The sequence below is a fragment of the Halobacillus sp. ABH2_015 genome (genome assembly GCF_056158945.1).
The window spans coordinates 727501-785171 of sequence record NZ_JBSWUG010000002.1 but is presented as its reverse complement, the minus strand read 5'-3'; the positions used below and the strand labels follow the sequence as shown (position 1 = coordinate 785171).

Annotated in this window: 49 protein-coding genes and 1 tRNA gene (2 of these 50 only partly in view); 4 read left to right on the top strand and 46 right to left on the bottom strand. The window is 45.5% G+C overall.

Annotated elements, in window-relative coordinates; translation table 11 throughout:
• The 22 genes from ACXAD6_RS03975 to ACXAD6_RS03870 form a co-directional block, all read right to left on the bottom strand.
• Positions 1 to 1070 carry the 5' portion of an aldehyde dehydrogenase family protein gene (locus ACXAD6_RS03975; RefSeq protein WP_474967729.1) on the bottom strand. 364 nt of this gene lie to the left of the window's left edge, so only the first 1070 of its 1434 coding nucleotides appear in the window; it begins with the start codon at positions 1068 to 1070; its stop codon lies off the left edge, out of view.
• Between the two features lie 111 nt (positions 1071 to 1181).
• Positions 1182 to 1661 (bottom strand): site-2 protease family protein, encoded by a 480-nt coding sequence (locus tag ACXAD6_RS03970; protein WP_474967728.1) that lies wholly within the window; start codon positions 1659 to 1661, stop codon positions 1182 to 1184.
• 244 nt (positions 1662 to 1905) lie between these two features.
• Positions 1906 to 3093 carry a NupC/NupG family nucleoside CNT transporter gene (locus ACXAD6_RS03965; RefSeq protein WP_474967727.1) on the bottom strand — a complete coding sequence of 396 codons (1188 nt, stop codon included), beginning with the start codon at positions 3091 to 3093 and terminating at the stop codon, positions 1906 to 1908.
• Between the two features lie 217 nt (positions 3094 to 3310).
• Positions 3311 to 4303, bottom strand: a complete 993-nt coding sequence (locus tag ACXAD6_RS03960; protein WP_474967726.1) for a FecCD family ABC transporter permease — start codon at positions 4301 to 4303, stop codon at positions 3311 to 3313.
• Positions 4300 to 5304, bottom strand: a complete 1005-nt coding sequence (locus tag ACXAD6_RS03955) for a FecCD family ABC transporter permease (RefSeq protein ID WP_474967725.1) — start codon at positions 5302 to 5304, stop codon at positions 4300 to 4302. Before ACXAD6_RS03955 ends, ACXAD6_RS03960 begins: the two co-directional genes overlap by 4 nt.
• A gap of 64 nt (positions 5305 to 5368) precedes the next feature.
• Positions 5369 to 6325, bottom strand: coding sequence for an ABC transporter substrate-binding protein (locus tag ACXAD6_RS03950; RefSeq protein WP_474967724.1), 957 nt, complete (start codon positions 6323 to 6325; stop codon positions 5369 to 5371).
• A gap of 579 nt (positions 6326 to 6904) precedes the next feature.
• On the bottom strand, positions 6905 to 7378 hold the full coding sequence (locus ACXAD6_RS03945) for a hypothetical protein (RefSeq protein WP_474967723.1): 474 nt from the start codon (positions 7376 to 7378) through the stop codon (positions 6905 to 6907).
• 94 nt (positions 7379 to 7472) lie between these two features.
• The gene (locus tag ACXAD6_RS03940; RefSeq protein WP_474967722.1) at positions 7473 to 8585 is read right to left on the bottom strand and encodes a Ger(x)C family spore germination protein; all 1113 of its coding nucleotides are present in this window, start codon (positions 8583 to 8585) and stop codon (positions 7473 to 7475) included.
• 1 nt (position 8586) lies between these two features.
• Positions 8587 to 9747: a GerAB/ArcD/ProY family transporter gene (locus ACXAD6_RS03935; RefSeq protein WP_474967721.1), complete on the bottom strand. Its 1161-nt coding sequence runs from the start codon at positions 9745 to 9747 to the stop codon at positions 8587 to 8589.
• Complete coding sequence (locus tag ACXAD6_RS03930; protein WP_474967720.1) at positions 9674 to 11260, bottom strand: spore germination protein; 1587 nt, start codon at positions 11258 to 11260, stop codon at positions 9674 to 9676. Before ACXAD6_RS03930 ends, ACXAD6_RS03935 begins: the two co-directional genes overlap by 74 nt.
• 99 nt (positions 11261 to 11359) lie before the next feature.
• Complete coding sequence (locus ACXAD6_RS03925) at positions 11360 to 12652, bottom strand: NCS2 family permease (RefSeq protein WP_474967719.1); 1293 nt, start codon at positions 12650 to 12652, stop codon at positions 11360 to 11362.
• A gap of 129 nt (positions 12653 to 12781) precedes the next feature.
• Positions 12782 to 14269, bottom strand: a complete 1488-nt coding sequence (locus ACXAD6_RS03920; protein WP_474967718.1) for a PH domain-containing protein — start codon at positions 14267 to 14269, stop codon at positions 12782 to 12784.
• Positions 14259 to 14738 (bottom strand): PH domain-containing protein, encoded by a 480-nt coding sequence (locus ACXAD6_RS03915; protein ID WP_474967717.1) that lies wholly within the window; start codon positions 14736 to 14738, stop codon positions 14259 to 14261. The genes ACXAD6_RS03920 and ACXAD6_RS03915 overlap by 11 nt, the downstream gene beginning before the upstream one ends.
• An 89-nt stretch (positions 14739 to 14827) precedes the next feature.
• Positions 14828 to 15643, bottom strand: a complete 816-nt coding sequence (gene proC, locus ACXAD6_RS03910) for a pyrroline-5-carboxylate reductase (protein ID WP_474967716.1) — start codon at positions 15641 to 15643, stop codon at positions 14828 to 14830.
• Positions 15644 to 15856: 213 nt separating this feature from the next.
• On the bottom strand, positions 15857 to 17359 hold the full coding sequence (locus ACXAD6_RS03905; RefSeq protein ID WP_474967715.1) for a potassium/proton antiporter: 1503 nt from the start codon (positions 17357 to 17359) through the stop codon (positions 15857 to 15859).
• A gap of 126 nt (positions 17360 to 17485) precedes the next feature.
• A complete protein-coding gene (yhbH, locus tag ACXAD6_RS03900) occupies positions 17486 to 18649 on the bottom strand; it encodes a sporulation protein YhbH (protein ID WP_474967714.1) in 1164 nt (387 codons plus the stop codon).
• Positions 18650 to 18836: 187 nt separating this feature from the next.
• Entirely contained in the window at positions 18837 to 20141 is a 1305-nt protein-coding gene (odhB, locus tag ACXAD6_RS03895) for a 2-oxoglutarate dehydrogenase complex dihydrolipoyllysine-residue succinyltransferase (RefSeq protein ID WP_474967713.1), read from the bottom strand.
• Positions 20138 to 22942, bottom strand: a complete 2805-nt coding sequence (locus tag ACXAD6_RS03890; RefSeq protein ID WP_474970360.1) for a 2-oxoglutarate dehydrogenase E1 component — start codon at positions 22940 to 22942, stop codon at positions 20138 to 20140. The genes odhB and ACXAD6_RS03890 overlap by 4 nt, the downstream gene beginning before the upstream one ends.
• 242 nt (positions 22943 to 23184) lie before the next feature.
• On the bottom strand, positions 23185 to 25284 hold the full coding sequence (locus ACXAD6_RS03885) for an RNA degradosome polyphosphate kinase (protein ID WP_474967712.1): 2100 nt from the start codon (positions 25282 to 25284) through the stop codon (positions 23185 to 23187).
• 179 nt (positions 25285 to 25463) lie between these two features.
• Positions 25464 to 26999, bottom strand: coding sequence for a Ppx/GppA phosphatase family protein (locus ACXAD6_RS03880; protein ID WP_474967711.1), 1536 nt, complete (start codon positions 26997 to 26999; stop codon positions 25464 to 25466).
• A gap of 82 nt (positions 27000 to 27081) precedes the next feature.
• A complete protein-coding gene (locus ACXAD6_RS03875) occupies positions 27082 to 28977 on the bottom strand; it encodes a PrkA family serine protein kinase (RefSeq protein WP_474967710.1) in 1896 nt (631 codons plus the stop codon).
• 824 nt (positions 28978 to 29801) lie between these two features.
• Positions 29802 to 29987, bottom strand: coding sequence for a hypothetical protein (locus ACXAD6_RS03870; protein WP_027956630.1), 186 nt, complete (start codon positions 29985 to 29987; stop codon positions 29802 to 29804).
• Positions 29988 to 30178: 191 nt separating this feature from the next.
• On the opposite strand from ACXAD6_RS03870, the gene ACXAD6_RS03865 reads away from it, so the two are divergent.
• A complete protein-coding gene (locus ACXAD6_RS03865; RefSeq protein ID WP_474967709.1) occupies positions 30179 to 30994 on the top strand; it encodes a lipoate--protein ligase family protein in 816 nt (271 codons plus the stop codon).
• A gap of 21 nt (positions 30995 to 31015) precedes the next feature.
• The gene (gene lipA / locus ACXAD6_RS03860; RefSeq protein WP_027956632.1) at positions 31016 to 31960 is read left to right on the top strand and encodes a lipoyl synthase; all 945 of its coding nucleotides are present in this window, start codon (positions 31016 to 31018) and stop codon (positions 31958 to 31960) included.
• 43 nt (positions 31961 to 32003) lie between these two features.
• Here the strand turns inward: lipA and ACXAD6_RS03855 are convergent, their stop codons facing one another.
• The 17 genes from ACXAD6_RS03855 to ACXAD6_RS03775 all read right to left on the bottom strand — a co-directional run bounded on the left by ACXAD6_RS03855 (position 32004) and on the right by ACXAD6_RS03775 (position 47232).
• Positions 32004 to 32261, bottom strand: coding sequence for a hypothetical protein (locus ACXAD6_RS03855; RefSeq protein WP_206936089.1), 258 nt, complete (start codon positions 32259 to 32261; stop codon positions 32004 to 32006).
• Between the two features lie 316 nt (positions 32262 to 32577).
• Positions 32578 to 33054: a tRNA (cytidine(34)-2'-O)-methyltransferase gene (locus ACXAD6_RS03850; protein WP_474967708.1), complete on the bottom strand. Its 477-nt coding sequence runs from the start codon at positions 33052 to 33054 to the stop codon at positions 32578 to 32580.
• Between the two features lie 51 nt (positions 33055 to 33105).
• The gene (locus ACXAD6_RS03845) at positions 33106 to 33975 is read right to left on the bottom strand and encodes an amidase domain-containing protein (RefSeq protein WP_474967707.1); all 870 of its coding nucleotides are present in this window, start codon (positions 33973 to 33975) and stop codon (positions 33106 to 33108) included.
• 68 nt (positions 33976 to 34043) lie between these two features.
• The gene (locus ACXAD6_RS03840) at positions 34044 to 34586 is read right to left on the bottom strand and encodes a methylated-DNA--[protein]-cysteine S-methyltransferase (protein ID WP_027956636.1); all 543 of its coding nucleotides are present in this window, start codon (positions 34584 to 34586) and stop codon (positions 34044 to 34046) included.
• Positions 34587 to 34661: 75 nt separating this feature from the next.
• Positions 34662 to 35792, bottom strand: coding sequence for a tRNA epoxyqueuosine(34) reductase QueG (gene queG / locus ACXAD6_RS03835; protein WP_474967706.1), 1131 nt, complete (start codon positions 35790 to 35792; stop codon positions 34662 to 34664).
• 16 nt (positions 35793 to 35808) lie between these two features.
• Positions 35809 to 37518 (bottom strand): ABC-ATPase domain-containing protein, encoded by a 1710-nt coding sequence (locus tag ACXAD6_RS03830; RefSeq protein WP_474967705.1) that lies wholly within the window; start codon positions 37516 to 37518, stop codon positions 35809 to 35811.
• 140 nt (positions 37519 to 37658) lie between these two features.
• A tRNA-Gly gene (locus ACXAD6_RS03825) sits at positions 37659 to 37732 on the bottom strand.
• A 517-nt stretch (positions 37733 to 38249) separates the two neighbouring features.
• Positions 38250 to 38702 (bottom strand): hypothetical protein, encoded by a 453-nt coding sequence (locus tag ACXAD6_RS03820; RefSeq protein ID WP_474967704.1) that lies wholly within the window; start codon positions 38700 to 38702, stop codon positions 38250 to 38252.
• Between the two features lie 174 nt (positions 38703 to 38876).
• Positions 38877 to 39395 carry a hypothetical protein gene (locus tag ACXAD6_RS03815; protein ID WP_474967703.1) on the bottom strand — a complete coding sequence of 173 codons (519 nt, stop codon included), beginning with the start codon at positions 39393 to 39395 and terminating at the stop codon, positions 38877 to 38879.
• 136 nt (positions 39396 to 39531) lie between these two features.
• Positions 39532 to 40704, bottom strand: a complete 1173-nt coding sequence (locus tag ACXAD6_RS03810) for a TraB/GumN family protein (protein ID WP_474970359.1) — start codon at positions 40702 to 40704, stop codon at positions 39532 to 39534.
• Positions 40705 to 40843: 139 nt separating this feature from the next.
• Complete coding sequence (locus ACXAD6_RS03805; protein ID WP_474967702.1) at positions 40844 to 41278, bottom strand: endonuclease domain-containing protein; 435 nt, start codon at positions 41276 to 41278, stop codon at positions 40844 to 40846.
• A gap of 125 nt (positions 41279 to 41403) precedes the next feature.
• On the bottom strand, positions 41404 to 41745 hold the full coding sequence (locus tag ACXAD6_RS03800) for a hypothetical protein (RefSeq protein WP_474967701.1): 342 nt from the start codon (positions 41743 to 41745) through the stop codon (positions 41404 to 41406).
• 105 nt (positions 41746 to 41850) lie between these two features.
• Positions 41851 to 42627, bottom strand: a complete 777-nt coding sequence (locus tag ACXAD6_RS03795) for an SDR family NAD(P)-dependent oxidoreductase (RefSeq protein ID WP_474967700.1) — start codon at positions 42625 to 42627, stop codon at positions 41851 to 41853.
• 697 nt (positions 42628 to 43324) lie between these two features.
• Positions 43325 to 43609, bottom strand: a complete 285-nt coding sequence (locus tag ACXAD6_RS03790; RefSeq protein ID WP_474967699.1) for a hypothetical protein — start codon at positions 43607 to 43609, stop codon at positions 43325 to 43327.
• Between the two features lie 662 nt (positions 43610 to 44271).
• The gene (locus ACXAD6_RS03785) at positions 44272 to 44547 is read right to left on the bottom strand and encodes a hypothetical protein (RefSeq protein WP_474967698.1); all 276 of its coding nucleotides are present in this window, start codon (positions 44545 to 44547) and stop codon (positions 44272 to 44274) included.
• A complete protein-coding gene (locus tag ACXAD6_RS03780) occupies positions 44548 to 45348 on the bottom strand; it encodes a hypothetical protein (RefSeq protein WP_474967697.1) in 801 nt (266 codons plus the stop codon).
• A 1053-nt stretch (positions 45349 to 46401) separates the two neighbouring features.
• Positions 46402 to 47232, bottom strand: coding sequence for a hypothetical protein (locus ACXAD6_RS03775; RefSeq protein WP_474967696.1), 831 nt, complete (start codon positions 47230 to 47232; stop codon positions 46402 to 46404).
• Positions 47233 to 47885: 653 nt separating this feature from the next.
• Here ACXAD6_RS03775 and ACXAD6_RS03770 point away from each other — a divergent pair.
• Positions 47886 to 49595, top strand: coding sequence for a thermonuclease family protein (locus ACXAD6_RS03770; RefSeq protein ID WP_474967695.1), 1710 nt, complete (start codon positions 47886 to 47888; stop codon positions 49593 to 49595).
• 66 nt (positions 49596 to 49661) lie between these two features.
• On the opposite strand, the gene ACXAD6_RS03765 is transcribed toward ACXAD6_RS03770, so the two are convergent.
• Entirely contained in the window at positions 49662 to 51023 is a 1362-nt protein-coding gene (locus tag ACXAD6_RS03765) for a diadenylate cyclase (RefSeq protein WP_474967694.1), read from the bottom strand.
• A gap of 244 nt (positions 51024 to 51267) precedes the next feature.
• Positions 51268 to 51825 (bottom strand): site-specific integrase, encoded by a 558-nt coding sequence (locus tag ACXAD6_RS03760; RefSeq protein WP_474967693.1) that lies wholly within the window; start codon positions 51823 to 51825, stop codon positions 51268 to 51270.
• Positions 51826 to 52082: 257 nt separating this feature from the next.
• Here ACXAD6_RS03760 and ACXAD6_RS03755 point away from each other — a divergent pair, with 257 nt between their 5' ends.
• A complete protein-coding gene (locus tag ACXAD6_RS03755; protein WP_474967692.1) occupies positions 52083 to 52865 on the top strand; it encodes a hypothetical protein in 783 nt (260 codons plus the stop codon).
• Positions 52866 to 53643: 778 nt separating this feature from the next.
• Here the strand turns inward: ACXAD6_RS03755 and ACXAD6_RS03750 are convergent.
• The 5 genes from ACXAD6_RS03750 to ACXAD6_RS03730 form a co-directional block, all read right to left on the bottom strand.
• A complete protein-coding gene (locus ACXAD6_RS03750) occupies positions 53644 to 53958 on the bottom strand; it encodes a helix-turn-helix domain-containing protein (protein WP_474967691.1) in 315 nt (104 codons plus the stop codon).
• A 213-nt stretch (positions 53959 to 54171) separates the two neighbouring features.
• The gene (locus ACXAD6_RS03745; protein ID WP_474967690.1) at positions 54172 to 54558 is read right to left on the bottom strand and encodes a helix-turn-helix domain-containing protein; all 387 of its coding nucleotides are present in this window, start codon (positions 54556 to 54558) and stop codon (positions 54172 to 54174) included.
• Positions 54559 to 54569: 11 nt separating this feature from the next.
• A complete protein-coding gene (locus tag ACXAD6_RS03740) occupies positions 54570 to 55550 on the bottom strand; it encodes a hypothetical protein (protein WP_474967689.1) in 981 nt (326 codons plus the stop codon).
• A 195-nt stretch (positions 55551 to 55745) separates the two neighbouring features.
• Positions 55746 to 56732: a hypothetical protein gene (locus ACXAD6_RS03735; protein ID WP_474967688.1), complete on the bottom strand. Its 987-nt coding sequence runs from the start codon at positions 56730 to 56732 to the stop codon at positions 55746 to 55748.
• Positions 56733 to 56936: 204 nt separating this feature from the next.
• On the bottom strand, positions 56937 to 57671 hold the 3' portion of the coding sequence (locus ACXAD6_RS03730; RefSeq protein WP_474970358.1) for a tyrosine-type recombinase/integrase. Its footprint extends 246 nt past the window's final position; 735 of the gene's 981 nt are visible here — the last part of the coding sequence; its start codon lies beyond the right edge, outside the window; it ends in the stop codon at positions 56937 to 56939.

Here is a 57671-nt window from a genome sequence, read left to right as displayed (position 1 = left end):
GCACCTTCGCGTTCCCCTCCATAAACCACTTCCGCTCCTGCTTCCTTCGCTTCCTGGATCCACTGACCGGCACGCTCGGCTTCATCCTCACTGATCATCGGACCTACGTCCGTTTCCGGATCATTCGGATCGCCGACCTTCAGAGATTCAATCGCCTGGATGAACTTGTCCTGAAAAGCGTCTTTCACATCATCGTGAACATAAATCCGCTGCACCGAGATGCACACCTGTCCGGCGAAGGCAAAGCTTTTAGCGGCAATATTTTCCGCTGCTGCCTCTACGTCCGCTTCTTTATCAACGATTACAGGCGAATTGTTACCAAGTTCGAGCACCAGTTTGTTCAATCCTGTGTTCTGCTTCAGCTTCAAGCCTACTTCTGCGCTTCCTGTAAACGTATAGAGGTTGATGCGGGAGTCCTGCATCATCTGATTACCGACCGTTGATCCCGAACCTACAACGACGTTGAGCAGCCCTTTCGGAAGTCCCGCCTGTTCAAACAAACCAGCCAGTTTCAGAGCGGAAATCGGCGTTTTACTCGCCGGTTTTAATACCACTGCATTCCCTGCGGCAATAGCAGGGGCAATTTTGTGAGCGACGAGGTTGATCGGAAAATTGAATGGACTGATGGCACCAACGACGCCGACTGGAACTTTAATCGTAAAGGCCATGCGGTTTTCCGATCCAGGTGCTGCTTCAACCGGGACCCCTTCCCCATGTATGCGTTTCGCTTCTTCAGCGGAAAGTTCAAACGTCTGGGTCGCACGATCGATTTCTGAGCGCGCCTGCTTCAACGGCTTTCCAGCTTCGTGGGTAATCGTCGCGGCTAAGTCTTCCTTATTTTCCTGCAGAAGTTCACTGACCCGCTTCAGCACTTGATAACGTTCGTAAGGGGAAAGCTGGTTATTCCGGTACGCAACGGATGCAGCCTCAACAGCTTGATCGACCTCTTTTTCAGAAGCTTTAGCCACATGTGCATAGGTTTCCTGTGTATATTTATTAAGGACTTCCTGTGTTTCACCGGTTTTGATCCATTCCCCATTTATGAACAGTTGATAGGTTTCCACGGTCATCTCTCCCTTATCTTAAATGTCTATACCTGTTTATTTCCTCAATAAAATATCCGTAAACGTCTCCTTGAAGAAACTGGAGGTTCTATGATGGGGCAGACATGACAGGTTCCGTTAATCAATCGGGTCTTTCGCCTTTCCATAACGGAGGACATCGTAAACGGCCATGCCATCACTCGGTTTACCATTATCATTGCGGTAAGGGAATAAAGAGAAAAATATGAAGTAGATGGAGAAATAAGCATACTGGTAAAAAAACAACGTGGAAGGCAGGACATCAATGGTGATGAAGTAATTGATGAGCAGAATAACCATCAAATTGAAACCACTGCCGGCCAGGTAGATGACGACATGCGCCCACGTTTTGTTGTAGGTCAGAGAGTCATACTGGCACCAGCCTTCCATGAAGTATTTCTTTTTCACTTCCAGAGGTCCAATGTGAAAGAGCGTCTCTCCTGTGCCGAGACAGAATTTTATCTTTCCCCCAAATAATCGTGCTGTCCATACGTGCCCGGCTTCATGAATAAGGGTAACCAGCGGCAGAATCAGAAAAAAGTTTACGAAAAACATCGGAAGATCACTGAGCGTAAACATGGATGCGTCCTTCCTTTCTATAGGGTTGAGTCATGTCCAATTAAAAAGACACAGCTCAACATAACACACAAACAAAAAATATCCTAATATAATTCAAATGCACTTTGTACGTTCTTTTACCTTAATAACAATATTCCCCTATAACACCCGATCCCATGATCGATTGATTCGTGAAACGACCGCCGGCGGTTTTAATGATAAAAAAAAGCCTGAATGGAAGCATCCATTCAGACTTTTTATACGATTACAAGAAAAGACCGGCAATTGTTGCAGAAAGCATAGATCCAAGCGTCGCCCCGATCAAAAGCTTCAAACCGAAGCCTGATACGCGGCCGCCTTTTTCCGGATCGATTCCCTGGACGGTACCAGCAATGATTCCGATGGAGGAGAAATTGGCGAAACTTGTAAGGAAGACCGTCACGATACCAGCGGTTTTCGCAGATACACCATCAAGCATAGATTGGAATTCAAGCATGGCTACGAATTCGTTGGTCACGATTTTCGTTCCCATAATCGCTCCGGCATCCAGAACCTCTGCTGCAGGAATACCCATCAACAGGCCGATTGGGGCAATGATATATCCAAGCAGCTGCTGCAATGTAAATCCGCTGAACAACGCCCCGAACATTGCGTTAACCAATTCAAGGGAGGCAATGAAGGCAATCAGCATAGCGGCAACGATCAAGGCGATTTTACCGCCGTCAAGGGCACCGTTACCCATAGCTTCGAAGAAACTCTTTGCATTGGAAACATCCTGGATGTCTACTTTATCTTCTTCCTTGGACACTCGGACAGGTGCAATCAAGGAAGCGACAATCAAAGCACTAAACATGTTTAACGGCAGTGCAACAAGGATATATTCATCTGGGAGCATATTCAGATAAGCTCCTACGATTGAAGCCGACACAGAACCCATCGCAGACGCACTGACAATATAAAGACGGTTGTCATTCAGATTGTGGAACTGTGATTTAATCGCAATCAACGCTTCAGACTGACCGAAGAAAATACTGTTGACCGCGTTGAATGATTCGACCTTCGGAAGACCGGTAATTTTGGAAAGTCCCCAGCCGAGATACTTAATAATAAACGGAAGTATCTTCAAATACGTAAGAACAGACAAAATAGTAGCGAAGAAAATAATAAGAAGCAGTACGTTAAAGAAGAACACGCCGCCTTCTCCAACCTCTACACCACCAAGCACAAAGTTCACACCTTCTGTACCAAAGGCGATAAGCTTGTTAAAGCCCCAGGAAATACCGGTGATGATCGCCTCACCGATTTTGGTATTGAACATGAACCACGTAATCAGCAGCTGAACAGCGAGCATGATTCCAATGCCCTTAAAATTGATGTTTTTGCGGTCATTGGACATTAGAAAAGCGATTCCAATAATGACGGCAACTGCAAGAATTCCTAATAGAATATCCATGAAAAGTCCTCCCCCTCTATTTTTGACAAAAAAGCTGAAATGAAAATGCTTACATCTAGTAATTCCACTATGGATTTTATCAGGTTGTCAGACGTCATGCAAGGTTTATTTGTATGAAATATAATACATTTCTGCTATTATTGTCGTTCTGTTGTGTAATATGTCGCATATTCTTAAAATTTATCCCTTCTATCAAAAAAAGTAAATAAACCATTTTTTAGGATTTTTGTATTTTTCTTAACAAAAATAGAAAATAAGGGGCTCCTATAACAGCTGTAAATATCCCGGCTGGGACCTCTGTAGGAGGAAACAATCCCCTCCCCAGACTGTCTGCCGTCACAAGAAGAAGGGCTCCCGTTAAGGCGGAGGCCGGAAGCAGATACACATGCCTGTTCCCAACCATCTGCCTGGCAATATGAGGAGCAATCAACCCGACAAAACCAAGGGTTCCGACTACAGCCACAGACGCCCCTGCCAGAACAACAGCCAGAGCAAGAAGAGACAGTCTCGCTTTTTGGACCGGTTCCCCCAACCCTTCAGCTACATCATCGCCTAAGTTCAGGACATCCAGCTTCCTGGACAACAGCCATGCAGCAGGCGCGCCGATCAGAATAAACGGAACGAGCATCTGGACGTCCGTCCAATCCTTCCCCCACACGCTGCCCGTAAGCCAGACGAGCGCTGCGTTCGTTTCCAAAGGGAATTTGATGGTAAGAAATTGAATGCCTGCCTGACACACCGCCCCGAGAGCAATCCCGATTAAAGCAAGGGTTGCCGGCTGGACACCCCGCCTGAAAGCAAATACATACAGACCAAGCATCACGAGGGCGGCTCCTGAAAATGCCGCGGCCGGAAGCGCCAGTACCGGCAGGCCCGGGTACAACAGAATTACAGCGGCAGCGGCCAGTCCTGCGCCTTTCGTAATTCCGATTACATCAGGCGAGGCAAGCGGATTTCTGATGACACCTTGAAGAATGGCCCCGGATAACCCGAGCCCTGTTCCGGCTAACAAGCCGACCACAATACGTGGGATACGGAAGTTTTCAATAATATAAGCCTGCCCTGCCGCATCTTCTCCAATGATATATTCAAAGATACCAGCCGGGCCGATAAATACGGCTCCTGCCCCTATGGATAGATACGTCACCCCTATCAATAGGAATAACAGCATCCCGAGCCATCTTTTTGGTGTTCGAATCAACGGCTTCATCCGTTACGACCTCCTCTGCCGGCGAGATATAAAAAGAACGGAGCACCTATGAGTGCGGTAACGATCCCCACCGGTGCCTCCCCTGGATAGGAAATAAATCGGGAGAGCACGTCTGCAGACGTCAGCAGTACGGCTCCATAAAGCGCAGATACAGGCAGCAGGATTCGGTAATCAGGACCAAGAAGTTTGCGGATAATATTCGGAATGATCAATCCAATAAATCCGATTGGACCAGCTACAGCTACGGATATACCTGCAAGGACAACGACCAGGAGAGCCGCTCCTCCCCGGATCCACCCGATTTTCTGCCCAAGCCCTTGAGCCACATCATCACCAAGACCGAGTGTCGTCAGCGGTTTGCCAAGTAGACCTGCCCCCGCTAAGCCGGCAGCGGCCCAGGGAAGAAGCAGGTTTACATCTGTCCACGTCCGTCCGTCAATCCCTCCGGCAAGCCAGAATAATACATCTTCTGTCGATGTTTCATGAAACAAAACAATGCCCTCAATCATGGATGAAAGCAGAAGGTGGATGGTAATGCCGGATAAAGCGAGCTTTACAGGAGTCATTCCTCCTCCTGTGGAAGCCATATAATACACAGCAGCGCCGCCGGCTGCCGCCCCTAAAAATGCGCCGTAAACAAGCGTCCCAGCTCCTAATCCCGGAAAAAGGACGACGCCAATCACGACCATCAGGGACGCCCCGGCGTTTACTCCGAAGACCTGCGGAGACGCCAGCGGATTATTAGTAATCGCCTGCATGATGGCTCCTGCAGCAGCGAGACACATCCCGATCACAATGCCCGTCACGGCACGCGGCAGACGGATGGTGTCTATGATGGAAGAGGCTTTACTGCCATCAGGGGAAAACAGGAGGCTCAATACCTCTGAAAATGAGATCGCATAAGCTCCAATACTTAAACTGGCCGTAAAACTGGCCAGCAGCAAAAAGATTCCCACTACGATGACCGTTCCTGTTTTAAAACGGTGTAAGGTTTGATTCACACAACATCCTCCTCTCTCCTGCATCCTTACATAAAAAAAGCGGAGGCATCCCTCCGCTTTTTACTTACTGACCCTCATAAAGATACTGAACGGCATCTTCTAAAATTTTCTCTGAAGAAATCAATCCACGGAAACGTGACCACATGTTGCGATCCACTTCATGGACTTCTCCATTTTTCACAGCGGATATATCCTGGTACAAGTCGCTGCCTTCCCATTCCGTAACAACCGTTTGATCTCCTGAGGACATATGGAACATGACGTCAGGGTCAAACTCTACAAGCTGTTCCAGGTTGATTTTGTTGTAGCGGTCATCGCCGCTTTGGATTGCATTCTTCAAACCGATCGACTCAAGGAGTGAACCGGTGTAGGACTCCATATTGTGAGCAAAGTAGCCGCTGTCCGCAACTACCGCCGGCAGAACAGTCCGGTCTTCGTCCTCAGGCACCTGGCTGCGCAGTTCCTCCATCTTTTCTTTATGGTCTGCCAGCACTTCTTCTCCTTTATCTTCCATACCCATAGCGGTCGATACTGTTTGGAAGCTGTCGATGATGCCATCGTAATCGGCGGCCAGTGAAGGAAGAATGATCGTTGGAGCAATCTCAGACAATTGATCGTAAATATCCTTATGCCGCTGCATGTCCGCAATGATCAAGTCCGGCTGAAGTGAACTGATCACTTCAAGAGAAGGCTGCTTCCGCGTACCGACAGACGTATAGTCATCGATTTTCCCGCGGATCGGTTCTATGATCCGCTCCTCATCATTATCGTCGGCAATTCCGACAGGTGATACACCGAGAGACGCCAGATTATCAACAAAAGAAAACTCCAGCGCAACGACTTTTTCAGGCTGACCGCTGATTTCCGTCTCTCCCATTTCATGTTCAATCACCCGTGTTTCCTGCCCACTGGAGTCTTCCCCATTTGAGCTTTCCTGCTGCTCTCCTTCATCCTCACTGCCACACGCGGCAAGCAGAAGTACAAGGAAGAGGAGCGCTATGTAACTCCAATATTTTTTCATAATAATCCTCCCACAAATGATAATCGTTATCATAAACTTATTCTATCATAATAAGAATACACCACCATGTAAAGGACAGGCATTGGAGAAGGCACACGGGCACCTCCTCCAATGCCTGCCCTATTTAGTAATGAACACCTGCGTCCAGGAATAGCCGTAACTTCCACCCTCTGCATAACCCACGCCGTTCTGGGTCAATAGGGGTCCGGAATGTTCTTCCTATGACCGGCGCTGTCCATCGATGATTTCCGGATTGTTGAATTGAGGGCTGCCATTGATAATTTCCGAAAGACCGATTTTGTACTTCCGCGAGATTTTCCAAAGGGTATCTCCACGTTTAACCGTTTACGTATCCGTCTGGGCATAAATGATTTCAGTACTCATTGAGAACAGCAGTACGATCAGCAGAACAGCTGTACCGATCCATTTTTTCAGACGATTATTCCCTCCTGTTTTATCGTTGTAGTCTGGAGTAAAAAAGGGAATTTATGTATAAAAAGGAAAGCAAAAAAACACCTGCCGTTGGTCAAGCGGCAGGTGCACATGTATTATACCATAGGGGAGGTATAAACCAATTTATTAATGAAACGAGTGAGCCACTTCAACCAGGTGCTGACGTGTCACACTCTGTTCATTCGTTTCATCACGAACGGCAGCCATGCGGTACACAAGCAGATAAGCGATGCCGTTCTTTGTCCATGAAAGCTTCTGGGCAAACCGGTTGTTCACATACGCGGCTTTCCCCTTGCCTGGAATCTCCAGCATCACCGGATCCATCATTGGAAACGAAGGATTGCCGGGGAAAACTTGGAGCGTTAACACATCATTCTGCGCGGAAAGAAAAGTGATTTCATTTTCTTCCGTTATCATGCTGGCAGACTGGAAAGGAATAAAGCGTGGAAGCTCAGGCTGAAATTTCAAAGACTGAGCGAATCCGGAAGCCTCTTCCCTGTCATACGCATAATATCCACTTGGCAGGTCCGTCGGCATGCAGGAGCTGAGAACGATTCCGGCGCACATGAGTAAAACGAATGTTCCTTTTGTGACTGGCAAACGGACTTCCTCCAAAAATAGTTCTACTCTACAGACGACACTCACCTCAAAAAGGTTTCATGAAAAAGAAAAATCTCTAAAAATTCTTCTGATTCTAATTCATTATGCCATGCTCAATGATTTTGATGTCAAAGTGAGGAACGATTTCGATCTTAGGAAATTCCTCACTCCACTCCACCTTCTTCCAATAATCAGGATGATAGGCTTTCACTCGTCGTCCAATGCCGAATACGTCGCTGTTGGCCTCTTGAAGCGTAGTGAGAATCTTCTCGGACTCTTTTGTGAGCACGTCGGTGAGCTCCTTCTCCAGCATTTTGATTTTCCCTTTCACGTAAAGGTGATCGGAAGGATATTCCACTACTTTCAACTGCAGATTCAAATAAATATCAGCCTTGACTGCGTCGTCGACGGTCAGTTTCATGTCCCTTTTCATCTTATTCACTTCAACGGTCACATAACTGGTAATTTCATCATTTTCCCCGGGAACCTTCTCGGTTAAGCGGGCAATTTTCCCCCTTTTCCCCTGAAGCAGCATATAGAGCGTAGACTGCTCCGCTGAAATTTTTTCTCCTGTGTACGTTCTTTCATGGAACAACCCCATACCACTGAAGTTGATCGCTCCATTTTGCTCATCCAGCTGAATGAGCGGTACTGAAAAATCAATGCCTGGTTCAATCAGCTCCGCACATAACAACTGTAGATTTTCCCCCGTCGTATGCGTAGAAGAGGCCGCTGTTTCCAGCATCCCCCCGAGATATTCACTGATTCTCGTTTCTCCAGTCGCCCTCAGCCGGGTAATCTCTTCTGCTGTCCCTTTCTCTACAACAGCCATATAAGCATTCAAGTTACTTTTCGGATCCCTGTACATATCATCCAGGACTGGAAATATTCCTTCCTTGGCCAGCTCCTCTCCAAAAACGATCACCCTTACCTTGGAAGGATCGAAGTTATCGGAGATCATCATATCAATTTTATCTCTGGCTTCCCTCGGTGTATGGGCTTCTGTAGAAAGAACATTGATGAATTCCTGCCCCGGACCTTCCGAACTGCGTGTAACAGTAGGGATGGAAACCGTCTGCTTGATGGCTTGCTCCTCCCCCACATCAAATCCCATGGACAGAACAAGGCTGATGTTTTTGAACTGACGCTCATCCCAGCAGCCTGTCAAAATAATTAATGAAGCAAGAATCAATACAGCCTTTCTCATATCACCTTTCCTCCATGAAACGTTGTTTTCTTAAGTAGGACAGTGGCAGCATGATCAAGGGGACCGACAGAGAAAAAATATAGCCAAGATAGAGAACGATTTGATCGAGCTGATTGGTCTTGTCCATGTCATATCCGACATAGAGAGTCAAAGCAAGCACGATTACACTGACAAGGATGGATGCTGTCGTTTTCGTACAGATTGGACAGAGGTGACTCACTCCAAGACTGGCCATATACAAGTACGTGCCGAAAGTCGTAGCCACGTTCACCACCCATATCGAAATGAAAAACAAGTCCAGTCTCGCTATAATCGGAAGTTCAAATGCCTTCAGCATATACAAAATAGGCTCTGGTACCAGAGTGATTTCCTTTGTGCTGAAGTACGTAAAGCTGACAAATACGATAATGAAATAGAAAAAAAACACAAAACAGTGGGCATACAGCATGACTCTCAGTTTCTGTTTATGAGTACCCATAACCTTGGAATAGATGAACAGCGACACGATGTATCCTAAAAAAGAAAAAAGCGCTTCGTTTACACCCTTCAAAACTCTCCCCCAGCCATTCTCAAGCATCGGGAAAAGGTATACGATATTCATCTCTTTCGCCGAGTAGATAATCACTCCGAATAGAATAAGAATGAGAACAGAAACCATCGTGTAAACCCTCCCCATGACAAGGAGTCCGCCGGAAATCAAATAGCAGCAGACCACAATCATAAGAAAAGCTATGATCCACAGCGGCGTACTGGGAAGCACCCAAAGACTGATCATCCTTCCATACAGGATGATAATCAAGGTCCCTACGCTGACAAAATAGAGGACATAACCGAGAGTTAACGCCCTTCCTCCCCATTTGAAGAAGATTTTTTCGCTAATCTGAAACAAAGAGTCATCCGGGAAATTTTTTACTGTCCCCCAGATGGCCAGCAGAACCAAAGGAAGGATCGACGCTCCAATGAGCAGAGAGATCCACCCATCCTGCCTGGCGGCACTGTGCAGTTCAAATGGCACACTTAGCACACCTACACCAATCTGGGTTTGGATAATGATAAAGAAAAACTGGCGTCTGGAAATTTTATGATCATCAATCGGATTGTTTTTGTGAAGAGGCTTCTGCCCCATCCGGCTTCTGGTTTGGTTTTGATCCTTGCTGGTCACTGAGCTTCCACTTCCTCACTGGATTCAATGCGTCAGGCTTAACCGCATGTGAGTCTTTCGGCCTTGTTTTCATCATGAACATCGGAAGACGGACAAACGTATCCTTAAGATCCACAAAACTGAGCGGTGCTACGGGAGCCAGGTACGGGACACCGAAAGACTGCAGCTTTGTCAAATGGATGATAATAATGAGCATTCCAAACACAATCCCGACAAAGCCCATCGTCCCGGCAAGGATAATTAACGGAAATGTAAGGAGACGGAGCGCCGTACTCAATTCATTCGAGGGCACCACAAAGGAAGAAATTGCCGTCAACGCAACAACAATAACCATCAAGTTGGAAACGAGCCCTGCCCGGACCACCGCATCGCCAATCACGAGACCTCCTACAATACCAATCGTCTGCCCAACCGGGGCCGGCAGCCGCACACCAGCCTCCCGGATCAATTCGATGATCACGACCATGACCAGCGCTTCGATAATTGGGGGATAGGCAATTTCATTGATGGAAGCCTTGATAGGAATGATCAATTCATCCGGAATGACCTCAAAGTGGAAGCCGACAATGGCGATATAAAACGCTGGAAGACCGACGGCTACTATAAAACTGAAAAGACGGACAAGGCGGATGAATGTTCCGGTAAACCAACGCATGTTGTAATCATCAGAAGCCTGATAAAACGTAAAAAACGTTGATGGCGCAATAAGCGTGGTCGGGGTGCCCTCTGCCATGATCGCCACACGGCCTTCCATTAAGTTGGCGACCACCCTGTCCGGTCTTTCGGTATGCAGCATCTGTGGAAATGGCGTATTCGTTTGATCCTCGATGTATTCTTCGATCAGCCCGGGACTGTGCACCATATCCGTATCAATAGAGCTGATCCTTCTTTCCACCTCCTGAACCAAGGTAGGATCTGCGATGCCGTCCATATAAAGGATGGCGACATTTGTATTGGTATAGGAGCCAATCTTGATGTATTTCACGGTTAAGTTCCGATTTTCGATCCTTTTTCGAATCAGGTTGATGTTCACCATGATATTTTCGATGAATCCGTCGTGCGCCCCACGAATGACCCGCTCGTTCTGCGGCTCTTCCGGTGTCCGATTAAAGGAGGACGTCACATCAAAAAGATGAACCTTATTAGAGCCATCCTCCATATAAGCCGCCTGACCGCCCAGCAGGTTCGTAATCACTTCCTCAAGATCCTCTGCAATACGGGCATTCCTCAACTTGGAAATTTCATCGATATGACCTTTTTCAACAGGAGCAAAGATCTTTTCAAACACCTTTTCCTGTTCTGCCAGTGATTCGAAATACAGTAAAGCGGCATTCCCTTCATTTAGAACACGGATTTTCAAATCATTGGACTTATGGAAATTACTTAAGAGATATTCCACATTCTCGGATAATTTTTTAGAACTTGGCTGCTTTTGACTATTATGGTCGTGCGCCAAATCCCTGTCCTGGAGTTTTTTATGATCTCCAAAGAACAGCCGTTTCAAGAAACCCATGGGCATCACCTGTCCTTAATCTTCCAAACGGAAAGGAAAATATACCCGAAAGAACATAAAAAAACCTGCGTGCCTTTTTAAGGGCACGCAGGTTCAGGATCAATGGCCGGGGAAGAAGGCCATCTGCAGTATGAAGATGATCGCAAACATGTAAAGCATCCAGTGGACTTGCTTTCCTTTACCGACGACCAGTTTCAAAATCGGATACGTAATGAATCCGAAAGCAATCCCTGTTGCAATACTTGAGGTAAGCGGCATGGTGAGGATGATGATGAAAGCCGGGAAAGCATCATCAAAGGACCCCCAGTTGACTTTTGCCAGCCCCTCCATCATAAAGCAGCCGACGATGATCAACACAGGAGCGGTAATCGCAGGAAGGCCGGAAACCGCCCCTACGACAGGTGCAAAGAACATCGAGAGAAGGAACAGGCCGGCGACAACCATGGTCGTCAATCCTGTTCGTCCTCCTGCCGCTACACCAGAAGAAGATTCAATGTATGCGGATGAAGGACTCGTTCCGAACACAGCGCCGACCGTCGTAGCAGAAGCATCTGCCATTAAAGCCGCGCGGGCTCTCGGAAGACTTCCGTCCTTGCGGATGAATCCGGCCTGCTCGGCCACACCGATCATCGTCCCTGTCGTATCAAAAATAGTCACGAGTAAAAATGCAAAAATCACAGTATAAAGGCCGTTGCTGAACACCGCTCCAATATCCATATCCCAGAAAACCGGAGCTGGTGGTGTATCAACAAAACCATTCAGTTCAAGCTGACCGGTGAAAAATCCAACAAGGCCGGTAATGAACATGCCGATAAATAATCCGCCGGTGACGTTCCTTGCAATCAAGCCGAGCGTAACCATAAGACCAAAGACGGTCAGCAGTACCCCTGGAGATGTCATGTCTCCAAGAGTGACAAGCGTTGTATCACTCTCAACAATAATGCCGGACATGCGAAGTCCAAGAAACGCAATGAACAGACCGATTCCGGATGTTATGCCATATTTCAAGGATGGCGGAATGGCCATAATCAACGTTTTACGAAGACTTGTTAAACTTAAGATAACGAAAAGAATACCAGCAACAAAAACGGATCCGAAGATGACCGAATAGCTGACATCCTGCTGGACCACTTCTGTAACAAAATAGGCGTTCAATCCCATCCCGGGGGCGATGGCAATCGGGTAGTTGGCTGCAAAGGACATAATCAGCGTCCCTGTGACAGCAGCGATGATCGTCGCCATAAACACCTGGCCGAACGGAACACCTGCTCCGGATAGAATCGCAGGGTTTACAACGACAATGTAGACCATCGTCAGAAAGGTCGTAATGCCGGCAAGTATTTCAGTTTTTATAGTGGTTTGGTTTTCATCCAAACGAAATAATTTATTCATCAATGTTAACACCAATCTTTCACTTAAGAATAGGACGTCTCTTATAGTAATAGTAAAGCGAACAAAAATCAACTGTAATTTATTAATGTTCGTGTTTTTATTGTAAACAGAAAAAAACCAGCGGAAAAATTACTTTTCCACTGGTTTTTGATTGGCCACAGCGTCTATATACCAGTCCAGCACCGAATCGGTTTCTTTTTCCTCCAGGTAGTAGCAGCGCGCCACAGCTCCACCTCCACCAGAGGTGAGTGTCACCTGAATCGTAGAAAGACCGGCACGCTTCTGCAGCAGTGTCTGCTTCTTGGATGCGGCCTGGATACGGAATCGCTTCATCAAGTAGGTCTGCTTGATAATATTCCTTGACCGCAGGCTCAACTGGGTACCATGGATGGCCCACCCCGCATCTTTATAGGCAAGCAGGCCGAAACCCGCAAGCCCCAGGACAGCTGGAACAGCCAGCAACCCGTAAGGATAAAAGTATATGCTGACCGGAACGGCGGCCGCCACCCCGAGCCATGACTGCCGGATCATGTAACGGTATTTCGATCTGGCTGGTGGCTGCTTGAAATCACCAACAACCTGATAATCTTCGAGAATCATCTGGAGAACTCCTTCGATTTCCTTTTTCCGGATCATCGGAAGCAGTTTCAACTGATGCTCATCGTTCTGCAGTACGGAACCACCGGCACTGATGATCGTGACCGATGCATACCCCAGGGGCTGGCGGATCAGGTTCTCATCAATCCGCACCCCTTGAATCCGGTTAAGCGGGATAGTCATCTGCTTTTTCTCCAGCCATCCCCGGGTAATGATCAGATCCTCTTCCTCCAGGTAGACAGAGAAATAGGCATAGCGCATGATCGTAAGGAGGATCGATATCCCATAAGCGATCAAAAGAACAAAGAGGACAGTAACAGCCACCATCAATACACCGACCTGAATCCAGTCCAACAGTTCTTCATAAATGGCCCCGACAGGAAGAATGTCCATGAACTGGGAAAAGAACACGGCCACACCGGAAATGACCACCCCCGCCCCTCCGGAAGTGACGGCCATAAGGACAAGATCCTTCATGGTCATGCCGAACACTTTCTGTCTTGGCGGTTCCACCGGTTGTTCCCCGGTATCTTCCTCCACGCTTTCTTCTTCCTGGGCCGCCCGCTTCTGCTGAAAAATGAGCGTTTCAAGCTCTTTGGCTTCTTCGCGGGTAATGGCTGTCAATTCAGCCTCCGCTCCTTGTGTACCGGTCGCCCCCGCCGTTTCCACAGAAATTTTTACTAATTTCAACGGGCGGTGGAAAATTCCTTCCGAAAAATCAAGGCTTTGAATCCTCTCCACAGGAATGTAGCGTTTCTTCCTGAAAATCAACCCATATTCAATACGCAGTTCTCCATCTTCCATCCAATAAGAAAACCGCAGCCAGCGGATGACTCCTGAACCAAGCACGATTACCAGCAGACCTCCCCAAATGGCGAGCGGCACCCAGTTCCATTCTCCACTGAACGGGCTGCCGTTAATAAAAATAACGACAATCAATGGAAAAGCCGCATCTTTCAGGGTTTTAACGAAATTGATCAATGCAGAAATAGGGTGGAGCTTCCGCGGTTCAAACATCATCCTCAGCCACCCTTGCCAGAGAGGAAATCGACTGGCGCAGACGCTCCGCCTCGTCTTCATCGAGCGCTGGTATTTTATGTATCGTCGCCGCTGTCGATATGCTGATGGTGGAAAGTCGGAATTTCCGTAGCAGCGGTCCCTGCTCCGTATCTACGTGCTGAACCCGGACCATCGGTACCAGTGTGCGGGTAATGATGAAAATGCCGTGCTGCAGATCGATGTTCTGCTCACTGACTTCATAGCGCCAGCGTTTCCATCTCAGCCCTGGCACCAGCCAGATGAACAGAACGGCATCCAGAACGACCAGCCCTCCTCCTCCAGCCGCCAACCACCACGGCCATTCCCAGAGGAACACCGTAACGGTTAAAGCCGTTGTTATGAGTAATAGAATGAAGCTGTGTATGACGCCGTATATGCGCCATAGCGTTAAAGCCCGCTTAGAAATACGTTGAGCCGGCTGATTATTCATACGTCCACCTCCTGTACTATCTGTACGGATATGCGAGCCCATTCGTTTCAAACAAACAGAAAGCCCGGCATCCGGGGCCCGGCTTTCTGTTATTTTCTCCCTTGGGATAAGGCTTTTGACTTTTCTGTCGTAGCCGTCATCCCTTGAATAATGGCCTTCCTGAACCCAGCTTCCTCCAGCTTGGTTACACCGGAAATCGTCGTGCCTCCGGGCGTGCAGACGGCATCCTTCAATTCTGCCGGATGTCTGCCTGTTTCCTTGACCATCTTCGCAGCCCCCTCGACCGTCTGGGCAACCATTTTATAAGCCTTGTCCCTCGGAAAGCCCTGCTGGACAGCGGCATCCGCCATCGCTTCAATCAGCATGTATACAAAAGCCGGGGAAGAACCACTGACCGCCGGCACAGCATCCATGAGTTTCTCTTCAATGACTTCCGCTTCCCCAAAGCTTTCATACAGCTCGAGCACTTCGGCCAGATCTTCCTGTGTCACAAAAGCATTGGGACAGAGCGCACTCATACCTGCACCAACCAGCGATGGGGTGTTCGGCATGGATCGGATGACTTTGACATTTTTATCAAAAGCCTCTTCCATCGATTGAAGCGTAATACCGGCTGCAACCGTAATGACCACCGTATCCTCGGAAACCTCTTCACGGATTTCCTCAATCACACCTCTGTACACATATGGCTTCACGGCCAGAAACAGCAGGTCGCTTTCTCCTGCCAGTTTCTTATTATCATTGGAAATATGTATGCCGTACTCATCGGCCACAAAATCGATCGTTTCATCAGACAAAGCGGTCGCAGCGATATCCCCCGGTTCCACGACCCCTGCATCAATCATGCCCTGAATCATGGCCTGGCCCATCTGACCGCAGCCGATAAAACCTATACGTTTCTTCACCGTACATCCCTCCTTGGTGATTCTTATTGTATAGGAACTTTGTCGAACACACAATTGCTTCCCGCTTTCACTAATATTTTCTAGTAAAATGATCACGTTTTTATTAGAAAAGGTTTACAAATCAGCATTTGTTACCTATAATAAAGACTGTATTCTTCATATCATAAAGAAACGCCCAAAATATCATAGCTGCTACGAGAAAAGCCGAGCTGTTTAAGCTCGGCTTTTCTCGTGGTGTCCGTGATCCTTAACGGCTTCAAGAACTTTCTTGACTTCTTTCTTGTTTTTTCTGGAAACCAGAATGTATAACGTATCCCCTGCTTTTATTTCCGTCTGTCCGTATGGTGTAATCACATCACCCTTACGGATAATGGCATTAATCAATGCCCTGTCCGGCAGTTCCATTTCCTCAAGCTTCTGCCCGACGACGACATTCCTCGGAGTTACCTCAAACTCAATCATCTCCACATTCGCTTTTCCAATTGAAATCAGTTCCAATGAATGAATCGGGTTGCCAAGCTTGTCGGAAACCAGTTTGAACCGGTCTGCCATCCAAGTAATCGAGGACCCCTGGATGAGCGCTGAAGTCAGAACCGTGAAGAAAACGACGTTGAAGATCACCTGGCTGTTTTCGATGTCGGCAAGCATCGGGAAAATTGCGAGGACGATCGGAACCGCTCCCCGGACACCCGCCCAGGATAGAAACACTTTTTCCCTCCATGTAAACGAAAACCCGGATAGACTCAAAAAAGCCGCTGCCGGCCTGGCAATAAAAATAAGCACCCCGGCAATCAATAATCCGCTCGCCATGACAGACCACGTAAACACCTCTGACGGAGTGACGAACAACCCAAGGATGATGAACATCAGAATCTGTGCCATCCAGCCGAAGCCTTCATGGAATCGAAGGATTGAATAACGGTAGGCAAGTTCCGCATTTCCGATGATCACCGCAGTGACATAGACGGCAAGAAGTCCACTGGCTTGCAGAAGCGAGCTCGCCCCGTAGGAAAGAAACGCAAAACCAAGCGCAAAAAGGGGATAAAGCCCGCTGGAATCGAGGTTGATTCGGTTTAAGGCGAAACTCGCCCCCCAGCCGATCGCAGCACCAACCACGACCCCTGCCCCCATCTGCCAGAAGAAGGAACCAACCAATCCGAACATGTTGACTTCATCAACCGTCAGCAGTTGAATGAAGCTGATCGTCAAAAACACGGCCATTGGATCATTCGTCCCTGATTCGGCTTCCAGGGTGGCCTCCAGCTTTCCGTCTACATTTTTCCCTTTCAGTACAGCAAAGACGGCTGCAGCATCTGTAGAACCGACGATCGCTCCGACGAGCATCGCCTCCACCCAGCCGATATGAAGGAAATATTTCGCTGCAACTGCAACGATACCTGTCGTCAGTACGACTCCGACGGTCGCAAGCGTCAACGAAGGGGCGAGGACAGGACGAATATCTTTCCACTTGGTCAGCATTCCACCTTCAAACAGAATGATAATCAAAGCAATGACACCGACAAGCTGGGCGATTTCCGGATTGTCAAAGTCAATGAACCCCAGACCCTCGTTGCCGACCATCATTCCGACAAGAATAAACAACACGAGAGACGGAACCCCGAGCCGGGAAGAGAATTTCGTAACGATGATGCTGACAATGAGCAGAAGCGCCATCAGCATAATGAATTGATTTGACTGCAGAATTTCCTGAATCATAGAATGAACTCCTTGTATGTAGGATGACCCTTCTCATTATATCAAGGAGTTTCCTTTCCTGTGTACTTGTAAACCTTTCGCACAAAAAAGGGGCCGAGAACTCTCTCGACACCCTTTTTATGTCAGCTACGTGAACATTTCCTCGACCTGCTCGCTGAAGAAATGCTTCATCGAATGAAAAACGTCGGCTTTTCTGCGTAGGATGTAATAACGGAACTTATCATGTTCGATGGATTTATAAGCCTGCATCAAGCTGGAGGAACGGTTATACTGATTCACTTCCCCGTACCCGAACATCTGTGAAACTTCAATCAGCTGTTCAATTAAACCGAGACATCGTTTATTATCAGAGGTCAGGTTGTCACCATCAGAAAAGTGGAACGGATAGATGTTGTAGCGTTCCGGTGAATATTTCGTCTCAATGAGCTCCAGCGCTTTCCTGTAAGCAGATGAGCAGATGGTTCCGCCGCTTTCCCCTTTCGAAAAGAAATCCTCCTCGCTGACGACTTTCGCCTGCGTATGGTGGGCGACAAATTCAATATCCACCGTTTCATAGTTTCGGTTCAGGAAGCGGGTCATCCAGAAAAAGAAACTTCTGGCCATGTATTTTTCCCACTGCCCCATCGACCCACTGGTATCCATCATGGCAATGACGACCGCTTTGGACTCCGGCTTGGTCTTCTCATTCCACGTCTTGTAGCGGATGTCCTCCGGGTAAATCGGTGCGAAAGAGGGTTCCCCGCGAAGCGCATTCCGCTTGTAGGCTTCAAGCATTGTCCTCTTCTTATCGATATTGCCGGTCAACCCGGTTTTACGAATATCGCTGAATTCAATATCGGTATGAAGGATATTGTCTTTTTCTTTCTCATCGAGATTAGGAAGGGTCAGCTCTTTGAATAAAGCCTCTTCCAATTCAGCCAGCGATACCTCTGCCTCATAATAATCGTCTCCCGCCTGGTCACCGGCGCCGTCTCCATCGCCGGGCTTCCCTTTAGCGGGCTGCGGGGCCTGGGCCACCACATCGCCAATTTCGCTGTCTCCCTCTCCTTGTCCCGCATGCTTATTCTTCTCATAATTGTAGCGGATTTTATATTCATCTAATGACCGTATAGGAATCTTCACGACACGCTTTCCATTGGACATGACAATGTTTTCTTCGGTTATCAAATCAGGCAGCTGCTTGCTCATGGCATCTTTGACTTTTTCCTGGTGTCGACGCTGATCGTCGTAGCCTTTCCGATGGAGGGACCAGTCGTCTTCGGCGATTACAAAACTCGTCTCTTCATCCATGTTATTCCCTCCTAATCGAGTATTACTCTATCGTATGCAGGTCCACGTGAATGGATGAAACATATTGGGATATGTATCGATTATTTGTTATTTCCGCCTATCTTTTCTCTTATTTCTGATCCCTTCTACTAGGTTTTCTCATAAAAAAAGCCCCTGCAGCCAGGCTGCAGGGGCTTTTCATTTCCTATTATCCTTCTAAAAGAAGGTCGTACGGATCTTCAATCATTTCTTTAATGCGGCGCAGGAACTGGACCGCTTCTTTTCCATCGACGATTCTGTGATCGTAGGAAAGCGCAATGTACATCATCGGACGTGCTTCAATGCTGTCATCAGGCATGACCTTCGCGCGCTTCTCAATATTGTGCAGCCCAAGAATTCCGACCTGAGGGGAATTCAGGATCGGCGTAGAAAGCATGGACCCGAAAATTCCACCGTTTGTGATGGTAAAGGAACCTCCTTGGAGATCCTCCAGCTGCAGTTCTTTATTCCGGGCCTTCGCTGCTACATCAGCGATTCCCTTCTCAATACCGGCGAAATCAAGGCGGTCGGCATCACGGACGACAGGAACCACAAGACCCTCCTCTGTAGAAACAGCCATTCCGATATCATAGAATTTCTTCTGAATGATTTCGCTGCCCTGAATTTCTGCGTTCAAGTTCGGGAATTCCTTCAAGGCACCGACGGCCGCCTTCGTGAAGAAGGACATAAAACCGAGTTTCACGTCGTGCTTTTTCTGGAAGGATTCTTTGCGGTCGCTGCGAAGCTTCATAACGTTCGTCATGTCCACTTCGTTGAACGTCGTGAGCATTGCTGCTTCCTGCTGGACCTCTACAAGACGCTTGGCAATCGTTTGACGGCGGCGGGACATTTTAATCCGTTCCACCGGCTTATCAAACTGTGTCTTCTCCTCTTCCTTCTTCTCTTTCTTCGGCTTGTCGTTAGACGCTGATTTCGGCTCTTCCGACTTGCTGCCACCCTTAGCTGCGGCATCGACATCTTCCGGACGGATGCGGCCGAGCGGATCACGGGCGGAAATACTGCTCAAATCAATGCCGAGTTCACGAGCACGCTTTCTGGCAGCCGGAGTGGCCACAATGTCCTTATTCCCATTGTTCTGTCCATTGGAGCCCGCTGGCTGTTCTTCCTGCTTGGACTCCTGTTTCTGTTCCTGCTGCTGAGGCTCTTCCTTCTGTTCAGCTGCAGGTGCTTCCGCCTGTTGATCATCGGAGGAATCCTCAGAAGATGCGGAAGCTTCTCCGTTCTCATCCACTTTAGCGATGACGTCTCCGACTTCTACGTCATCTCCTTCTTCCTTGAGCAGTTCAGCAATAACCCCGTCTGCATCCGCGTTCACTTCCACATTGACCTTGTCTGTTTCCAGCTCAAGAATTGGATCGCCTTTGGAAACGTGGTCGCCTTTTTTCACAAGCCATTCGGCTATCGTGCCTTCAGTTATGGATTCAGCTAATTCAGGTACTTTGATTTCCTTCATTTTGTTTCTCCTCCTTTAGACATCTGCAGCGCTTCAAGAATGATTCGATTCTGCTCTGTTTTATGGATATTCGGTTCTCCAACGGAAGGGGAAGCCCTGTGCGGACGTCCTACAAATCTGTGAATCTGTCCATCCTTCAGGAGTCTGTGGAGGATCCCCTCCACGAAATACCAGCTACCCATGTTCTGCGGTTCTTCCTGGACCCATACTAGTTCTTCTAAATTCGGATAGGTTTCCAGCATTTCTGCCAGTTTTTGATCCGGGAATGGGTAAATCTGTTCCACCCGGACAGCATCGATGGTTTCGAAGGTTTCGTCCATACTTTCCACCTTGTCTTCGATATCCACCATGATTTTTCCGCTTCCTAATAGAAGGGTTTTCACTTTTTCTTTATCTTTATTCTCAGATAATCCCGGCTGCATCATGAGCGACTGGAATTTCCCATCGCTGAAAGCATCTCCGTCTACGGCGACTCTTTGATTCCGCAGCAGGCTTTTCGGTGTCATCAATACAAGCGGCCGTGCCTCTTCCTGGTTGCTGATTGCCGCCTGTCTGCGGAGCAGGTGGAAATACTGGGCCGATGATGTGACATTGGCCACGGTCCAGTTGTTTTCTGCAGCCAGCTGAAGGAAACGCTCAAGGCGGGCACTGGAATGCTCCGGCCCCTGTCCTTCATACCCGTGCGGAAGCAGGAAGACCATATTGGATTTCTCTCCCCACTTCGCGCGGCCGGCGGCAATAAACTGATCAAAAATGACCTGACCGGCATTGGCGAAGTCACCAAACTGCGCTTCCCACAGGACAAGAGAATCGGAAGCATGAACACTGTAGCCGTACTCAAAACCGATAACCCCTGCTTCCGATAACGGACTGTTGTGAATATCAAAGGACGCTTCCGCCTGATCCAGCCCGTGAAGTGGACAGTAGGTTTCATCCGTTTCTACATCATGTAGGACAAGATGACGGTGAGCGAAGGTTCCCCGCTCCGTATCCTGACCGGTAATCCTTATCGGAATGCCATCTTCCAGGATAGAAGCGAAGGCCAGGGCTTCCGCTGTCGCCCAGTCCACTTTCTGCCCTTCATCCAGCATTTTCGCACGACGCTGGAGAATCTTTTCCAGCTTCTTAAATCCATTGAAGCCTTCCGGACGTTTCAGCATCCCTTCATTCAGACCACGCAGACGCTCAATATCCACGGATGTCTGAATTTCATCCAGATCCCGTTCTACACCGCTCGGACGGTCCTTCACATCAGGAGCAGCTGTTTCGTGCTCACCCATATTGTTATAGATGTCACGAAGCTTCTCTTCAATCTCTTCTTTCATCTTCGCCAGCTCGCCGTCTTCCACAACGCTTTCATCCTGAAGCTGCTTCTCAAAAACAGCGGCAGCCGTCGGATGCTCATCGATTTCCTTATACAGCTTCGGCTGTGTAGAGCGCGGCTCGTCCATTTCGTTATGTCCGAAACGGCGGTACCCGACGAGATCAATCAGAAAGTCCTTATGGAACTTCTGACGGTATTCGTATGCAAGAGCCATAGCAGAAAGGCATGCCGCTGGATCGTCGGCATTCACATGCACCACCGGTATTTCAAAGCCCTTCGCCAGATCACTGGCATATCTTGTCGAACGTCCGTCTCTGCGGTTCGTCGTGAAGCCGACAAGGTTGTTGGCGATGATATGGACCGTGCCCCCTGTACGATAGCCGGGAAGATCACTCATATTCAGCGTTTCTGCGACAACCCCTTCACCGATAAAGGCTGCATCCCCGTGGATCAACAGACCGAATGCCTCGTCTTCGTCCATCTTCGCATAGCCGGGTTCCCTGCGGTCATCCTGCGCCGCTCTTGTAAAACCCTGGACGACAGGGTTGACGTATTCCAGGTGGGAAGGGTTATGGCTCAACGTCACTTTCGTTGCCGACTGCTCGCCGTTTTCGATCTCTCTCCGGGCTCCGAAGTGATACTTCACATCACCTGTCCAGCCGTAGTTGATGCCCATCGAACCTTCTGAAGGTACGAGCTCTTTATCAGGTGAATGGTGGAACTCAGAGAAGATCCGGTCATAAGGCTTCCCAAGGATGTGGGCAAGCACGTTCAGTCTTCCCCTGTGGGCCATGCCCATCATGATATGTTTAATGTGGTCGCCGGAAGCCGACTGGATAATATGGTCGAGCATCGGCACCATAATATCGAGGCCTTCAATGGAAAAGCGCTTCTGTGCCACAAACGTTTTGGCAAGGAAGTTCTCAAAACCTTCCACTTCAGCCAGGCGGTACAGCAGCTGTTTCTTTTCTTGATTTGTCAAAGATACCTGATACGATCCTGTATCGACTTTGTCCTGCAGCCATTTTCTTTCGTTCTCATTATTGACATGGCCGAATTCAAAGGAGATCGTCCCCGCATATCTCTCTTTAAGTACATGGACCACTTGGAGGGCATTATCCAGTTTCATAGGCGCGTCCGGCCAGACCCACTCCGCCGGCATAGCCTCCAGATCCTTCTCCTGAAGTCCGTAGGTTTCTAAATCAAGCAAATTTGTTTTAGGCCGCTCGTCACTTCCTACAGCATAGATGTTCGCCTGCAGATGGCCGTGACGACGAATAGCCTCAACAAGTTTCAATGCCGAGGTGATTTTCGCAATGTCCCTTTCTGAAGGAGACGCAGCGCCGTTCGTTTCAACAGACGGGCTTGTCTTCATCCAGTCAGGTGCCCCGTGCTCGTCAAAAATTTCCTTCAGTGAAGGATCGACAGCACTTGGGTTTTCTTCATATACTTCGAATTGCTCTTCGATATACCCCATGTTGGGGCCGTGGAAATTATCCCAAAATCTTTGAATGGAGCCTTGTTTAGACACGTAGAATACCTCCAAGTAGTTGTTGGCTAAAGTTTCCTCGAAAACGTTTCCAAGTCCACATACTATTATAGAATTGAAACGCTTACGTATTCAACAAATTTCGCTTATTTTTCTCAAATGGTAACAATTCCATTATAACAAGAAAGGCGCACCCTTTGGTACGCCTTTTTACTTTTTACTGGTAAAGATTATTCCTCATCCTCAAGAACCCGGTAGGCCATATCGAAAAACTTCATCTGGCTGTTGATACGCACCTGGTTTTTCTCAGGCTGTACGTACTCATAACTGCCGTCGTTCTTCTGCTCCCTCGCCTTGATGTTATCATTCAGCATGATGGACAGGATTTTCTTCAGCCGGGTTTTCACAGAAGGCTCGTGAATCGGGAAAAGCAGTTCAACGCGTTTCACCATATTTCGAGTCATCATATCCGCAGAGGAAAGGAACAGGCGGTCGTCCCCGTTGTGATGGAAATAATAAATCCGGCTGTGCTCCAGGAAGCGTCCGACAATGCTGTACACGCGGATATTGTCACTGACGCCTTCAATGCCGGGCCTCAAGCAGCAGATCCCGCGGACGATCAGGTCGACCTGTACGCCTGCCTGGGAAGCTTCGTACATTTTCATGATCAGGTTTTTGTCCGTAAGCGAGTTCATCTTCGCTATGATCCGGCCGTTTCCGTGCTGCTTATGGAAGCGGATTTCATTGTTCATGTAGCGGATAAAGTCATTCCGGATATCAAATGGAGCCATAGACAAGTGATGGAACTCCGGTTTCTCCGTAAAACCGCTCAAGTAATTGAAGAAGTGCGTCGCATCTATCCCGAACTTCCGCTTCGACGTAATGATGCCCATATCGGTATACAGAGAAGCCGTCTGGTCGTTGTAGTTTCCGGTACCCAGGTGGACGAAGCGCTCGATCTTTTCTGCTTTTTTCCTGACGACAAGGGTGATTTTGCTGTGGGTTTTCAAGTAGGTCATGCCGTAAATGACGTGACACCCGGCTTTTTCGAGCTCCTTGGCCCACTGCACGTTGTTCTCTTCATCGAACCGCGCTTTCAGTTCAACAAGCACCGTCACCTGTTTCCCTTTCTCCGCTGCCCGCTTTAAAGCGTCTATAATCGGTGAATCTCCACTTACCCTGTACAGCGTCTGTTTGATGGCCAGCACGTATGGATCATCTGCCGCTTCCGCCACAAAATCGACGACAGGCTCAAAGGATTCATAAGGGTGGTGCAGGAAGATATCGCGGTTCTCCGCTGCTTCAAAGATATTCTCCTCCCCATCCAAATCACGCGGTGGCTGCGACATCAATGTCTCATAGTAAAGGTGATCCTTCACATCAGCAAACGTTTTATGGAACTTGAACAGGAACGTGAGATCAAGCGGACCGTTCGTAATGTACAGGTCATCACGATGAATTTCCAGGACGCTGAGCAGGAATTTGACCACTTTCTCTTCGTACTTGCCATCCCTTACTTCCAGACGGACGGCTGCGCCCCATTTGCGTTTTTTCAATTCTTTTTCGATTTCCTTCAGAAGATCCCGGGCACCTTCCTCATGGATTGTCATATCCGCATTTCTTGTGATCCGGAACTCTGAAACAGATTCCACTTTGTATCCTTTAAACAGTTTACCCATAAAATGGCTGATAATTTCCTCAAGAAGCACATATTGGTATTTATTTTCATGCTCCACCTGGACAAATCGATCCAGGACGGCCGGCACCTGGACAATCGCCGTCTTTGTTGTGTTCTCCGGATCGATTTCATCTTTAATGACGACAGCAAGGTTGATGGACTTGTTGAGAAGCATCGGAAACGGACGGTAGGCATCCACAGCCATCGGCGTCAGCACGGGAAAGATTTCCTCGTCAAAATATTTTTCGAAGCGGTTGATTTCCTCTTTCGTCAGATCCTCTATGGAAAGCAGGGAGATGCCTTCCTTCTCCAGTTCCGGCTTCATCGCCTGATAAGAGTCATACTGCTTCTTCACGTTGTTATGATTGATTTCCGAAATTTTCGCCAGCTGCTGCTTCGGAGTCAATCCGGCCTTGTTCTCCGGCTTGTTGAAACCGGCTTTTACCTGATCCTTCAATCCGGCTACCCGTACCATGAAAAATTCATCCAGGTTGGAGGATCCGATCGCTAAAAATTTCAAACGCTCAAGCAAAGGGTTATCCAAATCAAGAGCCTCATCAAGCACACGCTCATTAAAAGCGAGCCAGCTCAGCTCCCGGTTGTTATAAAATAATGGATTATTCAATTCCTGTGTCTTGTTTTCTGTTGACATTCCGCACACCCTTTACACATTTATTCCACTCCATATGTTAGTACGTCTCTATATCCTCTATATAAAACAAGTGTTAAGGTTTTGTAAAAAAATGATGAATTTTGCTGAATTTTGTTTTCTTTTAAGGTAGAATATTCCGAAATTAACAGCTGTGCATAAAAAGAAGCCCGCAGAGGGACTTACTTTTTATTTTCCACAAAAGACAGTTCTATAGTCTTTTTCAGTGACTTTTCCAAATGTTTTTTCTGTTTTTCCGCCTGATATTCCTCCGGCATCCATTCGCCGGAGCAGTGACACGTAATATGCAGGTCATGGCCTTCCTTCATCAGCGTAAGGCTTTGGATTGTCTGCCTGCGGGTGCTGTCGAGGCTGTAGCAGAACTTCAGAAGGGAGCCAAGAAGACGGAGCTTCTTCTGTTCATCCTTCAAAAACCACTTCTTATACGGCTGAAGGAACTGCTTGAAAATCGTTTTGTTCTTATAGGAGGCCATAAGCGCCATCCGCAGTCTCTCCATATGCATCAATCCGTCAATCGTCCGGTTGGCAAGCAGGTAGAAGGTATGCTGGGCACTCGCTTCACTGTCGATATAATCCCCCAGGTTGAACACATAGCTCGCCCTCTTCACTTCCTGCCAGTCCGATTTTTTCAAAGAACCGAGCCCTTTTTCATGGAGCTGGTAGAAAAGCTGATGAGCCAGATGCTGGACGTGCTGGATCTGTTTGACATTCAAGTCATAATCATTGATTAATTCCTGAATGCTCTCCTCCAGCACGTTCGGAAAAACCGATGTCCCCATATCCTTCGTCAGCTGTTCAAAAAAGACACCATCCCGAAGTCCTTTTCTGCTCAGAATGAATCCGGAAGCCTGCATGGTATCGTAAAGGGAATGGAACACTTCCGTCGCCGGCAGAATAATATCCGCCCGGTCTTTGGACAGCCCTTCCACCTTCTGCAGCTTCTTCATCGGCAGGGTGAATAAATAATTTTTTATAAAAGCGAGATCGCTGTCCTTCATTTTATATTGATGAAGGCCGGCCAGCGGGTACTCCTTCAGGTTCTGATCGATCTGTGCAAGGTTCCGCGCGCCACCGCCGATTCCGATCAATGGAATATCCTTCTTCTGCAGCCATGGCAGTGATTTGAACTGATCAAGCAGATACCGGCGCAAAGCCGCGAATTCATTCTCGGTCGGCAGTTCCTTTTTGAAGAAGTCCTGCTTCAACGTCAATGCTCCGAACGGGAAGCTGTACGATTCGATCAATTCACGGTCTTTAAAATATGTAACTTCGGTACTTCCCCCGCCAATATCCACGGTGATCCCTTCTGTAACTGGAGTGGAATTCACGACGGCCAGGTAACCGTAATACGCTTCTTCGTGATCCGATAAAATGCGCATGTCAAAACCGGTATGCTTGGAAACCTGGCTGATGATCTCCTCCTGGTTCCCCGCCTGGCGGACCGTAGCCGTAGCGACACACACCATTTCCTCAAGCGTATAGGATTCAGCAACTTCCTTGAAACTCTTCAGTGTCGTCAGCAGCGTCTGCAGCCCTTCGGTGGATAACAGACCATCCTTCGTTAAATGGTTCCGGAGACGTGCGACCGCTTTTACGTTCTCCACTTCACGCAGACGTCCACCTTTATCACGCAGATAAATCACTAGACGCATCGTGTTTGAACCTACATCAATAATTGCATAAAATTTCCTGGCCATGATTTCACCACTCTTCTTTTTTTGACATTATAACATAAAAAAGACCGCCCTCTTACCGAAAAGGAGGCGGTCTGATGAGGCATTACCTGTTCAACAGGCTGCCTACATATTTCAACAGTTCGTTCGCTGAGCTGGAGTTGTACCCATGCTCATCGACAAGGGTGGCAACGACTTCGTTAATCTTCTTCAGCTGCTGTTCATCCGGAGTCTTCGCCGACGTCGTAATTTTCACGACATCCTTCAGATCAGCAAACAGCTTCTTCTGAATGGCTTCGCGAAGACGCTCATGGGACTGGTAGTCAAACTTCTTGCCTTTACGTGCGTAGGCGGAGATCCGAATGAGAATTTCTTCACGGAAGGCTTTTTTCGCATTTTCCGAAACGCCGATCTGTTCTTCAATGGACCGCATGAGACGCTCATCCGGATTGAGTTCTTCACCCGTCAGCGGATCCCTCAGCTTCGCCTTGTTACAGTACGCTTCGACGTTATCCAGGTAATTGTCCATAAGCGTAACGGCGGATTCTTCATAGGAGTACACAAATGCTTTCTGCACTTCCTTCTTCGCAATTTCATCATACTCTTTTCTCGCCAGGGAAATGAAATCAAGGTACCTCTCCTTATCCTCACTGGATATGGAGGCGTGGCTTCCAAGTCCATCCTTCAAGGAACGGAGAACATCCAGTGCGTTGATCGATGTCAGTTCTTTCTTAATGATGGTGGATGATATGCGGTTGATCACGTACCGTGGATCGATCCCGCTCATTCCCTCATCGCCATGCTCCTTCTTCAGTTCCTCGACATCCACATCACTGAAGCCCTCTAGAATTTCGCCATCATAGAGTCTCATTTTCTTAAGCACATCGATGGACGCCTTTTTCGATTCTTTTAATCGTGTCAGGATCGTGAACATTGCTGCCACTCTTAACGTGTGCGGAGCAATATGGACATCGCGGATATCACTCTCTCTAATCATCTTTTCATAGATCCGCTCTTCCTGACTGACCCTCAAATTATACGGCACAGGCATGACGATCATCCGGGAGTGGAGCGCCTCATTCTTCTTGTTGGCAATAAAAGAACGGTATTCCGCTTCGTTCGTATGAGCTACAATTAATTCATCCGCTGAGATCAGGGCAAAACGGCCAGCCTTGAAGTTCCCTTCCTGTGTCAGGCTGAGCAGGTGCCAGAGGAACTTCTCATCACACTTCAGCATTTCCTGGAACTCCATCATGCCACGGTTGGCCTTGTTCAGCTCTCCATCGAACCGGTAAGCACGCGGATCCGATTCCGACCCGAATTGAGCAATGGTCGAGAAGTCAATCGAACCGGTCAAGTCGGCAATATCCTGGGACTTCGGATCAGACGGACTGAAGGTACCAATGCCTGTACGCTTATCCTCTGAGAAAAAGATCCGTTCCACTAAAACGTCCTCAATTCTTCCTCCATACTCCGTTTCCACACGCATCGTATTTAACGGAGACAAACTTCCTTCAATACGGATGCCATACTCATCCTGAAAATCCTTGCGCAGATGGCTCGGGATCAGATGCAGCGGATCTTCATGCATTGGACAGCCCTTGATGGCAAAGACAGCCCCTTCATCCGTATGCGTGTACTTTTCCAATCCCCGCTTCATCAAGTTTACAAGTGTGGATTTCCCGCCACTGACAGGTCCCATCAATAATAGAATACGTTTGCGGACATCCAGTCTTCTCGCTGCCGGGTGGAAATATTCCTCCACCAGCTTTTCCATCGCTTCATCCAGTCCGTAGATATCATCATCAAAGAACTTATAACGCTTATGATCATGCGCTTCTTCCACACCAGCACTTTTAACCATATTGTAAACGCGGGAATGAGCGGATTGTGCTAAATACGGCCGCTCTCTCAACAGCTCCAAGTATTCAGCAAACGTTCCTTCCCACTTCAGTTCTTCCTCGTATTCCCGGTGGTCTTGTATCTTCTTTAAAATGTCCACTTCGCGACCTCCCCCGTCGTAAGAGACGAATTTTAATACATCCTATGCCTGGCTCATGTAAAACATGTGTGAATCAAAGAAATGTGGAAGCGGCTTGGTCAGTCCCGTCAAGCATAAGACCAGCACCGCCGTGGAGCGCTTTTCTCCACAGAGGTGATGGACTTATGACCTCGAGGGACTAGCCGCTGCAACTGGACAAAGACTGAAATGCGGAAGCACCCTGATAGATGCGACAAGCATAAGACAAGGATCGGAGTGAAGCGTTCTTCCTTCACGGAGATCATTGACTTATGTCTCGAGCATCTGGGTGCCGGAGCTGGACTACAAAAAAGAAATGTGGAAGCGGCTTGGTCAGTCCCAACAAGCATAAGACCAGCACCGCCGTGGAGGGCTTTTCTCCACAGAGGTGTTGGACTTATGACCTCGAGGGACTAGCCGCTGCAACTGGACAAAGACTGAAATGCGGAAGCACCCTGATAGATGCGACAAGCATAAGACAAGGATTGCAGTGAAGCGTTCTTTCTTCACGGAGATCATTGACTTATGTCTCGAGCATCTGGGTGCCGGAGCTGGACTACAAAAAAAGAAATGTGGAAGCGGCTTGGTCAGTCCCGACTAGCCTGTGCAAAGAACCAAAACATCCATCATGAAAGAGCTGCAGGAACCTTACAACTACAACAACGAACCCGTTCGACTTGTCCCCTTGCGGTGTTGCCTATCCAGTGATTTTACGTCATTTTGACCTGCACCCTGCAGGGTAGAAGGACAGCCCCTCTACTTAAACCTATGCCGCTGCCCGTCATTTATGAAAAAAGAGGACGGAATCAATCTCCGTCCTCTTCCACATCTTTCCCTTCCATATAGCTTTTCCTTTTGGCAAGTCCCATGACGAGGAACAAAATAAATAAGAATAAATTCAGCCAGCGGTAATCGTCGTAAAAAATAGCAAGGATGGCCCAGATGGATGCACTGATTAAAAAAAGCACGCTGGACAGCAAGGTTTGATTCATCATAATCCCTCCTCTTCTCATTATATAGTCATATACCGAATCTGAGGCTGTAAATTCTTCAGCCTAAAGTCCTAATAAATTCCCGGAAGAAGGATTTACTATATTTTGACATGCCCTTGTCCGATTGTTAGAATTGTTTTGACTATTTTACTTTGATAAAGTACTCACTCAAAAAGAAAGAAGGACTGCATATGGAAACATGGTACTTTGTCGATTCAGGCCATTGTACACCTGCCATCAACATGGCACTGGACGAGGCCCTTATGAATTGGCACCGGGAAGGGGCCATCCCGCCTGTTCTGCGTTTTTACGGCTGGGAACCTGCCGGGCTGTCTGTTGGTTATTTTCAAAAAGTAAAAGGAAAAATTGACTTGGATGGCGTTCAAAAGCATGGGTATCAGCTCGTCCGCCGTCAAACGGGCGGCCGTGCGGTATTACATGACCATGAACTTACATATAGTGTCATCGTATCGGAAAAACACGAGGACATGCCGGATTCCGTGAAAGAAGCCTATCTCGTCATTTCCAAGGGCCTGCTTGAAGGGTTCAGGAACCTGAACATTGATGCAGACTTTGCTGTTCCTGAAGGCAGGCTGGATGTGAACGGGTCAGCTGTCTGTTTTGAAGAACCGTCCTGGTATGAATTGATTGTCGATGGAAAAAAAGCGGCGGGAAGTGCACAGACTAGAAAACGCGGCATCATCCTGCAGCACGGGTCCATCCCGATTGAAGTGGATGATGGGAAGCTTTTTGATATGTTTGTTTACAAAAATGAACGCATCAAGGAAAGAGCCCGCAAAGCTTTCGGCAGCAAAGCCATTGCCGTCAACGAAATCCTCGAAGAGCCTGTGTCTTTCGAAGAAACAAAACATGCATTTAAACAAGGATTTGAACAAGGATTGAATGTTCACCTGGAGCCCTTCCACCTGTCTGAGGAACAATGGGACGAGGTAAGGAAAATCGCCCGGGAACGCTACGAAACAGATGAATGGAACTACGCCCGCTGAGCGGGATAAGGAGTGGTGAACGTGAGTAAAAACCAGGAATACATAAGAAAGCCGGAATGGCTGAAAATCAAGATCAACACCAACAAATCCTATACAGGTCTGAAGAAACTGATGCGCGAGAAGAAATTGAACACGGTGTGCGAGGAAGCACGCTGCCCGAACATCCACGAATGCTGGAGTGAACGGAAAACCGCTACCTTCATGATCCTGGGGGATACATGTACACGCGGTTGCCGTTTCTGTGCCGTTAAGACCGGGCTGCCGAACGAACTTGACTGGGGCGAGCCGGAGCGTGTTGCGGAATCCGTTGAAATCATGGGACTGAAACACGTCGTTGTTACAGCGGTTGCCCGTGATGACTTGAACGACGGCGGTGCTGCTGTATTCGGTGAAACCGTGAAGGCAATCCGCCGCCGGGTACCGGGATGCACCGTGGAAATTCTTCCTTCTGATATGAAAGGTGATTATGAAAGCCTGCATACCTTGATGGAGGGCGAGCCGGATATTTTCAACCACAACATTGAAACCGTCCGCCGTCTGACGAAGAAAGTCCGTGCACGCGCCATGTATGACCGTTCTCTTGAGCTGCTCCGCCGTGTGAAGGAAATCCGTCCGAATACACCGACGAAGTCCAGCCTGATGGTCGGTCTTGGCGAGACGAAAGAGGAAATCATCGAAGCGATGGATGATCTGCTTGCTCATAACGTCGACATCATGACCATCGGCCAGTACCTGCAGCCGACGAAAAAACACTTGAACGTGGAACGCTACTACCATCCGGATGAATTCGAGGAACTGAAACAGATTGCCCTTGAAAAAGGATTCAAGCACTGTGAAGCAGGCCCGATGGTCCGCTCCTCCTATCATGCGGATGAACAGGTGAACAGCACCTCCGCCCAGCGACGGATCAAGTACATGCAGGGCTATGAGTCCCAAGGAAAAGAACTCGACACAACGAACTTCTAAACAAAATCCCCTTCTCCTGAATCAGGAGAAGGGGATTTATTGATTACCAGAAACCTCCGTACGGGGGACGGCCGTAATAACCTCCGCCTCCGCCTCCATAATAAGGCGGGCGTCCGTAATAAGGAGGTGGATAGCCATAACCGCCGCCGCCAAATCCTCCGTACAAACCTGGAGCCAGGGCACCGCCTAAAAAGCCACCCAGTAACCCACCGGCAAAGGGGCCGAAAAAGAAGAAACGCTCTTCTTCATTCCGGAAGTCTTCTTCTATTCCATAAGGATAAGCATATGGATACTGATTCACTCGTTCTCCTCCTATCCATTCCTGTGGTTATTCACCTACTCTTCACTCTATGTCACCAGCCCGGCCATCGTATAGGCATCTGTCACCAGGGATAGGATAAAATTAACTGTAAGCCCATTCACACCTCGAATAAAATGGGGTATACTTAAAAAAGAAACGCTTGTCTGGCTAGAAAAGGAGGACTATTCATGAATGTAACCTTGATTATTCTCGTCTGCCTCGCATTTTTGACAGCTATCTTCTCAGCTGGATATGATACGAAGCCAGGGCCAAGAAAGTAAAAAAACGCACCCGATGGGGTGCGTTTTTTCATGTCTTATTTGATTAATCCCGGAAACCCCTGCTGCAGTAAAGCATTGAACAAAATGATCGATGCGGTATTAGATAAGTTCAACGAGCGGACTTCGCCGGTCATCGGAATCCGGAGGCAGCGGTCTTCAAGACCTGTTAAGAGCTCCTTCGGTATGCCGTCACTCTCCCGCCCGAAAACAAACAGCTGATCTTTTTTTGCATCACTGAAATCAAAATCAGCGTACGATTTCGTTCCGAAGTTTTCAATGTAGTAGAACTCGCCTTCTGGATAGTTCTCATACAACTCTTCGATCGAGTCATAGTAATGGACCGTCAGTTTAGGCCAGTAATCGAGACCCGCACGGCGCACCATTTTATCATCAGTCGAGAAACCGAGCGGACGGATCAGATGCAGGACACTATTTGTCGCCACACAGGTCCGACCGATATTTCCGGTATTGGCCGGAATTTCCGGCTGGAAAAGGACAATATGGTTAGGCATCACTTTCACCTCAGTCTAATCGTAGTCAACCAGACCATTATACCATATCGGTCACCCGTTAATTCTGAAAAATTTATACTGAATATCCGGCGTGTAAGCGGTAGAGTCCTCGTACGCCCAGTAGCGGTGCCGGCTGTTTGATGTATGAGCGTTGACCAGAGGCATCCCCTGGGCATCCTTTTTCACAACAAAAGTATTATGATCATACCGCCCGTTTCCTTGAAAGTCATAACAGATGACATCCCCCGGCGCGAGCTGATCCGCCGAGGATACTTCCACGGCTTTCAAGCCTTTACGCGATCCGCTTAAGTACCAGCGCAGCGCATGAGCCACAGTCCAGCTGTAGCTCCACGTTCCATTCCCGTACCACCACCCGCGCGTCCGGTCCCCGGCTCCCCTCATCGGTGCACCGCCGGCCCGCAGACATTGGGAAACGTAATTGGTGCAATCGACTTCAAACTTCTTATAAGCCGGGTTGTAGCTGTCCCACCAGCGGTCCGCATACCGCACAGCCTCCCGGCGGTTGTAGTCGAAGCGTGGATCATCCACCGGCTCTCTCTCCCCCATCTCGAATGTCAAAGGCAAGGAGGAATCCCCGGAGGCGGGAATCTCCGTCACGACTTCGTGATGCACCCACTTCCCTTTGGCCCACTGTCCACGACCTGTGTAGAACCCTTCTTCCAAAAAAACATGGCGCCCACTTTTTACAAGCATGGTCAAATGCAGGTCATAAGCAACATCCACGACGTGATCATAAGCCTTTCTGTGAAAAGGGTAAATTCGGAAAGTCATCCGCTGGAGCTTGTGACCGCGCGCTTCCATGCCTTCCATTTTCCGCTTCAACCATCCTTCTTCCTCCTGATCGAAAATCCGGTCCAGCACTTTCTGCCAGTAACGCTTGATTTCCTCCGTGCTATTCATCCGCTTCCCCCCTCCTTCAGTATATGAAGAGGGGGGGAGGCCATGAAAAAAAGCCCCCGCAGGGACTTTTAATGTTGTATAGCTGTATGCTGTTTTTCGAAATCCAGCAGTTTTTCTTTTTTGTCCAGTCCGCCGGCATAACCGACGAGCTTTCCGTTGCTTCCAATGACACGGTGGCATGGCACAATGACAGAGAAAGGGTTTTTATTCACGGCCCCTCCGACAGCACGGATCGCCTGCGGAGAGTGCAGCGCTAAGGCTACATCCTTGTAGGAACGCGTTTCACCAAATGGGATCTGGTGAAGCAGTGTCTTCCACACTTTCCGCTGGAAATCTGTTCCGTAACAGTTGAGCGGAACATCAAACGCTGTGCGGATTCCCTGGAAGTATTCCTGCAGTTCTTTTTCTGTCTGAACAATCAATGAATGATCGGGGTCATAAACCAGTTCACCTTTTAGAAAATGCTTCCTTTTCCAAGATTGATAGGCTGGAAGTCGATCTTCATGGTGACCAAAATCAATGCGGCAGACTCCTTCATCATTGGCCAGGACAGTCATAGCCCCCAAAGGAGTTTGAAACGTGTCGTAATATAGAAAAGAATGATGGTTCATAGCCAACCCCTTCTTTATTAACAGTTTTTTCTATTATACTAGAGCTCTAGTGGATTGAAAAGGTACAGGAGTTGATTACGTTTGAAATTGCAGCCCTTTTTCCATTTCATACAAGACCTGTTCATCGTCTTCCTTTTCCATCGCTTTTTCAATGGCCTCAAAACATTCGGAACGGCCGATTTTCCCGAGTCCCCACGCGGCGGTTCCACGTATGACCGGCCTTGGGTCGTGATTCATTAAACGGATCAGTTCATCAACGGACGTTTCGTCACGGTAATGAGCCAGCGCCAGAATCGCATTCCGCTGAATCGGCTTTTTGCCCCGCCACGAGCCGGAAATGAACCCGAATTTCTCTTTGAACTCCCGGTTGGAAATGGACAGGAGCGGTGTAAGCTTCGGCTTGACAACCTCCGGATCCGGCTCGAATTCTTCATGATTATGAAAATCTTTCTTCCGGTTCTTTGGACAGACGGTCTGGCACGTATCGCAGCCATAGAGACGGTTGCCGATCACTGTGCGGAACTCATCAGGCAGAAAACCCTTCGTCTGCGTTAAAAAAGCGATACAGCGCTGAGCATTCAACTGGCCGCCCTGGACGAGGGCTCCGGTCGGGCAGGCGTCCACACAAATGTTGCAGTCGCCACAGCTGTCATCCACCGGCTCATCAGGAGCAAAAGGAATATTCGTTACAAGTTCTCCTAAATATACATATGAACCAAACTCCGGAGTGATCACGGCACAATTTTTTCCACTGAATCCAATCCCTGCACGCTCCGCTACAGCACGATCAGAGAGCTCCCCTGTATCCACCATGGATTTCAGTTCCACTTCCGGAAACCTCTCTTTTATAAAAGCACCGAGCTTGTGCAGCCGGTCCCGCAGCACATCATGATAGTCCTGTCCCCAGGAGGCCCGGCAGAAAATCCCCCGCCGTTCTCCCTTCACACTGCGCGGGGCATCTTTCACTTTTGAAGGATACGCAAGAGCAATGGAAATAATCGACTGCGCGCCCGGCAGAAGGCGGCCGGGCTCGGTCCGCTCGTCCACCTCCCCCTTTTCGAAACCGGACTGGTATCCGAGTTCCTGCTGGCGTTTCAATCGGGCTTTCAATTCTCCGAACACATCAGCAGAAGCAAATCCGATTTTATCGATGCCGATTTCTCTGCTGTAGGTGATCACTTCTTCTTTAAACTGATGAAAATCCACCCGGACGTTCTCCTTTCTAACGAATATCTTTCACGGCAGCTGTCCGAATCCGGTTCATAGCTGCTGCGATTTCAAATCTTCTTGGTCTCGCCAGCTCCCCTGGATGCTGGTCTTTAAACGGACCGAAGGAAGCGAGGCCTTTCGTGTCCAGCTGTTTTTCAATATGATCCAGAAGTTCCGGCAGACTCTGCTCAGCCTTCAGCCGGCCTTTTTTATCAAGATGCAGAAGGATATCGGCAATCAGACGTGTCTGTGAGGCATCGACCAGTTGTTCGACACCGGAAAGGTCGATATCTTCATGACCCATCAGCAGCTTGAACAGCCCTTTAGCCTGCACTTTTTCCTTCTTCCCTTTTCTCGTCTGCAGCGTATTCGGAAGAAAGGCACGCTGTGGAACGCTGCCGAAGTGTTCTTCCCCGGCCGTTTGTCTTTCTGACGGATACTTCGCGGCAATCTCTTTCGCTTTCTGCGTGACGTTGACCGGGACATACTGATCCATCATGATAACGTCATCCGCTGCCTGGAAGTAGTCGCCGGAACCTCCCATGACGAGAATCGTAGAAACATCAAGATCGTCTCTCATCTGTCTGATTTTATCAATGAACGGTGTGATCGGTTCTTTTTCCTTTACGACAAGCTCCTGCATCCGTTCATCACGGATCATGAAGTTGGTGGCACTCGTATCTTCATCAATCAGCAGTGTGCGTGCCCCCGCCTCAAGCGCCTCCATAACGTTGGCCGCCTGGGAGGTGCTTCCGCTCGCGTTTTCCGTAGAAAAAGCCGTCGTGTCCGTTCCGTGCGGAAGATTTTTAATAAACGGCGAAATATCCACCTTGGTGACCTGACGTCCATCTTCTGCTCTTACTTTCACACTGTCCGGATCTGTCAGGACATATTCACGTCCATCCCCTTTAATGTGAGGATACACCCCGCGCTCGATGGCATTCAAGAGGGTACTTTTACCATGGTATCCCCCGCCGACAATCAGGACGATCCCTTTTTTCAAGGCCATCCCTGTCAACGGCTCCTTACGATGGGGAATCGTGATTGAGACGCGGTTTTCCTCCGGGCTCTCAAAAGGAACGGCTTTTTTCATCGGACGCTGGCTCACTCCGCTCTCCCTTGGAAGAACCGCCCCGTCTGCCACGAAGGACATCCAGCCGTTTTCACGCATCGCCTCTAAAAGGACATCGTGCTGATCGGCAAGCTGACAAACTTCCTCCAGCTCGCTGTCTTTGACAGTAAACACAGACTGCTTCAGCATTTCCGGAATCACAGAAAAAAACAGCTTTTCCGCCTGCTTTCCATTGATGCGCCGACCATTTGCGGGCAGGCCGACCGTCAGGCAGATGATGATGTCTTCAGGCATCAGGGTAACCGCTGTCCGCTCTAAAATTTCCTGCCCCGGCTGATCGATGGCGACCATTCCGCTTTTTCCTGAGCCCTTCACACTGAACTGGGTTTTCTTAATCGTATCCGCTGCCGCTCTCGCAAAGGTATCTTCTGCGTACGTTTTTCGACTCTTCGTCTCTTTATATTCGGCAGGAACAGGGCGTCTGCTTTGAGGCACCTGTATCCTGATTTTCGATGGAGCCGCAAATGGATCTCCCTGCACATAGTCTATATGAAGCGTATAATCCTCGAAACTGTACGTCCCTTGAATCTGCTTATATCCTTTGTAACTCTTACCGTCGATCTGCTTCAGCATCGTTTGAAGTTTTTTCATTCCGGCATCCTCCTGTCTTCGTTCTATTATAGGTTGTATCCATTTTTCCGCATTAAAAAACGCAATGCTTCGTTACCCATTTAACGAAACACTGCGTTGGTTCACATAAGTATAAAAAATAATTGCATCACAATAGTGAATGGAGCGGGTGAAGGGAATCGAACCCTCATCATCAGCTTGGAAGGCTGAGGTTTTACCACTAAACTACACCCGCATATGAAGAGCTGAGTTGTCCGTACAACTTCCCTCATCTATATTTGTTATGATAACATCCGAATTCTATCGATGCAACATGATTTTTACGTTTTTTTGTCGAAATCTTAATAGCCGCTTTACAATGTTATGGGGTCATAGTTTAAAAGCCTGATAGGCCTACGATACCCGGATGGTCTCTTTTTTATACATATAAAAGCAGACTGCCGGGGGAAGCAGTCCGCCTGGACCTAATCCTTCTGCTTATGCTGGAAGACGTAGATGATGGAAAATACGAGAAAAGCGGTGAAATGCAGGGAGTCAATGAAGAGTTTAAACAGCTCAAACAGATCGGTTGTATTCATCTCAATCACCTCCACAATCCTGATGGACGAGGATGTGTGCGGGAGGAAAACTGCATCTGGAGAGGTATTCTAGCGCATGTAATGCCGGAGTCTTCTTATTGTCCCCGGACGTGCCGGCTTTATGCAGGCCAAATAAAAAGAAGAGCCATTTTAATGGCTCTTCCTCCGTCTGACTTATAGAATCAACGTGTTCTTCAAAGCAGCGATCAAGTTTTCAAAATCCTCATTCACCTGGGCAGCGACATCATTTTTCTTGTACTCCTCATCCTGCTCCATGGAACTGACAGGTTCAATGAGCACTGTCCGGTTTTCCATAAATACGATTTCAATTTTTCTAGGAGGTGTATTTTCATTGAGGCTGTATTCGTCGAAGTACTCCTTCATAGAAATGATTTTGTCCGCAAACAACGTTTCCTTTTTCAGTGACATATCCGGCGATAAGCTTAAGGCTGTCAGCGTGCGGTCATTTCTGTTCACAATAAACAGGTGCTGCTGATCCGAATCCAGAACTTCCAGGCAGCGGTAATTGTCTGACTCGAAGATTTCCTCGGTAAACTCCAAAACAGCGGCCGTTCTCAGTTTACTAAGCTTGTCTGTACTCAACCTATCTTTTACAGCAATGGACATAAATGAAGAACCTCCTTATTTGTTTTACATTTTCCACATCCCCGTTTTATCTCCATAAAAAACTGAAAAACAGCAAAATAAACAAAAATTACCATGTCATTGATGATGAATCATTCAAATGATTTACGATTTCGACAAAACGTGAGGAGACTCGCTCTCACCTGACAGCCACTCTCAAGACAACCGCTCAGAAATCAATTGGAAGGAAAGGACAGCTTCCTTATAAAAGTCGATTTTCTTGTCCTCCATCATCCGGTCCAGTTTGGACTCAGCACTGGAAGCAATCTGCTCAATCTTCTTATCATCCGTAAGCTCAATCAACCGCTTCAACATCTGCTTCTTCTGCTTTGTATCTTTTTCAATCGTTTTCCACTGCTCTTCCGTTTCCGCTTCCAGATCATTCAAATCATCCGTTACCCCTTTACCAAGGCCGGACACGAGTTCTTTCATCTCGTCATTGTCTTCAATCGTCCGGAGCATCTGATTATCCACGCGCTCATAATCCGGACGGTTCTCCTCTGTTTCCTCTTCCTGTTCAATAAAAACCTTCTCATAGCTTTGATCCTGCTGAATAATCGTCTGGGCGCTTTCCGTCTCCCCATGATTCTCCCGATCCATCTCTGTCAGCTGCCACACACCAAAACCAAGGAGAGCAATCCCAAGAATTGATGTGCCCTTTATAAACCTGCTCATATCCTCTCATTCCTTATTGCCCATATTTTCTCTGAATTTATATTATTCCGACAAACTCATGTCATCTAATTGTAACATTCGTTGAAAATACTGTAAATGAGCATAAAAAAAGAGAAGTCTGTCCTAGACTTCTCTTTTACAGGTTTTCAATAAATAAGCGGATCACATCAGCTCCACCAATGACTGTCCCAAGCGTACTTCCCAGATTCGCAAGCACGACTACAAGCAGAATTCTCGTTACTTTGTTCTGCCAGAAGCCTTTTACCGTCGTAACATCATCCGAAAGGGATTCAAAATCCCCCACATTCGGCCGTCGGAAATAGGCTTGTACAATCCCGGCAAACCAGCCGGCTGCAAGCAGAGGGTTCAGCGATGTGATCGGCGCAAGTAGAAATGCGGCCACAACTGCGAGCGGGTGTGCCAAGGCTGCCGCTGCTCCTATCGCTGAAAACGACCCGTTCCAAAGGATCCAGCTGATTGTCTGCTGGGTACCCGCGGCTGGATTGGAGAGGAATGTATATAAAATAATCGATAAAATTAATATCGGGATCGACCACCCGATGATTTTCGGCGCTTTTGATTTAGGCGGCCGTTTTTTCAACGCTTTCAAATCTTGATCGTTATAAATCTCTTTCTTAATCCCAGGCACGTGAGCCGCTCCGAGCACAGCAACCACTTTCTCTCCGGGCGCATCCTTGATTTTCTGAGCCAGATACTGATCCCGCTCATCAATCAACGGCTTCTTCAAGTCCGGGAAATGATCGGTCAAATCCTGAAGCATGCCATCCAGCATATCCTGGGACTTCATTTTCTCCAGCTCTTCCTCAGAAATTTTGTCATTGCTGAAAATGCCGTAGAAGATCGACATTAAGAGCTTCGACTTTCCACTCCAGCCAAGATTGCCCCAGATCCGGGAGAATGTCACCTGGATGTTCCGGTCGGCGAGCACCAGCTCTGCCCCTGTGTCTTCTGCAGATTCAATTCCCTGGATCATTTCCTGACCCGGCTGAATGCCAAACTGCTTCGCCATCCGCTTTTGGAACGATGAAACAGCGAGGTTCACTAATAACAGCGTCGCTTTTTTACTTTTAATCACTTCAAAGATGTCCGTATTCTTCCACCGGTCTCCGTCCCTGATGGACTGGTAGCGCTGTTCGTCCAGCTCCACACAGACAGCATCCGGCTGTTCCTGTTCAATGACCTGCTTCACCTGCTCCGCACTTTGTCTGGAGACGTGAGCCGTGCCGATCAGAATATATTCTTTTCCTTCTATCGTTAATCTGGTCAAGTTATCTTCCATAGCTGTCATAAAACCTTCCTTTACCAAGTACTCACCCTCCTGCCTGTTTCCCACAGAAACAAGACCCTCTCCATTGTATCAAAGATTCTGACCTTTTTAACAAAAAGAAAAAGCCAGAGGCCTCTCTGACTCGATCTCTTCTTCTTATTCAAGATCCTGCATGATGCCGTCCGGCCAGCTCCCTGCTGATTTTCTCCGCAATCCTCGAAATATCCTCTTCAATACGTGCCGCACTGAACCTCAGGACGGTCCACCCGTGATTTTTCAAAAAGGCATCCCTTTCCCATTCCATCTCCCACTCATCGGGAGACACCAAATACTCGTGCTCCACAGCTTCGATCGCAATTTTCAACTCAGGAAAAGCCATATCGATTATGAATTCCCCTTCCTGATAGTACTGCTGTGGATGCAGCCCATACTTGGACAATTCGCTGTGAAGCTTTTCAGCCAGCGCCTTCTTGGACACTTCCTTTTCAACCATCCGCTTGTCTTCAGCTTGACGGCGACTTGAAAAAATAAGTCCGAACGAGAACAATAGAAATAGAAAGAACAACAGTGTAGGAAAAAGTGTAGAATTCGTCATGTTTATCACCCATTACTATTCTATCCATCTATCCCCCCTTTTTATTCCTAAAGAGGAATGATTGTCCTTCATCCGCATATAAAAAACCGATGCGGCCTTCATGACAGCATCGGCATTCTTTTTCCTTACATCAGTTGACGTTCATAAACCACTTCGTTCGTCGACACATCCAAAGCATCCACGTTCAGGCTCTTCACCTGGCCATCCTCTGGATTTCGGGATCCCCACAGACGGATATCATTTTTCAAATTGTGATCATAAAAATCCACACGTACCGTCCGCAGTCCATCCTGCTCTTTATGCACCCAGCACTCCTTGAACTCCATCGTCTCTTTCGGCTGGCTCAATATGTAGTCATTCAAGACCTTTTCAAACTCAGGAAAATCAATTTCTCCTTTTTGCAGCCCTTCGGCTTCAAATGTAGCAAACTCTGTATAGTGGTGAATTAAATCTGCGTTTTGACTCACGTTTATTCCTCCTTCACATTCTCTATCCATAGCTTTACCCGTTTCTAATAGATAGAAAACGAGAGAATAGAACAGGTGCCCGGCTTCACGGCGGACACCTGTTACTTATACCCTGGCTGCCATCTCTTCCAACTGTTTGACGAGAGCTTCACACTTATCCAGGTTACGCGCATCCGGATGCGGTTCACCGAACGCTCCGATGTCGTTATCATAATATTGCCCTGAGGCATCCGCAAATTCCTCGGACAAAGCCGCCCGGCACAAAATATCTGCACCAATGTTGATATCGCGTCCTTCTGTTCCGAAAGCCTTTTTCACCATTTTGCTGCCCAGGAGGGACATAGGATTCACAGCAACCACAACAGGCTCCACCCGCCGGGAAAATTCATACGTCCACATCGTCAGCGCCAGCTTACTCTGTGCATACGCCTCTCCGTCTGCAAGCTTCTTCTTCCCGTAAAGAGCCTGCTCATCCACCGTCGACTGCGCAGCCGAGGATAAATTCACGATACGGCTTGAAGCATCCATAAGCGGAAGGAGTGCTTTTGTCAGTTCATAGGGAGCCAATGTATTCACAGCAAAGCGAATGTCCAGTCCCTCGGCCGTGACAGGCTCCGAAGCATTGTAGACGCCTGCATTGTTGATTAGAACGTCCAGGGAATCATGTTTGGCTGCGACTTCCTTTGCCAACCTTCTTACCTCACTCGGAGAAGACAAATCAGCCACATACTGCTCGATCTGCTCATCCCCCAGCTCGTTGGCTACGTCAGCCAGTTTCTCTGCGCTGCGGCCGTGCAGAAGAACCTCATGCCCTTCCTTAACGAGTCGTTTAACTGTCGCCAGACCAATGCCGTCTGTTGCACCTGTGACTACGATCTTCATTGTCATCCTCCTCCTTCAATAACGATCCGTACTCTTTCGATTCCCCAATCCATTAGGAATGGAACCACCTGATTAGGTTCAACTTTTCCGGTTGAATTATTCAAACGGTGGCCGGTTCTTTCTTATCTTCCAGTGTACAATGTTCGAAGATGTAAGCAAAAGAAAGTGTACTAGACTGAAAGATTCACTCTATGATTAGGAAATTACGCAAAAAGACGATATCTACATGAAGTAGATATCGTCTTTCATTCAAGCTATTTAGTACCGGTGGCCGGGGTCGAACCGGCACTCCGTGAGGAACACGATTTTGAGTCGTTTATAAAGAGAAAGTCACGTATATATTAACGAAATATTGCGCTATATTCGACGCTAATTTAAAGTAGCTACTACCACGCCAGTCAAACTATGCACACGATATAGGTTACGCTACCCTTAGTATACTTTCGGTATAAACAATTTACAAGGAATTATTCCCAGTTTTTATTATCGTCTTATTTAGATTGTGCCTATGCTCCTCTCGAAGTCTTTAGCGCACTTACTTTTATCTATTTATACTACACCCGTATAAATCAGGTTAAATGTAACTTTTTCAACTAGCTATTAATATAAGTGTAAAAAGGCGCCCTAATAGGCACGCCTTCTTTTTAAATCACATAGGTCTTATATGTCATCTGTGCGCTTATCATAAGGTCCTTAGCTAACTCGCTTCTTGTGGCGCATTTTGCTTAGATATCCATAACAGAAATTCATCCGGATTATTTGGCTGTAACATATCTGGAAAGCTGTCGATTAATCCTTGTTTATCTGCAGGTTGTCCGTTAATAAAGATATGAAGGTTCCTAGCTTGAGCCTTCCCTATATTCTCTATTATTAGTATATCTTTGTAACCTCTTTTACTATTACCTGGCACTGTTGTTCGTACTAAACGGAAAGCAGCTTTTTTATTATCGGCTATCCTCTCATTTTCCTGCCGTTTTAACATTCTAAACCTACGCGTATTTAGTAAATGCGACCACAAGGAACCTAACGCAGTAACTACGCTAATAGCAAATGCCCATAAAGCTAAGTTATCCCTACGGTACCCCTATAGCATTTCTACGTAAGGTCTTCCGTTGAGCTTGCCGAACTCGACTTTACACGGAAAAAGTTTAATACCCGATCGGCTTTGCGAAATACAAGTCTGTACCCATCCGTTTAATTCATCAGGAAGTCGATATACTACCGGAAGATCCCCTGTTTTAACGGTAGCGATTGGATTAGTAGGCGGCAAATAACATACGGACAGCACTTGGTACAAGCTCCTGTTTCTCTATTATCAGATAACACAGGAACGTCTATGTAAGGGTGTCTGCTTACATCTTTATACACCTTCGCCCCCGCCTTGTTGAGTATAAAATCCGATTGCTCGTCGTGATGAATTAAGTCTAAACCACCCACCTTACCTTTAATCGATATGTTGTACTGACTTCTTCGCTTTTTCACATCTCATGCTTCCTACTTTAGGTTTAGTTAGTTGGAAATGATTCCCTTATGTTGTTCTGAATGTATATTTCGACATGTTACAACTCGTTTACTCTTTTTCACCATGCTCTTTTTATTTTTAAAAAAAAGACGCCCGCAGGCGCCCTTAGTTATTTATCGTATTTAGTTCGTGTTATCTAAGCGTTGTAACGCATATTTTAACTTACTGACTTCGTTTTCACAGTTCGTACATTTACTGCGTTTTTTACTACCGCCTCTAAAATGGAATTTAGATGGATCTAGCATTTCATTACATGAAGTACATTGAAGAGCTATTACATTCCCTACTTCATCTTTCACCTTCGCTCGACCTTTCCTTACTTCGAATGACTCTCCGTCACTTAAATTGACATCAAGTCGGCGCATTAGCTCAGTTCTTAGCTTTCGTAATTCGTTCATTTATCGCCCTCTCCTTTCACTTCTTATCAACCGCCCTAATCCTTCACGCGTCGATATTTCTTTAACGTAGTCCGCTTTACTCGCAAAATATCCGTCTGGATTGTCTGTATAATATGAGAGGTCACGGCTAATCATCGCGAAGACGTTGTTTCGAACAAGATCAGAAGCTACAGAAGTCTTCTCTAAGTGTTCTGCTGCATCTAAGGCACTTTTAGCTTCCTCAGCACCCACTGGTTGCGCATTCCTTAGAACGCCTTCGTACAGATGGCCTAGTTCCTTACGTAAATGTAGCTTATCGTTATCCTTTGAGAGTCCTAGCGTTGTGTTAGTTAGTTCAAATAACGTCGCTTTCAACTCTGCTGCTAGAGCAGGCTCGTCCCCTAGATTTACTATTTGTTCTAGTGCTTCTTTTGCGGTGGACACATTTGTTGCGAAATTTACCCTTGCCGTCAGTTCTTCTAGCTTAGTATTGAAAAAGTGGCGCTTCTTTTCATCTACCTTTGGAAGTTCGGACATTAATATAGCTTCCGCCTCTTCCTTTGCAGCATTTATATGCTTGTTCTTCTCGTCATTCATATGCTTTAGTTTGCGCATTCCTAAAACTTCAGCCTTTTCCTTTAATTGTTCACGCCTCTTATGCTTCCCTTGCGCGCTTAGATCCCCGTTACCAGTGACCTTGTTTACTTCTTCTAGATATTCGTCGCGAAATTTAAGCCATAACGACGTGCTTTCCTTAATAACATTTCGAGCTGCTACTAAACTTTCGTTAATTGATTGTACTGCCTTTTCATTTACTGTCATGTTTTGTCCCCCTGTAGTTTAAAAATCTTTCCATCTGTACAACTCCATATTTGAGTTATATCAGATCTTTTCTTCATACCTTAATTTTCTAATTCTAGTACTTTAATAGATACGTCATCATGGCGCTATAGATACCTGGGAATGTTTTATTAAGTCTTACTTTTACTCAGCGACTCCATTAGCTCCTATGACACATGGGTTACTATGCATAGCACTTTTGATTTACGGGTTATTCTTTCATACATGCGGCCCCCTTTATAATTTTTTATTCGCGGACATCGTTTTCCGAATAACTCTCTCGGTTATTAGCGATTACGGTTACATCAGTTACACGCTCAATAGATATTAACGTTGCCTACACTTATATAGGCGCATTACTTACTCAGCGTGATACATAATACAAAATAAAATAAAAAAAAGACGCCCCAAAAGGCGTCGACAACTAATTAATAATTTATTTAATGATCAATCATGCAAATCTACGAGGTATTTTGGCATCTATAAGGGTCCCGACCATTCTTGCAGAAATCCATTCATGCAGATGTAAGGGACCCTTATTACAGACTTATGTGGCTTTATAGAAATGTAAGCCTCTCTTTGGGGGTTTTAATGAACTAGTAAATGAATAACCCGAAGGTTATTACACAATATCACAAATACGTTTTGCATATGTGTTAGTGGGTAAGATGTCACACTGATCCGCATCAGCCTGACACTCCTTTGCCGTAAGCCCTATAGAGTTCACTGCCCACTATACCAATGAGAGCCCCTAGGACCGCGTTAGAAAAAGATGGAATCTTATTTAAGTTAAGTACAATTTCTATTCCAAACACACCAGAGCTAATCCCTAAAAGGACTAGCAAACAAACCATTACCACAATTAGTAAGATTTTTTCACTCATTTTACCACCCCATAAGCTTTGTTGCAGCTAACGAGGTCTCGAATCCGGTTATTAAATGATGGCTCTCACACGCACCACATCCCTGCGTTTCCTAGCCAATTATAATTATAGAATTATATGATAAATTTTGTATAATCTCACATCACTTTTATTATTGCTCTCTCTTAGCAGCTCGTTCCATGTTTCTAAATTGTTCGCGCACTAAACTCTTGGACTTGTCCTCTAGACTTCCGCGAGCTACTAAGTCAGGATGTATTACGAACCCCTGCAAGCCATATACATCTAACTTCATTAATATTCCTTTCCGTTTCAGGCTACTGAGTCTCGCTGAGGTTTTCTGACGTGATAATCCTACTACATTTGCAATCTGGTTGATTCTAAGTGCTGTTGCGCCTTTCTGGTCTGGCATGTCGCATAAAAGAAGAGTTACGTAGTTTACGTAAGGCATTAATTTATAAATCATTCCTGCTTCCTCTAGCGTCATTGAGTCCAACATTTCACGTGCTTTAATAACGTAAAGCCTAGCGAATAGCCCATTCTTATTACCTGCACCCATATGATGAAAAGCCTCATTTATATAGAAGCGTTTGCCGCGCTTGTATCCTTTGACTCTTAAAACTCCTACCGATTCTAGAACCTGTACTATTTTTGTAACTGCATTTCTACCTTTATTAAAAGCAACTTGCATATCTGCTTGTTTTAACGGTTTGCCTTTACTTACTAATTCCCCCTTTCCACTCAATTGCAAATGTGTTAAGAGACGCATGAGTGCACCTGTTTGCGTTAGGTTCAGGGTTCCACTAACCTCTTTCATGCTGTAGTTGTAGCACTTGATAAAGTGTTTTCTTCCTAAACCCCGCGCATACTTCCTGCCTTCTAAGAAATCTCTTTGGCTCTTTGTCGTATAACTTACTACGTTATCACTTACTACCTCACCAGTTTCTCTATCAAGCAACGTAAGACTATTATTCATTAAAGTCATTTTTCTACCCCCTATGTTTTAGGGTTGCACCCATTAGTAAAGGCACGCCCCTTACGCATTCATAGGCGCAGCTACTCTTAAATCTGATACACACTACTCACATTTAAGTCGGTTAGATCTCGTTTCTTCATAACAGGGAGATCGTAGGGGGTATTTTACAACTATTTATCGTCACCCAAACAATGCATTTTCAGATAAACTGTCACTTATACAGTGCAAAAAAATACCTTTAACAGAGCCTCCATCCCTTGCGCCCGTTGGATTACAGCGTTTCAATCCTCATTATTACTTATGGTATATGGCAGTCTTTTATATTCTCAATTATGCCGCGCATACGCGGTCGATCGGCTTTCACCCTCCGATGTTTCCAATACAGTACAATTATTCTTCACAACTTATTGCGCATAAGTTTAAATATTTAATCTTTTCGAAATATATAGCAAGCCTAGTTAGGCGCAGCTACGGTAGTGCATTTCTACCGTTCTTTCCTATTCATTATCATTATCTATCTTTTGAAGGGTATTATAATCCTACCTATGTGTAGTGGACAGTACATAGCTAAATCAAAACCAATTGTTATAAACTTTGCAACAAAATTCCAATAGTTTGGTATAATTCAGATAGTATAAACAAATCTTAAAGGGTGGGGAGAAATGGGTAAAAACGAAAAGAACAAGGAATCTAAACAAGATAAACTAAAAAAACTCATACAACGTAATCACGCAAACGCCGTATTAGTAGAAAACGCTAGTATAGGTCAGAAACTCGATGTAAACGAGTATGGGGCATTCCTGGAAGACGAACTGATCATATACACGCTAAACCAGAATGAAAATGGCTTAGTAAAAGTCGGTGAAATCACTTGGTCTGAAGGAAAGAATGGTTCGGTAGATCACTTTGCCTTTAAGTCTATATTCGAAGTAGATGGCTCAGCTTTTGTGGTAGGAAATAACGGGAAAGTCATACAGAAGTACTTATCGAATAATAAGGATATACACCTAGAAGTAAAAGAACGTAAGTGGCACGAAAAAGTACTAGGTTTTAGAAGTGGCGCTTTTTGGAAGAAGACTACATCCTCATTGGTATACTTATTTTTGCTCCTAATTTTATTGAACATATTCTTACCTGAGAAATCAGGACCGGCTGTATTTGCGGCTAGTTTACTAACGTTGGGCACAGGTGCAGTCCTTATGGGATTTGCTTTATTTAAAAAGAAGAGTCTAAAAGCAAGTACCTTTACAATACTAGCTGCTATAATTCTATTTTTCTTCAGCTTGTCGTTTCCGTCAGATAACCTTGATACAGCTAGTAAGGAAGTAAACAATACCCCAACCGAAGTAGAAGCAGAGAGTAACGAGCAAAAAGATACAGTTGCTAACGAAGACGAGAAAGAAAGTAGCGAAAAGTCTAGCGAGGACAGTGAAGAGGTCATTGCTACTGCAACAGAAGACGATAAAATCAAAGGCGAAAAAGAATCAAATAGCAACGCAAGCGCAGCAACAAAAGAAAAAGAAAACGAGTCCCCGTCTAAGGAAGGGTTAACTACCGCTAAAGTAACCAACATAGTAGACGGCGATACAATCGATATTAATATCGACGGAAAAGAGGAAAGAGTACGATTACTTCTAGTAGATACCCCAGAAACCAAACACCCTAGTAAGCCTACTCAGAAGTTCGGACCCGAAGCCAGCTCCTTCGCTACCCTTACGCTTTCGGGCGAAACAGTTGAGGTTGAGTATGATGGTCCCAAACGTGACAAATACGACCGGCTCCTAGCTTATATTTGGGTTGACGGTAAAAACTTCAATGAGATGTTATTGCAAGAAGGACTAGCTCGTTACGCTTATGTCTATGATCCTCCTTATACTCATGCCGAAGATATGAAAAAGGCTGAAGCCACTGCAAAATCTGAGGGTAAAGGGGTTTGGAGTATTGAAGGTTATGTAACTAGCGATGGATTTGAAGAGAACGAAAAAGAAGAGGAAGTTATAACTCAGGCAACCGAGTCCACAAATATAGATAAAGATTGTACTGATTTCGCTACAGAAGCGGAAGCAAAATCTTTCTGGGATGAGAATGGCTTTAGCGCAAGTAATGACCCACACCGTTTAGATAGAGATGGAGATGGAGTCCCTTGTGAAAGTTCAAGTAGTAGCCCTTCTAATACCGAAGATTCAACGGCTTCTCAATCTAGTAGCGCCAACTTGAAGTATGATCCTTTTGGTCCAGATAGAGATTGCGGAGACTTTGATACCCACGCTGAGGCTCAGGCATTTTACATTGCAGCAGGCGGTCCTGGATCGGATCCACACCGTTTAGAAGGAAATGACAACGATGGACTGGCTTGCGAGAGTTTACCTTAAACATGAGACCCTTCGGGGTCTTTTTTAATTTCAAACAAAAAAAAGACGCTATAGCGTCTTAGTGAATTAAAGCTGCAATTTCAATTCTCCGTTAACATAAACATTTATATCCCCGTCTTCAGAAACTTTGATAGCTGTACTACCATACATTGACGCATTTTTTGCAGCTATAGAACGAGTACCCTGCTCTGCGTTCCTTTCAACAATTGCTTTATCATACAAAGACTTCTTATTATTAGTTTGTTCTTCAGTTTTTTCAATAAAACGTCCAAAGTCTAATATTTCAAATTCCTCATTCAAGATTACTGCCCCATCTACAGCAGATATTGATTCAAAAAGATATTTGTCCATAGTTTTTATATCTAAAGGCTCAATGCCTTTCTTTAAAATTCCTAGATATAAATTATTAGAAGGTCTTAAAAACATTTCATAATCCGTCAAAGCGTCTACTATAACAAATAAAGCTCCTTTATGTTTTTTCGAAAGGCTCTTCATTGCATCTACAAATGCGGATATTCTTTCAATATTCTCTTCAATTACCTCATCTTTATTAGGTAGAACATCCAACGTATAATATGATAAAAACTGTTCGAAAATAAAGCATTTTAATATATAATAATTCTTATATGTCCACCCTCCATTTTTATAAACTAAATAAACACTTGGTGTTACATACCAAATAACTTCTTGATTAGTAATTTCTATATAGTTTATTCTATCTATTAATTCTCTGGCTGATGATAACATTTCTTCGTTAACCTTATTAAGTTGTTCTGTATCTTTTTCCTCAATTGAATTCAAAAATAAAAGCTTCAATAAAACTTTCTCAAATTTCCCTTCATCGAGAAGAACACTTGTTAAATCCTTGCCGTCTAATTCCTTCTTTAGTACTCCGATGATAGCGAATTTCTCGTTTAACAACAAAGTTAGAGATAGACCATCAACTAATGATAGCGTTTTCTTTTCTTTCGCTATTAACTCTTCAATATCCACTTCTTCTCCAAACATGACTATGTCTATACTATTTACTTTAAGGTGTTCTCGTAACTTACTAGAATCTAATATAAAGCTTAGATTATTGAAATTCCCTTCGTATGTTCTTGTACTAATACTCTTTAGTTTTCTATGAAATCGGTATGCTTTATTATGGACATTGTTATCTTCTTCATTACGAATAAAAAACCTCAGCGCTAGTTCTTCAATAAATGCATCGTATTGGTACAGTTTCTTAAAATTATAATCTGGATTTTTAAGGCTTAATTCAATAAGTTTTCTCATATAATCAATCGTTGTTTTATTTACATTTAAAAGTTCGTTCGGAACTTTAACATCTAACCTTTGAGTCTCATCATTATAAAAAACTTCAAACCCTAAGAACTTTATTAATTCATTCTTCACTTCATCAAACATTTCTACATTAACAGTCATGATTCCCCCCCCTAAGTTATTACACTTTACTTAAAAGTTGAATAGCTTTTGCTAATTAGGTTCTACCCCTGGGAGATTTAAGAGCATCTTCGAACTTTCATCTTCCCTTAATTAACTAAATCTTTAATACGAAAAGTTACTTGACTCGTCAACATAACCGCCCCTCCTTCATCATATATTTTATCAAATATTTCCATTTAAACCTAGTTTTTATATTTTTTAAAAGATGCCCTCATAAACTATCTTAAAGATTTAAGTTAACGTAAGCTTCTTGTATCTCGTCCTTCGTAATTCCTATGTAGCGCATTGTGACGGCTTCGCTACTATGATTTAATAGCTGCATAATTAAAGGTAAGGGGGATCCATTCTCATATAAAAAGCGCCCGCCTGTCTTCCGTAATGTATGTGTGCCTATCTGTAAATTAAGCTTAGCGCGTTCCGCTGCTGCGTTAAGGATTCTATACGCCTGCACGCGACTTATCGGTTTGCTTCCGCCACCTTTACGTGACGGGAATAGGTATGCGTGATGATCTATTACGTGTAGCTGCTTTAATTCCTTTTTAATTGACGCATTAAGTGTAATGATACGTTTCTTCTTTGTTTTCTGCTCAGCGATAACCAACTTATCTTTAGGCGTACCGTTCGCGTTAAATACGTCTGATACTCTTAACTGTAGTAGGTCACTTATGCGGAGCAAACTGTTTATTCCTAGCGAAAATAGTAGTCTATCTCTTCCAGCTGCTAGCGCATTTTTCATCTTATTAATATCTCGCTTACTTGTAATTGCGTCTACACTATTCATATAGCCACCCCGCCTTTTATGTATCATATTAATTAATTAGTTACATTCATTTCTCTTATTGTACTTGCAATATAATGAGATATCAAATAACAAATCAAAATCTTGTATTAAGACCCTATAATAATAATCATTTAATAGTAATGCTACCAGTGCTTATGTTCGTCTTCTAAGCGTAAATGTGAGAATAAAATTATGTTATAGTGGTAATTAATTATTAGATATTACTTAATTTCTAAAAGAGCTTAAGGCGGTGTAAGATGGTTTTTATTTTAGAATCTAGTAAGTCATTTGATTGGGGGAGTTTTTTAGGGGCAATCGGATCAGTGGCAGCAGTTTTCGTCGCACTATTCACCGCTATTTTTCAGGTGTATCAGTTTAGAAAAAGTCGCGAGCCCTTAATCTCACCAGTTATAAAAAAGGTAGAAATCTTATCCCCAATGCTATTAAGAGATTGGAATACAGTTGACAAATTAGAAAAAAAATTTTCAAAGACATCTATATCCGTTAATAATTTTGGCTACACAACGGTGATGGACGTATCGTACAGTTATAGATTTAAAAATTTTTATAATGTTAAAGAATACATTAATACTGAATTCCCTAATGGAGAACTCAATTTGGAAGAAACAGAAGTAAGTGAAACAAAACAAGATTTTACTATTCAAGTCGGTGAACCAGAAAGAACGAACTTCACAAAGAACCATAGGTATAAAAAACGTTTAGACCCCATTAGTGTAGGAGAGAAAAAAGATGTTCCCTTACCGTCATACTTTGTATTGCTTTCCACATACATACTAACCAACTCTCCACCATTAGCAAATGAGGTTTTACCTGAGTTAGAACTTTTCATATACTACACAGATGTCAACCAAAAAAAATGGAAAGTGGTGTACCAAGTAGGATGGGATTATTCTAGAGAAATTGATCATACTGATGAAGGTTTAAGAATTAGAGGCACCATAATTTCGTCCTTTGACAGTAAGATTAAGTTTAAAAAATCAATAATATTTAAAAGGAAGAAGGACAAAGGTTCGAACTGACCTAAGTTTAGAAGGAAATAGTCAATCGAGGATAAGCTTTTCTTACTACCTGAGTTAAAAAATGGCATGTACACTGCTATAACAACTGCTGCTTTATTGTAACACCAGGGTTGGGGGGGAAGAGTTCAGTGTACTCATATACTAGCAACATCACCATAAGTATATTAATACATTTTTCCGAATAATGAATGTAACATAATTAAATAGAGTAACATTAGCGAAGTCTTCCGAAGGTTGATTTAACAACGTTTTGAAGGCTTTTTGTTTTGCGTTTAATTCCGCTTTAATTATACAATTAACAAACGTTGATTTAATAGGCTTCGCAAGACTACGAATGTTATACGTTTCTGTATGAAATACTGCATAAACCAACGCCACCACCCCCTGAGTTATAGCGGTGTCTCTCCCCCGACGCCTGCAGCGGCATATAGACGTATGACGCATGACGGATACTCTGCAGCATACACCACGATACATCGCCGTATCCTGACGCCCTATGTAATACATAGCCCGTGACGTTAACTCTACGCCTTACATTGCGTTATCTAGTTAAAATACGGCATCGCGTAGATTATTAAACTGACATTCCGCCGTTACTGCAATCACAGTACGTTACGTTCCGTCTACATAACCGAAACGCTATATAGTTTTAATATTATCTAAGAAGGTGGTATAATAAAGATCCTAACAAATTCCACTTGGTTAACCCCCTGTGGGAAGTGGCGCCTGTAAATTACCTGCAGGCGTCTTTATATTGCGCTTAACTATTCTTCTGAATTTACCGCTTAAACTTGTCGTCTAAAAACGAAATGATTTCTCTAACGTCATTGGGTGATAGACCACGCTGCTCCACCTCTTCTATTAATAATAGCCAGCCATCATCTAATTGTTCAGCTCCTTCTCCTATCAGGTAACTCACCGACACATCATAAACGGACGCAACTTTTTCTAATACCTCAAAACGTGGTTTTATATCGCCCCTTTCTATCTTAGCTACACCACCGAAGCTAAATCCGATCTTCTCACCTAACTCACGTTGCGTATCCCCGCGCTTCTTCCGCAACTCTCTTACTCTTATACCAATCTCCTTCATAAGTTACCCCCCCTTGAAATTTATACTAGGGCGTCCAATCTACACCCTCAGCGAATATTCTAGCCCCCTATGACACGATTGAGTAAACACGTGTATATACAATGATGCTCTTTCTAACACTGCGATTATATACAAACGTTGAAGTGGCAGGGGTCGCAGCTTTGAAAATACCAACTTATATTAAGTAGTTAAGGTTTACATACACTTAGCTAATTAGTCGCTATCGCAAGTGTAATCAAGCGCAAACTTAACAAGGTTAAACAGCTCTGTCCGTCTGTCTTCGTCAAGCATACCCAATTTCATTATAAGTTCGTTAAGTAGCACTACTTCGTTTTCTTCCAGTCGTTCATCCGTTACTATTTGAGTCTTTAACCTTTCTTCTGCGTCAACTTCATAAACAGGATACAGATCGTTCAAGCTGACACTTAACTCCTTAGCTATCTTGTAGATTGCATTCCGTTCTGGTGCATTACGACCTTTTTCGTATTGTGAAATGGTGTTATGCCGCAACCCTATACGTTCCCCTAGTTCTTGCTGCGTCATGCCCCTCTTTTTACGATACTTGCGTATGTTCTTTCCTACCTCAACGTGTAGATTCATTTAACCATCGCCTACTTTATTCCCAAGGAGTTAAGCAGTTGCTTACTTCCTTCAAGATTCTCATATAGTTCGTCTACGAGGCCCACCAACATGTCAAAAACTAATATGATTTTTAAAGAGTTTATCTCCGTACCGTATGCATTATAATCTCCATGTAGTATTGCGTCTCTTGATAATGCTGACTTAGCCTTTATACCTCGATCGAACCCAGCTAGTAATGTTCTTATATAGTATTCTTTAACTCTTTTTTGAAACGTGTAGTCCGTGTTGACCGAAAATAAATTCCTAATGTATAACTTTTGATGTTTAGGGCGTATCCAGTCACCTGGCTTAGCCACTTCCAAAACTAACATGGAGTCTACTAATACCCCCTCTAATTGCGCAAATAGCGTAGGGACGGTTAATTCGTAATATCCGTTGAGATGGCCATCTATTATTTTATCTAGAATGTGGAACCGTTCGCTTAACCATCTAGACTGATACCATGACTTACGTATATCCCGTAATTGGTCTTCGTTGAACACATCCGCCTTCATATATCGTTCAATTTCTTGCTTAGTGTATATTAGCCCTCTTTCCTCGTATAAGCTGTTTATTTCTTCTATGATGTGCGCAGGAATAGCAGGGTGTGGCGGAAAGTCAACTTTTAACATTATCTTTTCGAAGGTATCGGCTTCTTCCTTAAGTTGATCGGCAAAGTCCGTTAGCTCTTTAATAGCGTCCCTAAAGTTAAGTTGACTACGTATCCGATTTCGAATTTCCTGCATTTCTTGCATATGTTCCATTAAAGGATTACGCATTCTTTTAGCTAAGGCACGTCGGAAAGTACCGGTGATGTTTTGTGCTTCGATAACTCTTGCACGTAACGCGCTTACCAGATCCCCCCTCTTATAAATGTCCGATAAGTCTACATTTTCATATCCTTTAGGCTCCGTATCTCCTTCGAAACTATCCTCACTCTTTTCTAATTCGTTCCACTTCTCATCGTCCATATCGTAGCCCCCTCTAGTAACCTACTATAATTTTACTATTAATGTGATTACTGGAAAACCCTAGGGTGAAACTACTTTGCATTATTAACTTGCTAAAAGCATTAAAAGGGATAACAACGCATTTAATAGGTCTGGTTACAAAGGGATAGTTTCCAATACATTGCCATACTCTGCAGTAAACTGCTATCAAACGCACTAACTTATGTAATCATAGGATAATATGCTTTCTGCTACTGGCTGTCTTTGATAACTGTTTTGCTGCATATCTTCAAGCCAATTATAGAAAACTAATTTAGTATTTGCGCTATAATACGCTGTACGGCGTTCCGATGCGCTTAGTTTCAGGCTAGTTTCGTCGAATAGTTGCTTAGCTGTTCCGTAAAGCAGCGCATAAAAGTCCTTACGTATTTCACCTTGTTTGTCCGCGCGTATTGCACTTCTTAAGCGCCTTAACAAGTCTTGATACGTTTCTTGATCACTTAATATATCGTTGAGTAGATAGCCGTCTATAGCTAGGCAGCTTTTTCTAAATGCTAGTTTAACCTTTTCCCAAGCTGTACTTACTGCAGTTGCTGTACGATCTCTAATAGCTACCGCAGCTACGAAGTCACTTGGAATATCATTACGTGAGAATGATTCATCTAACATATTGGCAGCATTAGAAACGTTTATACGTTCCTTACGTTCATTAAGATCTTTTAGTTTTTTATTAGCTTCTAAAGAGCTAGTTTCCTCTTCTGTTTTTCTTTCATTATCGCTTGCCTCTGTTGGAGTTTCCCTGGCAATGCGGGGTGACGGTGGCGGGGTGTCATTAGATACGACATTAGGGATGATACATGCCACAATATTAATAGGGTTGAATACAAAATAGTTAGCCGAATTCCCGCCGCTAAGTGGGCGCATGTTCTCTACTTTAAAACCATAGCCTTCTAGCTGCATTTTAGCCGTAAAACGCTGCACGCTGCGTGTAGTTGTGCCAGCTTTCTTTGCGATTGTCTTATTATGCATACCACATACACCTAAATATTTAATAGCGTGCTTAGCCATTACGTCCAATATTGCGTGTTGCTTAGGATTGATAGCTGCTCGAATGTAATTAATACGCTTATTAAACTGCGCCTTAGTCTTAAACTGTCCACTAAAAAGTTTCATACCGTAGAAAAATGTTCCTTTATGCTCCATATGCTATATACTCCTTAATCTTCGTATTGGAACATAAGAAAAGTCCTAGCGTTTGCCGAAAAAGTCATTACTTAATAAACCTTTACATCGTAAATTTTATCCTATACGATAAAGGTATCATTAGATTGTTACCGTGGTTGCCGCCACGGGGCTTAGCTGCTTACCTACGGGTAGGCGGCTTTTCTTATGTTTATTTATTATTTTCTATTTAAGAAGATTCAGCGGTGAGAACCTTTTGTGCCCCTCTCTAACGTCACTACCGAATAAATTTACGTAAGTCTTCACAATCTCCATACTTGTGTGTCCTAGTATTGCTTGCAATTCGAATATGTTTGCACCCTGCTGCACACTTAACTTAGCGAATGTATGCCTGAAGGTGTGACAACTACACCGAACTCCTTTAATTCTAGCTAGGCTGCCATACTTAGCTATTCTCTGTTGCAACCCACGTTTCGTTAGCGGTGTATTATCAACCGTAATAAATAAAGCGTCAGTTTCTGTAAAACCACGAATAGCAATATACTTTTTTAGCTGCTTTTTCATTCGTGATTGTATCGGTACTAAACGTTCTCTGTAACTCTTAGCATTTCTTACGCACAACATACTATCTTCCCAACGTATATCTGCTAACGTTAAGCCAACTGTTTCGTTAGCACGAAGTCCCGTTTCCAGTAATAACAGTAAAACAGTATAATCCCTAACGCCTGTAAACGTCTTTAAATCCGGTGTACTTAGCAGATCGTCTAACTGTTCTTTAGTAAACGTTGCAATTACTGTCTTCCGATCACGTAGAAGTTTAATAGCTTCCATAGGATTATTTGGAATGTGCTTTTGCTTATAAAGAAAGTTAAAGAAAGCTCGTAATCCACGTAGCCTAGTATTAACAGTGACGACTTTCGCCCCTTTGTACTTCCGCATGTAACGGATTACGTTTTCCTT

Coding starts and splice junctions, on each gene's coding strand:
- ACXAD6_RS03960 (WP_474967726.1), bottom strand. CDS start 4,303: ATGAAGCCGTTGATTCGAACACCAAAAAGATGGCTCGGGATGCTGTTA.
- ACXAD6_RS03765 (WP_474967694.1), bottom strand. CDS start 51,023: ATGACTGTTAATGTAGAAATGTTTGATGAAGTGAAGAATGAATTAATA.
- ACXAD6_RS03880 (WP_474967711.1), bottom strand. CDS start 26,999: ATGGCCAGGAAATTTTATGCAATTATTGATGTAGGTTCAAACACGATG.
- ACXAD6_RS03870 (WP_027956630.1), bottom strand. CDS start 29,987: ATGAATCAAACCTTGCTGTCCAGCGTGCTTTTTTTAATCAGTGCATCC.
- ACXAD6_RS03740 (WP_474967689.1), bottom strand. CDS start 55,550: ATGGACGATGAGAAGTGGAACGAATTAGAAAAGAGTGAGGATAGTTTC.
- ACXAD6_RS03970 (WP_474967728.1), bottom strand. CDS start 1,661: ATGTTTACGCTCAGTGATCTTCCGATGTTTTTCGTAAACTTTTTTCTG.
- ACXAD6_RS03845 (WP_474967707.1), bottom strand. CDS start 33,975: ATGAATAGCACGGAGGAAATCAAGCGTTACTGGCAGAAAGTGCTGGAC.
- ACXAD6_RS03795 (WP_474967700.1), bottom strand. CDS start 42,627: ATGAAGATCGTAGTCACAGGTGCAACAGACGGCATTGGTCTGGCGACA.
- ACXAD6_RS03830 (WP_474967705.1), bottom strand. CDS start 37,518: ATGAAAAAACTTCAAACGATGCTGAAGCAGATCGACGGTAAGAGTTAC.
- ACXAD6_RS03840 (WP_027956636.1), bottom strand. CDS start 34,586: ATGAACCATCATTCTTTTCTATATTACGACACGTTTCAAACTCCTTTG.
- ACXAD6_RS03950 (WP_474967724.1), bottom strand. CDS start 6,325: ATGAAAAAATATTGGAGTTACATAGCGCTCCTCTTCCTTGTACTTCTG.
- odhB (WP_474967713.1), bottom strand. CDS start 20,141: ATGAAGGAAATCAAAGTACCTGAATTAGCTGAATCCATAACTGAAGGC.
- ACXAD6_RS03775 (WP_474967696.1), bottom strand. CDS start 47,232: ATGACTTTAATGAATAATAGTCTTACGTTGCTTGATAGAGAAACTGGT.
- ACXAD6_RS03885 (WP_474967712.1), bottom strand. CDS start 25,284: ATGTCAACAGAAAACAAGACACAGGAATTGAATAATCCATTATTTTAT.
- ACXAD6_RS03785 (WP_474967698.1), bottom strand. CDS start 44,547: ATGAACGAATTACGAAAGCTAAGAACTGAGCTAATGCGCCGACTTGAT.
- ACXAD6_RS03770 (WP_474967695.1), top strand. CDS start 47,886: ATGGGTAAAAACGAAAAGAACAAGGAATCTAAACAAGATAAACTAAAA.
- ACXAD6_RS03890 (WP_474970360.1), bottom strand. CDS start 22,942: ATGGGGTATATCGAAGAGCAATTCGAAGTATATGAAGAAAACCCAAGT.
- ACXAD6_RS03865 (WP_474967709.1), top strand. CDS start 30,179: ATGGAAACATGGTACTTTGTCGATTCAGGCCATTGTACACCTGCCATC.
- ACXAD6_RS03735 (WP_474967688.1), bottom strand. CDS start 56,732: ATGGAGCATAAAGGAACATTTTTCTACGGTATGAAACTTTTTAGTGGA.
- ACXAD6_RS03930 (WP_474967720.1), bottom strand. CDS start 11,260: ATGGGTTTCTTGAAACGGCTGTTCTTTGGAGATCATAAAAAACTCCAG.
- ACXAD6_RS03750 (WP_474967691.1), bottom strand. CDS start 53,958: ATGAAGGAGATTGGTATAAGAGTAAGAGAGTTGCGGAAGAAGCGCGGG.
- ACXAD6_RS03810 (WP_474970359.1), bottom strand. CDS start 40,704: ATGACAGCTATGGAAGATAACTTGACCAGATTAACGATAGAAGGAAAA.
- ACXAD6_RS03850 (WP_474967708.1), bottom strand. CDS start 33,054: ATGCCTAACCATATTGTCCTTTTCCAGCCGGAAATTCCGGCCAATACC.
- ACXAD6_RS03760 (WP_474967693.1), bottom strand. CDS start 51,825: ATGAATAGTGTAGACGCAATTACAAGTAAGCGAGATATTAATAAGATG.
- ACXAD6_RS03755 (WP_474967692.1), top strand. CDS start 52,083: ATGGTTTTTATTTTAGAATCTAGTAAGTCATTTGATTGGGGGAGTTTT.
- ACXAD6_RS03790 (WP_474967699.1), bottom strand. CDS start 43,609: ATGTTAAAACGGCAGGAAAATGAGAGGATAGCCGATAATAAAAAAGCT.
- ACXAD6_RS03815 (WP_474967703.1), bottom strand. CDS start 39,395: ATGAGCAGGTTTATAAAGGGCACATCAATTCTTGGGATTGCTCTCCTT.
- ACXAD6_RS03965 (WP_474967727.1), bottom strand. CDS start 3,093: ATGGATATTCTATTAGGAATTCTTGCAGTTGCCGTCATTATTGGAATC.
- ACXAD6_RS03805 (WP_474967702.1), bottom strand. CDS start 41,278: ATGACGAATTCTACACTTTTTCCTACACTGTTGTTCTTTCTATTTCTA.
- ACXAD6_RS03925 (WP_474967719.1), bottom strand. CDS start 12,652: ATGAATAAATTATTTCGTTTGGATGAAAACCAAACCACTATAAAAACT.
- ACXAD6_RS03820 (WP_474967704.1), bottom strand. CDS start 38,702: ATGTCCATTGCTGTAAAAGATAGGTTGAGTACAGACAAGCTTAGTAAA.
- ACXAD6_RS03920 (WP_474967718.1), bottom strand. CDS start 14,269: ATGATGTTTGAACCGCGGAAGCTCCACCCTATTTCTGCATTGATCAAT.
- ACXAD6_RS03940 (WP_474967722.1), bottom strand. CDS start 8,585: ATGAGAAAGGCTGTATTGATTCTTGCTTCATTAATTATTTTGACAGGC.
- ACXAD6_RS03915 (WP_474967717.1), bottom strand. CDS start 14,738: ATGAATAATCAGCCGGCTCAACGTATTTCTAAGCGGGCTTTAACGCTA.
- ACXAD6_RS03905 (WP_474967715.1), bottom strand. CDS start 17,359: ATGATTCAGGAAATTCTGCAGTCAAATCAATTCATTATGCTGATGGCG.
- yhbH (WP_474967714.1), bottom strand. CDS start 18,649: ATGGATGAAGAGACGAGTTTTGTAATCGCCGAAGACGACTGGTCCCTC.
- ACXAD6_RS03780 (WP_474967697.1), bottom strand. CDS start 45,348: ATGACAGTAAATGAAAAGGCAGTACAATCAATTAACGAAAGTTTAGTA.
- ACXAD6_RS03745 (WP_474967690.1), bottom strand. CDS start 54,558: ATGAATCTACACGTTGAGGTAGGAAAGAACATACGCAAGTATCGTAAA.